Source organism: Colwellia chukchiensis (assembly GCF_002104455.1).
Classification (GTDB): domain Bacteria; phylum Pseudomonadota; class Gammaproteobacteria; order Enterobacterales; family Alteromonadaceae; genus Cognaticolwellia; species Cognaticolwellia chukchiensis.
The window spans coordinates 1-57,044 of record NZ_NBOC01000019.1 but is presented as its reverse complement, the minus strand read 5'-3'; the positions used below and the strand labels follow the sequence as shown (position 1 = coordinate 57,044).

Annotated in this window: 43 protein-coding genes and 2 pseudogenes; 28 read left to right on the top strand and 17 right to left on the bottom strand. The window is 41.3% G+C overall.

Annotated elements, in window-relative coordinates; all coding sequences use genetic code 11:
* Window positions 1-387: 387 nt before the first annotated feature.
* From trxB to infA, 5 genes are all read left to right on the top strand, one after another.
* Window positions 388-1,347, top strand: coding sequence for a thioredoxin-disulfide reductase (gene trxB, locus B6K83_RS16075; RefSeq protein ID WP_085285885.1), 960 nt, complete (start codon window positions 388-390; stop codon window positions 1,345-1,347).
* Between the two features lie 3 nt (window positions 1,348-1,350).
* The gene (gene aat, locus B6K83_RS16070) at window positions 1,351-2,061 is read left to right on the top strand and encodes a leucyl/phenylalanyl-tRNA--protein transferase (RefSeq protein WP_085285884.1); all 711 of its coding nucleotides are present in this window, start codon (window positions 1,351-1,353) and stop codon (window positions 2,059-2,061) included.
* A 181-nt stretch (window positions 2,062-2,242) separates the two neighbouring features.
* Complete coding sequence (locus tag B6K83_RS16065) at window positions 2,243-3,367, top strand: tetratricopeptide repeat protein (RefSeq protein WP_085285883.1); 1,125 nt, start codon at window positions 2,243-2,245, stop codon at window positions 3,365-3,367.
* 31 nt (window positions 3,368-3,398) lie between these two features.
* The gene (locus tag B6K83_RS16060) at window positions 3,399-4,100 is read left to right on the top strand and encodes an arginyltransferase (RefSeq protein WP_085285882.1); all 702 of its coding nucleotides are present in this window, start codon (window positions 3,399-3,401) and stop codon (window positions 4,098-4,100) included.
* An 84-nt stretch (window positions 4,101-4,184) separates the two neighbouring features.
* The gene (gene infA, locus B6K83_RS16055; RefSeq protein ID WP_011043571.1) at window positions 4,185-4,403 is read left to right on the top strand and encodes a translation initiation factor IF-1; all 219 of its coding nucleotides are present in this window, start codon (window positions 4,185-4,187) and stop codon (window positions 4,401-4,403) included.
* A 125-nt stretch (window positions 4,404-4,528) separates the two neighbouring features.
* Here infA and clpA read toward each other — a convergent pair whose 3' ends face one another.
* Both clpA and clpS read right to left on the bottom strand, forming a co-directional pair.
* Entirely contained in the window at window positions 4,529-6,781 is a 2,253-nt protein-coding gene (clpA, locus tag B6K83_RS16050; protein ID WP_085285881.1) for an ATP-dependent Clp protease ATP-binding subunit ClpA, read from the bottom strand.
* 24 nt (window positions 6,782-6,805) lie between these two features.
* Window positions 6,806-7,126, bottom strand: coding sequence for an ATP-dependent Clp protease adapter ClpS (gene clpS / locus B6K83_RS16045; protein ID WP_085285880.1), 321 nt, complete (start codon window positions 7,124-7,126; stop codon window positions 6,806-6,808).
* 211 nt (window positions 7,127-7,337) lie between these two features.
* On the opposite strand from clpS, the gene cspD reads away from it, so the two are divergent.
* Window positions 7,338-7,559, top strand: a complete 222-nt coding sequence (cspD, locus tag B6K83_RS16040; RefSeq protein WP_085285879.1) for a cold shock domain-containing protein CspD — start codon at window positions 7,338-7,340, stop codon at window positions 7,557-7,559.
* A gap of 89 nt (window positions 7,560-7,648) precedes the next feature.
* Here cspD and icd read toward each other — a convergent pair whose 3' ends face one another.
* Window positions 7,649-8,899 (bottom strand): NADP-dependent isocitrate dehydrogenase, encoded by a 1,251-nt coding sequence (gene icd, locus B6K83_RS16035; protein ID WP_085285878.1) that lies wholly within the window; start codon window positions 8,897-8,899, stop codon window positions 7,649-7,651.
* 390 nt (window positions 8,900-9,289) lie between these two features.
* Entirely contained in the window at window positions 9,290-11,521 is a 2,232-nt protein-coding gene (locus tag B6K83_RS16030; protein WP_085285877.1) for an NADP-dependent isocitrate dehydrogenase, read from the bottom strand.
* Between the two features lie 162 nt (window positions 11,522-11,683).
* On the opposite strand from B6K83_RS16030, the gene B6K83_RS16025 reads away from it, so the two are divergent.
* The 7 genes from B6K83_RS16025 to B6K83_RS15995 all read left to right on the top strand — a co-directional run bounded on the left by B6K83_RS16025 (window position 11,684) and on the right by B6K83_RS15995 (window position 17,849).
* The gene (locus B6K83_RS16025) at window positions 11,684-12,310 is read left to right on the top strand and encodes a pseudouridine synthase (RefSeq protein WP_408607240.1); all 627 of its coding nucleotides are present in this window, start codon (window positions 11,684-11,686) and stop codon (window positions 12,308-12,310) included.
* Window positions 12,303-12,800 carry an NUDIX hydrolase gene (locus B6K83_RS16020; RefSeq protein ID WP_085285875.1) on the top strand — a complete coding sequence of 166 codons (498 nt, stop codon included), beginning with the start codon at window positions 12,303-12,305 and terminating at the stop codon, window positions 12,798-12,800. Before B6K83_RS16025 ends, B6K83_RS16020 begins: the two co-directional genes overlap by 8 nt.
* 64 nt (window positions 12,801-12,864) lie before the next feature.
* On the top strand, window positions 12,865-14,010 hold the full coding sequence (gene mnmA / locus B6K83_RS16015) for a tRNA 2-thiouridine(34) synthase MnmA (RefSeq protein ID WP_085285874.1): 1,146 nt from the start codon (window positions 12,865-12,867) through the stop codon (window positions 14,008-14,010).
* Window positions 14,011-14,022: 12 nt separating this feature from the next.
* Window positions 14,023-14,646, top strand: coding sequence for a high frequency lysogenization protein HflD (hflD, locus tag B6K83_RS16010; RefSeq protein WP_085285873.1), 624 nt, complete (start codon window positions 14,023-14,025; stop codon window positions 14,644-14,646).
* Window positions 14,647-14,668: 22 nt separating this feature from the next.
* On the top strand, window positions 14,669-16,039 hold the full coding sequence (gene purB / locus B6K83_RS16005) for an adenylosuccinate lyase (protein ID WP_085285872.1): 1,371 nt from the start codon (window positions 14,669-14,671) through the stop codon (window positions 16,037-16,039).
* Window positions 16,040-16,227: 188 nt separating this feature from the next.
* Entirely contained in the window at window positions 16,228-17,382 is a 1,155-nt protein-coding gene (locus B6K83_RS16000; protein ID WP_085285871.1) for a cupin domain-containing protein, read from the top strand.
* Between the two features lie 5 nt (window positions 17,383-17,387).
* Window positions 17,388-17,849 carry a GNAT family N-acetyltransferase gene (locus B6K83_RS15995; RefSeq protein WP_085285870.1) on the top strand — a complete coding sequence of 154 codons (462 nt, stop codon included), beginning with the start codon at window positions 17,388-17,390 and terminating at the stop codon, window positions 17,847-17,849.
* 41 nt (window positions 17,850-17,890) lie between these two features.
* On the opposite strand, the gene B6K83_RS15990 is transcribed toward B6K83_RS15995, so the two are convergent.
* Window positions 17,891-18,298, bottom strand: coding sequence for a DUF4826 family protein (locus B6K83_RS15990; protein ID WP_085285869.1), 408 nt, complete (start codon window positions 18,296-18,298; stop codon window positions 17,891-17,893).
* 205 nt (window positions 18,299-18,503) lie between these two features.
* Between B6K83_RS15990 and B6K83_RS15985 the strand changes: the two genes are divergently transcribed.
* Window positions 18,504-19,547 carry a Leu/Phe/Val dehydrogenase gene (locus tag B6K83_RS15985; protein WP_085285868.1) on the top strand — a complete coding sequence of 348 codons (1,044 nt, stop codon included), beginning with the start codon at window positions 18,504-18,506 and terminating at the stop codon, window positions 19,545-19,547.
* Between the two features lie 79 nt (window positions 19,548-19,626).
* Here B6K83_RS15985 and ydiJ read toward each other — a convergent pair whose 3' ends face one another.
* Together ydiJ and ppsA are read right to left on the bottom strand one after the other, a co-directional pair.
* A complete protein-coding gene (gene ydiJ / locus B6K83_RS15980) occupies window positions 19,627-22,707 on the bottom strand; it encodes a D-2-hydroxyglutarate dehydrogenase YdiJ (RefSeq protein ID WP_085285890.1) in 3,081 nt (1,026 codons plus the stop codon).
* A 159-nt stretch (window positions 22,708-22,866) separates the two neighbouring features.
* The gene (ppsA, locus tag B6K83_RS15975) at window positions 22,867-25,242 is read right to left on the bottom strand and encodes a phosphoenolpyruvate synthase (protein WP_085285867.1); all 2,376 of its coding nucleotides are present in this window, start codon (window positions 25,240-25,242) and stop codon (window positions 22,867-22,869) included.
* A 227-nt stretch (window positions 25,243-25,469) separates the two neighbouring features.
* On the opposite strand from ppsA, the gene ppsR reads away from it, so the two are divergent.
* Together ppsR and B6K83_RS15965 are read left to right on the top strand one after the other, a co-directional pair.
* Window positions 25,470-26,279: a posphoenolpyruvate synthetase regulatory kinase/phosphorylase PpsR gene (ppsR, locus tag B6K83_RS15970; RefSeq protein WP_085285866.1), complete on the top strand. Its 810-nt coding sequence runs from the start codon at window positions 25,470-25,472 to the stop codon at window positions 26,277-26,279.
* Window positions 26,280-26,411: 132 nt separating this feature from the next.
* Window positions 26,412-27,461: a 3-deoxy-7-phosphoheptulonate synthase gene (locus B6K83_RS15965; protein ID WP_085285865.1), complete on the top strand. Its 1,050-nt coding sequence runs from the start codon at window positions 26,412-26,414 to the stop codon at window positions 27,459-27,461.
* A gap of 160 nt (window positions 27,462-27,621) precedes the next feature.
* Here B6K83_RS15965 and B6K83_RS15960 read toward each other — a convergent pair whose 3' ends face one another.
* Window positions 27,622-29,883 (bottom strand): TonB-dependent receptor, encoded by a 2,262-nt coding sequence (locus tag B6K83_RS15960; RefSeq protein WP_085285864.1) that lies wholly within the window; start codon window positions 29,881-29,883, stop codon window positions 27,622-27,624.
* Between the two features lie 89 nt (window positions 29,884-29,972).
* Window positions 29,973-31,184: a phosphopentomutase gene (locus B6K83_RS15955; protein WP_085285863.1), complete on the bottom strand. Its 1,212-nt coding sequence runs from the start codon at window positions 31,182-31,184 to the stop codon at window positions 29,973-29,975.
* 413 nt (window positions 31,185-31,597) lie between these two features.
* On the opposite strand from B6K83_RS15955, the gene udk reads away from it, so the two are divergent.
* From udk to B6K83_RS15935, 4 genes are all read left to right on the top strand, one after another.
* Window positions 31,598-32,239: a uridine kinase gene (udk, locus tag B6K83_RS15950; RefSeq protein ID WP_085285862.1), complete on the top strand. Its 642-nt coding sequence runs from the start codon at window positions 31,598-31,600 to the stop codon at window positions 32,237-32,239.
* A 76-nt stretch (window positions 32,240-32,315) separates the two neighbouring features.
* The gene (locus tag B6K83_RS15945) at window positions 32,316-33,560 is read left to right on the top strand and encodes a NupC/NupG family nucleoside CNT transporter (protein WP_085285861.1); all 1,245 of its coding nucleotides are present in this window, start codon (window positions 32,316-32,318) and stop codon (window positions 33,558-33,560) included.
* 89 nt (window positions 33,561-33,649) lie between these two features.
* Window positions 33,650-34,423 carry a deoxyribose-phosphate aldolase gene (deoC, locus tag B6K83_RS15940; RefSeq protein WP_085285860.1) on the top strand — a complete coding sequence of 258 codons (774 nt, stop codon included), beginning with the start codon at window positions 33,650-33,652 and terminating at the stop codon, window positions 34,421-34,423.
* 42 nt (window positions 34,424-34,465) lie between these two features.
* Complete coding sequence (locus tag B6K83_RS15935) at window positions 34,466-35,047, top strand: thymidine kinase (RefSeq protein ID WP_085285859.1); 582 nt, start codon at window positions 34,466-34,468, stop codon at window positions 35,045-35,047.
* A gap of 116 nt (window positions 35,048-35,163) precedes the next feature.
* Here the strand turns inward: B6K83_RS15935 and deoA are convergent, their stop codons facing one another.
* The 3 genes from deoA to B6K83_RS15920 form a co-directional block, all read right to left on the bottom strand.
* Window positions 35,164-36,480, bottom strand: a complete 1,317-nt coding sequence (gene deoA, locus B6K83_RS15930; RefSeq protein WP_085285858.1) for a thymidine phosphorylase — start codon at window positions 36,478-36,480, stop codon at window positions 35,164-35,166.
* The gene (locus B6K83_RS15925; protein ID WP_085285857.1) at window positions 36,480-36,911 is read right to left on the bottom strand and encodes a cytidine deaminase; all 432 of its coding nucleotides are present in this window, start codon (window positions 36,909-36,911) and stop codon (window positions 36,480-36,482) included. The genes deoA and B6K83_RS15925 overlap by 1 nt, the downstream gene beginning before the upstream one ends.
* 200 nt (window positions 36,912-37,111) lie before the next feature.
* Window positions 37,112-40,282 (bottom strand): TonB-dependent receptor, encoded by a 3,171-nt coding sequence (locus B6K83_RS15920; RefSeq protein WP_085285856.1) that lies wholly within the window; start codon window positions 40,280-40,282, stop codon window positions 37,112-37,114.
* A gap of 652 nt (window positions 40,283-40,934) precedes the next feature.
* On the opposite strand from B6K83_RS15920, the gene B6K83_RS15915 reads away from it, so the two are divergent.
* The 3 genes from B6K83_RS15915 (at window position 40,935) to B6K83_RS15905 (ending at window position 44,224) form a co-directional block, all read left to right on the top strand.
* Entirely contained in the window at window positions 40,935-41,570 is a 636-nt protein-coding gene (locus B6K83_RS15915; protein ID WP_085285855.1) for a TetR/AcrR family transcriptional regulator, read from the top strand.
* 62 nt (window positions 41,571-41,632) lie between these two features.
* On the top strand, window positions 41,633-42,757 hold the full coding sequence (locus B6K83_RS15910; protein WP_085285889.1) for an endonuclease/exonuclease/phosphatase family protein: 1,125 nt from the start codon (window positions 41,633-41,635) through the stop codon (window positions 42,755-42,757).
* A 15-nt stretch (window positions 42,758-42,772) separates the two neighbouring features.
* On the top strand, window positions 42,773-44,224 hold the full coding sequence (locus B6K83_RS15905; protein ID WP_233144064.1) for an alkaline phosphatase: 1,452 nt from the start codon (window positions 42,773-42,775) through the stop codon (window positions 44,222-44,224).
* Between the two features lie 135 nt (window positions 44,225-44,359).
* On the opposite strand, the gene B6K83_RS15900 is transcribed toward B6K83_RS15905, so the two are convergent.
* Together B6K83_RS15900 and B6K83_RS15895 are read right to left on the bottom strand one after the other, a co-directional pair.
* Window positions 44,360-45,544: a cystathionine beta-lyase gene (locus B6K83_RS15900; protein WP_085285887.1), complete on the bottom strand. Its 1,185-nt coding sequence runs from the start codon at window positions 45,542-45,544 to the stop codon at window positions 44,360-44,362.
* A gap of 165 nt (window positions 45,545-45,709) precedes the next feature.
* The gene (locus B6K83_RS15895) at window positions 45,710-48,169 is read right to left on the bottom strand and encodes a DNA polymerase II (RefSeq protein WP_085285854.1); all 2,460 of its coding nucleotides are present in this window, start codon (window positions 48,167-48,169) and stop codon (window positions 45,710-45,712) included.
* Window positions 48,170-48,252: 83 nt separating this feature from the next.
* Between B6K83_RS15895 and dinG the strand changes: the two genes are divergently transcribed.
* Complete coding sequence (dinG, locus tag B6K83_RS15890; RefSeq protein WP_085285853.1) at window positions 48,253-50,364, top strand: ATP-dependent DNA helicase DinG; 2,112 nt, start codon at window positions 48,253-48,255, stop codon at window positions 50,362-50,364.
* A gap of 83 nt (window positions 50,365-50,447) precedes the next feature.
* Here the strand turns inward: dinG and B6K83_RS15885 are convergent, their stop codons facing one another.
* On the bottom strand, window positions 50,448-50,819 hold the full coding sequence (locus B6K83_RS15885) for a VOC family protein (protein ID WP_085285852.1): 372 nt from the start codon (window positions 50,817-50,819) through the stop codon (window positions 50,448-50,450).
* An 844-nt stretch (window positions 50,820-51,663) separates the two neighbouring features.
* Here B6K83_RS15885 and B6K83_RS15880 point away from each other — a divergent pair.
* Complete coding sequence (locus B6K83_RS15880; protein WP_085285851.1) at window positions 51,664-52,194, top strand: hypothetical protein; 531 nt, start codon at window positions 51,664-51,666, stop codon at window positions 52,192-52,194.
* Window positions 52,195-52,301: 107 nt separating this feature from the next.
* On the opposite strand, the gene B6K83_RS15875 is transcribed toward B6K83_RS15880, so the two are convergent.
* On the bottom strand, window positions 52,302-52,643 hold the full coding sequence (locus tag B6K83_RS15875) for a winged helix-turn-helix transcriptional regulator (RefSeq protein WP_085285850.1): 342 nt from the start codon (window positions 52,641-52,643) through the stop codon (window positions 52,302-52,304).
* 137 nt (window positions 52,644-52,780) lie between these two features.
* On the opposite strand from B6K83_RS15875, the pseudogene B6K83_RS15870 reads away from it, so the two are divergent.
* Window positions 52,781-53,767, top strand: a pseudogene (locus B6K83_RS15870) (zinc-dependent alcohol dehydrogenase family protein).
* An 83-nt stretch (window positions 53,768-53,850) separates the two neighbouring features.
* Window positions 53,851-54,654 (top strand): SDR family NAD(P)-dependent oxidoreductase, encoded by an 804-nt coding sequence (locus tag B6K83_RS15865; protein WP_085285849.1) that lies wholly within the window; start codon window positions 53,851-53,853, stop codon window positions 54,652-54,654.
* A 502-nt stretch (window positions 54,655-55,156) separates the two neighbouring features.
* On the opposite strand, the pseudogene B6K83_RS15860 reads toward B6K83_RS15865, so the two are convergent.
* Window positions 55,157-55,654: pseudogene (locus tag B6K83_RS15860) on the bottom strand (IS110 family transposase); the annotation flags it as partial.
* 151 nt (window positions 55,655-55,805) lie between these two features.
* On the opposite strand from B6K83_RS15860, the gene B6K83_RS15855 reads away from it, so the two are divergent.
* Window positions 55,806-56,189, top strand: coding sequence for a hypothetical protein (locus B6K83_RS15855; RefSeq protein WP_085285848.1), 384 nt, complete (start codon window positions 55,806-55,808; stop codon window positions 56,187-56,189).
* Window positions 56,190-57,044 lie beyond the last annotated feature (855 nt).

Below are 57,044 nucleotides of genomic sequence, written 5' to 3'. Positions count from 1 at the left end.
GAGCAGATATAAAACACTTCATACTTCCAGATAAAAGAAAGCACCGAACGTTTCCACGTTCGGTGCTTTATATTCCGAGCCGATATCCGTTGCGATATAAGGAATGATCCTTATCCGAACGGCATTACTTTTTAAAAGCGGCTTTTTTATTGTCAAAACGTTGCCTGCACTTGTATTTAGCCTATCACGGCATACACCAACAGAAATTGGCAATCTAAACCGTCAAATCAATATAAAAGTGCTACTTTTACCGATATTTGTAAAATTTAGCGTGCAGATCTTACCGTTAAAGCAAATAATATTATTATTTCTTTGTTGCTCTCTTGAGATAATCACTTAGAATCCCAACCATTAGAACATTAACTTAATTTCTTATTGGAGTCATTTATGAGCGAAGCAAGACATTGCCCGTTACTCATTTTAGGTTCAGGCCCTGCGGGCTATACTGCAGCGGTTTATGCGGCAAGAGCCAACCTAAAACCCGTTATGATCACAGGTATGCAACAAGGTGGTCAACTTACCACCACTACTGACGTTGAAAACTGGCCTGGCGATGCCGAAGGTTTAACTGGCCCAGCACTAATGGAACGTATGCAACAACACGCAGAAAAGTTTGATACCGAAATCATATTTGATCATATCAATGCAGTCGATTTTAGTGAAAAACCATACAAATTAACGGGTGACTCGGGTTCATATACTTGCGATGCCTTGATTATTTGTACTGGTGCTTCTGCACAATATTTGGGCTTACCCTCTGAAGAAGCCTTTATGGGCAAAGGTGTTTCAGCCTGTGCAACCTGTGATGGCTTTTTCTATCGTAATCAAAAAGTAGCGGTTGTGGGTGGTGGTAACACCGCAGTTGAAGAAGCCTTGTATTTATCAAATATTGCTTCAGAAGTACATTTGATTCATCGACGCGATAGCTTTCGCTCTGAAAAAATTCTTACCCAGCGCTTAATGGATAAAGTGGCTAATGGCAATATTGTTTTACATTTAGATCGTACGCTCGATGAAGTGCTTGGTGACGATATGGGGGTTACTGGCGTTCGTGTGAAAGATGTTAACTCTGACGCAACCGAAGAGTTTGACGTTATGGGGGTCTTTATTGCCATTGGTCATAAGCCTAATACCGATATTTTCAAAGGCCAACTTGAGATGAAAGACGGTTATTTAACCATTGAAAGTGGTACTCAAGGTAATGCTACTCAAACGAGCGTAGAAGGTGTCTTTGCGGCGGGCGATGTTGCTGATCACATCTACCGTCAAGCCATTACCTCTGCGGGTGCTGGCTGTATGGCAGCTCTTGACGCTGAGCGCTATTTAGACGCTAAAGGTAATCACTAAACAATGTCTCGAGCTATTCCTTGGCTATCAACGAATAGCTCGAGCTTTCCTGCCTTATCTCAAGCATTAACAGAGCCTAATGGCTTGCTTGCCTTTGGAGATGATCTCTCTCCTGCACGCATTTTACAGGCCTATCAGCTAGGCATATTTCCTTGGTTTAGCGACAATGAACCTGTGATGTGGTGGAGTCCAGATCCACGGGCGCTCATAAATTTCAGTAATTTCAAGGTTAATAAAACCTTAAAAAAAGTGCTTAACCGTAACCAGTTTACTGTTACGGTTAATAAACAGTTTCAGCAAGTCATCGCGCTTTGTGCCGATGCCCCATTTCGAAATGAAGCGACTTGGATTGTAAACCCCATGATAGAGGCGTATAACAGCCTACACCAACAAGGTCATGCTCACTCCATTGAAGTATGGCAACATGGCCAACTCGTTGGTGGGTTATATGGTATTGCTATTAACGGTTATTTTTCTGGCGAAAGCATGTTCTATAAAGAAAGTAATGCCTCTAAGGTGGCGTTAGTAGCATTAGTGCAGTTACTTAAATCAATCGCGGTTAATTTTATTGATTGCCAATTACTAAACCCATTTTTGGCTTCTATGGGTTGTATCGAAGTGCCTCGGCAACAATTTATCAAGCAGCAAATAGTGGCAAAAGCTATCATACCTCCCAAAGATTTTTGGCAGCCTAAAGATTTACCCCTCAGTTAATAAGCCTCCCACTTGCCACTTTTTGCGGTTGCTTTATACGCTATATATTGCTTAACCATAACTCATAGTTTGCTTTGTGATTGATTTTATCAAGATTAGAGTATGAAACGCTGGGGTTATTTGTTATAACCTTTAGTTAGTATGCAAGATAATATTTTTGTTAAACTAAATGGTGGTATGCGTGCAAAAATTCTTTTTCGGCATTGTGTTTATAATTTTATCATTACAGTCCCCGTGCGCATTTGCACTATATTCCACCAAAATTGAGCAAAATCTGACCGAGCAAATTAAACTCAACCCAAATCAAGCCTTTTATAAAGTTGAAGCGCTATTAACTGATCCAGAGTTAACCGCAAAAGAAAAGGCCATTCTCATGGTGCTACAAACTGAAGTTGCCTATTATATTGATCAGCCAGAATATATTCTTCATTATGCAGAGTTAGCGATGGCAACAGGTGAACTGAATGAACGCTGGCATACACGAGCACTGATCAGCCAAGCAAGAGGCTACTTTCAACGCGGTCAATTTAATCTCTATTTTAGTAGCGCTGATATGGCACTGACTAAAGCTACGCGTGCGAAACTAGCGGCATATAAGGTCTCGGCTATAATAGAGCGTGCTTTTGCCTCAACCCTTTTAAGTGATTTAGAACACGCCAATCAAGACTTAACATTAGCTCAAAAGTATTTAGCCCTACTACCGAAAAACTTCGATAAAGCTATTATTCTTGAGCGTTTTAGTGCCGTTAACTCGCACTTGAATAATGCCAAAATAGCCATATTACATCAAAAGCAGGCGATCGATATTTATCAAAATATCAATAGCGCTCACTTTCTATCGATTGGCTATTACAACTTGGGCCGGATTTATCAACAGCTTGAGCAATGGCAAAAAGCTAGCGAACTGATGTTAGCGTCCTACCATAAAGCATTAGAAGATAACAATGCCCTCAACCAAGCGTTTTCGCTTTCTCGTTTATCTGAATTCCAATATAAACTCGCCCAGCCTAAATTAGCCAAAAAGTATCTCTATGATGCTATTGTTGCAGCCGATGTGAGCCCTTCTGCACGCGTTAAAATTCATGTCCGTAAGAATATGGCAAATGTGCTATGTGACAATAAAGCCTATCAAGAGTGTAAAAACTTGCTGCTAGAAACAGTCGCTTTAGCTAAAACTAACACTATGCAACGTGACCAAATACAATTAATGGAAATCTTGGCTGAAGCTTATTATCACCTCGCCATGTACGAAGAAGCCTACAAAACATTGCAATCTTCCAACCAACTTAACAGTAATCACCATTAGCTAACAGTCTCGATATAGGGCTAAGCCATTTATGAGTTTAAATTTTCAATTGGGGGTCACTAAATCATTTCCATGTAGTTATTTGCCAGAACAGCAAGAGCGCTTGTTAGTGGCGCTTGATAGCAGGCTGAGCGATAGCGAGCATTATGCGTGGTTAATGGAGCAAGGCTTTAGACGCAGTGGTAATGATATTTATCGCCCCCATTGTCTCAATTGCAACGCCTGTCAGTCTCTGCGCGTATTAGTCAATGACTTTCAACCATCAAAAAGTCAAAAGCGAACGCTTAAACGTAACCAAGCATTGCATGTGGAAGTTAGTGAAACAGTAAAAGCCAATTATTATCCTTTATTTGAGCAATATATTGATTGTTTTCATCGCGATGGTGCTATGTATCCAGCCTCAGCGGCACAATTTCAACGCATGTTGGCGAATAATATCACCAAGCAGTGCTATCTTGAAGTTTGGCATCAAACAACGCTGGTTAGCGTTGCAATTACTGATAAAATGCCAAATGCCTTATCTGCGGTTTATACTTTTTATCACCCTGCATATAGAAGCCAAGGTTTGGGCGTTTTTTCTATATTGCAACAGATAAAACTAGCCTCTGAACTTAAGCGGCGCTTTCTTTACCTTGGCTATCAAATTGATCAATGCGCTAAAATGAATTATAAAAACCGCTTTCACCCACACCAAAGATTGATCGAAAATCAGTGGCAAACTGTAAATAAATAACACTATAGCTTTACATTAGCGCTGCAATTCGGCATTATCTGCGCAGCTTTTTATTTACGCACTAATTTAGAGGTTTGGCGCCCAATGGCGAAAGAAGAAAATATTGAAATGCAAGGCACTGTTTTAGATACTTTGCCAAATACTATGTTCCGTGTTGAATTGGAAAATGGTCATGTTGTGACCGCACATATTTCTGGGAAAATGCGCAAAAATTACATTCGTATTTTAACTGGCGATAAAGTCACTGTCGAATTAACACCTTATGACTTATCTAAAGGCCGTATTATCTTCCGTGCTAGATAAAAATTAATTTAGTTACTGCCTTTCAATAACATTAGCAATAACTAAATTAAAGACCTAATTGATATAATAAAAAACCGAGCAAGCTCGGTTTTTTTTATGGCTAAAGCTAAATTTAAAAGCTTAAGTTAATGTTCTACCAGCTCTTTTTTAGACTCAAAATTTAGCACCAGTTTATCTTTTTTCACTGCAACTTTTGCAATGCCGCCTTGTGTTAACTCGCCAAAGAGTAACTCATTGGCTAATGGTTTTTTCAATTGCTCTTGGATCAACCTTGTCATAGGTCTTGCACCCATCGCTTTATCGTAGCCCTTATTTGCTAACCATTTTTTCGCGTCTTTGGTGATCTCTAATGAAACACTTTTTTCGTCTAATTGTGCTTGCAATTCCACCACAAACTTATCCACGACTTGCTGGATAACCTCATCTGTTAGATGGTTAAACCAAACAATATTATCCAGTCTATTTCTAAACTCAGGCGAGAACACTTTGTTTATCTCTTCCATGGCATCAAGACTATTATCTTGTTGTTTAAAGCCAATAGACTGCTTAACTGTGTGTGCTACACCCGCATTGGTGGTTAATACCAAAATAATGTTTCTGAAATCGGCTTTACGACCATTGTTATCGGTTAAAGTACCGTGGTCCATGACTTGTAATAATATGTTGTATACATCTTCATGAGCCTTTTCGATTTCGTCTAATAAAACTACAGCATGGGGGCTTTTAATAACCGCATCGGTTAGCAAACCGCCCTGCTCGTAGCCAACATAGCCTGGTGGTGCGCCTATCAGACGACTGACCGCATGTTTCTCCATATATTCAGACATGTCATAACGCAATAGCTCTACACCTAACACATTCGCAAGTTGTTGCGTAACTTCTGTTTTACCCACCCCCGTTGGCCCTGCAAAAATAAACGAACCTACAGGTTTGTTTTCTCCGCGTAAGCCGGCCCGTGATAAGCGGATCACCGATGACAGCTCATCAATGGCATGATCTTGCCCAAAGACCACCAGTTTTAAGTTACGATCGAGCGTTTTCAAGCTGTCAACTTCTGTCGATGATACTGATTTTGCAGGTATCCTTGCTATTTTAGCGACAATATTTTCTATGTCGGTATCGGTGATCTCACTTTTACGCTGACTGGCTGCAACCAGTTGCTGCCGAGCGCCAGCTTCATCAATAACATCTATTGCTTTGTCGGGTAAAAATCTTTCATTAATGTATTTTGCTGACAATTGCGCAGCAGCTCGCAAGGCTTTATTCGAATAACGCACACCGTGATGGGTTTCATACTTTTCTTTTAAACCGTGTAATATTTTAGTCGTATCATCGACACTAGGCTCTACCACATCGATTTTTTGGAAACGTCTTGCTAGGGCACGGTCTTTTTCAAAAATACTTTGGTATTCTTGATAGGTAGTACTACCGATGCAGCGTAACTTACCAGACGACAATAAAGGTTTCAGTAAATTTGACGCATCAAGCATGCCGCCAGACGCAGCACCAGCGCCAATGATGGTGTGAATTTCATCAATAAACAAAATGGCATTGCCATCTTTTTTAAGTTCATTTAATAAGGCTTTAAAGCGTTTTTCAAAGTCGCCACGATATTTAGTGCCCGCCAGTAACGCTCCCATATCTAACGAGTATATGGTCGCATCCGCTAAAAACTCTGGCACTTGTTCTGATATTAATAAATTTGCTAAACCTTCAGCGATGGCTGTTTTCCCAACGCCCGCCTCACCAACATATATCGGGTTGTTTTTCCGACGACGACTTAACACTTGTAACGTGCGCTCTAATTCACTATCACGGCCAATAAGCGGGTCTATATGGCCCTTCTCTGCTTCTTCGTTTAAGTTAGTTGCAAAGTTCTCAATAGTACGCGGCTCTTCTTCACTGGCACTTGCAGGCTCGTCATTTGTGCTATTTTCTTGCTCGATTTTTGCGATGCCATGGGAAATATAATTAACGATATCTAAACGAGTGATGTCTGATTTCTTTAAAAAGTAAGCGGCTTGTGATTCTTGCTCACTAAATATTGCTACCAGCACATTAGAGCCGTTAACCTCGCTTTTTCCTGAAGATTGAACATGAAAAACAGCACGTTGTAATACACGTTGAAAGCCCAAGGTTGGCTGAGTTTCACGCTCTTCTTCACCGACAGGGATCACAGGTGTTGTATCTGTTATAAAGGCAAGTAGTTCTTTTCTCAAATTTGCTAAATCAACCCCACAGGCGCTTAACGCTTCTATCGATGATGGATTATCTAACAACGCCAACAATAAATGTTCAACCGTCATAAATTCATGGCGAGACTCTTTAGCCTGACGAAATGCCATATTTAACGATATTTCTAAATCTTTATTTAGCATAGCTTACTCCAATTTAACTCTGCGTTACGCTTTTTCCATTGTGCATTTTAGCGGGTGTTCATTACTTATTGCGTAATTTAGCACTTGGTCGACTTTAGTTTCCGCAACTTCAGCAGTATAAGTTCCACAGCGCCCTTTACCTTTATAATGTATTGCCAGCATGATGTCTGTCGCTTGTTCTGCATTCATGTTAAAAAAACGGCATAAGACATCAATAACAAAATCCATTGGCGTATAGTCATCGTTTAATAACACTACATTATACATTGGGGGTTTTTGAAACTTTTCAACAACCTCTTCTTCAAGAACACTTTGGTTATCTAATAACTCTTTCCATCTACTCATATTTCTATATTAGTCTGTTCATTAAGTTTTGCGTTAAATTTGTAAAAAAATAATGACTAAAAATCGCCTCACTTTATAATATAAAACTTGACTATTTCTATTTATTATCTACGATTTACTTTGGTGGCTATTTTTTGTCCGCCTAAAATTAAAAATAATGCTTTATAGGAAGCATACCTAATTACCGATGATTTTAGAAGGATGTTGAAGTATGGCTCACGGTACAGTGAAATGGTTTAATAATGCAAAGGGTTTTGGTTTTATTCGTCCCGAGGATGGTGGAGAAGATATTTTCGCACATTATTCGACTATACAAATGGAAGGTTATCGCACATTAAAAGCAGGTCAAGATGTGAACTACGAATTGAATGCAGGCCCTAAAGGTGATCACGCGGCAAGTATTACCCCATGTGAGTTAGATTCTGATAAGTAACACAAAAATGACTTTTTAATACTAAAAACACAGCAACTTTGCTGTGTTTTTTATTTAAAGGCACGAATTTGTGCCTTATCAACTAGCAGCTACATATGGTCGATAATACAATCGCCAAACTCCGAACAGGTTACTAGTGTGGCGTTATCCATTAAGCGCTCAAAGTCATAAGTAACGGTTTTGGCATTGATTGCGCCTGACATACCTTTAAGTAAAAGGTTAGCAGCTTCTATCCAGCCCATATGACGCAACATCATTTCTGCCGATAAAATCACAGAGCCAGGGTTTACCTTATTTTGTCCTGCATATTTGGGTGCAGTGCCATGTGTGGCTTCAAAGATGGCAATATCATCATTAAGGTTTGCACCTGGCGCTATACCTATGCCGCCAACTTGTGCGGCCAAAGCGTCAGACAAATAATCACCATTAAGGTTGAGTGTCGCAATAACACTGTACTCCGCCGGACGCAGCAATATTTGCTGTAGCATGGCGTCGGCAATCACATCTTTGATGATAATTTCTTTACCTGTTTTAGGGTTTTTAAGACTGCACCATGGCCCGCCGTTTAATAAGTCAGCACCAAACTCTTCCCGCGCTAACTCATAGCCCCAATCTTTAAACGCTCCCTCAGTAAACTTCATGATATTGCCTTTATGTACTAAAGTTACTGACTCTCTGTCGTTGTCGATTGCATATTGAATAGCTTGTCTAACCAAACGTTGCGTGCCTTCTTTCGACACAGGCTTAATACCAATACCACAATTTTCTTGGAAGCGGATTTTTGTCACTCCCATTTCATCATTTAAAAATTGGATCATTTTTTTGGCTTGATCAGTGCCTGCTTGATATTCAATCCCCGCGTAAATATCTTCGGAGTTTTCTCTAAAGATAACCATATCTACTTCACTGGGTTTTTTTACTGGGCTTGGCACGCCAGTAAACCACTGCACGGGTCTTTGGCAAACATAAAGATCTAAAATTTGTCGTAAGGCGACATTTAGCGAGCGCATTCCGCCACCTACTGGCGTAGTTAATGGCCCTTTAATACCGACTTTATATTCTTTAAACATGGCTAATGTTTCATCGGGCAACCAGGTTTCTGAGTCATAAATCTGTGTTGCTTTCTCACCAGCATACACTTCCATCCAATGAATTTTTCTTTCCTTGCCATAGGCTTTACTGACAGCTGCATCAACAACTTTCATCATAGGTGGCGTTACGTCGACCCCAATACCATCACCCTCGATAAATGGAATAATAGGATTATTAGGTACTTTCAATTTACCTTGCTCTGTGGTGATTTTAGTACCTTCGCTAGGAACAATGACATGGTTCGACATATGAACTCTCCAATTTTACTAATGAAAATAGCGGTTTGCTAATCTCTTAATCCTTAAACTAATAGAAAATACCTGCTGAAACTAATACTGAAATAGTGATATTCGCTATCATCACTATGAATGATTAAAACGTTTGTCATCATTAATTGCAAATAATTTACCTTAAAAAATAACAATAATGACAAACAAGCATGCAATACTATTCGATTTATTAACCGCAGCGTATCAATACCAAGCCATTAGCAATGATTTTTATCTCTAGCCCTGTTTAATCGCCATATTGTCCATTTTAATTGTTCAATAGCGTGAGCTTTATTAAACAAGTGCTAAATTTTAAGCAAAAAAAAGCTAGGCTTTCACCTAGCTTTAACGTGATGGGTAACTTTTAACTTATAACAAGTTAGATAGAATGGTGTTAAAAGTTTCACTTGGACGCATGGCTTTATCAGCTAAGTTTGCATCCGCAAAGTAGTAACCATTAATATCCATACTCGTACCTTGGGCATCATTAAGTTCTGCAACAATTTTCTCTTCTTGCTTAGTTAATGCTTGAGCAACGGCAACAAAGCTTGACTTTAATTCTTCATCATCACTTTGTTCTGCAAGCGCTTGCGCCCAGTACATGGCTAAATAAAAGTGCGAACCTCGGTTATCTAGCTCACCAACACGACGTGACGGTGATTTGTTTTCTTGTAAGAATTTAGCAGTGGCTTGATCTAAAGTATCGGCGAGTACTTTCGCTTTTGGATTACCTACACTGACACTTAAGTGTTCTAAAGATGCTGCTAGCGCTAAGAATTCACCTAATGAATCCCAGCGTAAATGGTTTTCTTTTTCAAATTGTTGCACATGTTTAGGTGCCGAGCCGCCAGCGCCGGTTTCAAACAATCCGCCACCATTCATCAGTGGAACAATTGACAACATTTTCGCACTCGTTCCTAATTCTAAGATTGGGAACAAATCCGTTAAGTAGTCACGCAAAACATTACCGGTAACAGAAATAGTATCTTCACCCTTTGCAACACGCGCTAACGTATACTCACACGCTTTTACCGGCGCCATTATTTGGATATCTAATCCAGATGTATCGTGATCAGCTAAATAAGTATTAACTTTTTTAATCATTTCTGCATCATGACCACGGTTTTCATCTAACCAAAAAATCGCAGGTGTATTGCTTGCTTTAGCTCGCGTTACCGCTAATTTCACCCAGTCTTGGATAGGCGCATCTTTTGCCTGACACATTCTCCAAATATCACCTTCGTTAACGGTATGCGCTAACAAAGTTGTGCCGTTATCATCCACAACCCTTACTGTACCGGCACCTGTCATAGTGAAGGTTTTATCATGCGAGCCATACTCTTCCGCTTTTTGCGCCATTAAACCAACGTTTGGTACTGTACCCATAGTTCTTGGGTCAAACGCACCATGTTCACGACAATAATCAACAACAGCCGCAAATACACCAGCATAGTTGCGATCTGGGATCATAAACTTGGTTTCTTTTTGTTTGCCATCTGGTCCCCACATCATGCCTGATGCGCGCAATGCCGCTGGCATAGAAGCGTCAATGATAACATCGCTTGGTACATGTAAATTAGTAATGCCCTTATCAGAGTCAACCATAGCTAACTCAGGACGTGTCGCATACACGGCTTGGATATCCGCTTCAATTTCTGCTTTTTTATCGGCAGATAAACGTGCGATTTTTGTGTATACATCACCAATACCGTTATTGGCGTCAACACCGAGCTGTTCAAAGGTGGTTGCGTGTTTGGTAAACACATCACGATAAAATACTTTGACGGCGTGGCCAAACATGATGGGATCTGAAACTTTCATCATGGTGGCTTTCAAATGTAATGACAGTAATACGTCTTGGGCTTTCGCTTTTTCAGTTTCGGTTTCAAAAAACTCTACTAAAGCCTTTTTGCTCATCACAGATGCATCAATAATTTCTTTATCAAGTAATGCTAAATGCTCTTTTAACAGTGTTACCTGACCATTTTCGCTAACAAATTCAATTTTAACATTGGTCGCACCATCAATAGTGACAGACTTTTCACTGCCGTAAAAATCTCCGGCAGGCATCGAGGCTACATGCGATTTAGTCGTTGGTGACCACGCCCCCATCGAGTGTGGGTTATTGCGAGCATATTGTTTTACCGAGCTTGGCGCACGACGATCAGAGTTACCTTCGCGTAACACAGGGTTTACCGCAGACCCTAATACTTTTGCATAAGTCAATTTAATTGACTCTTCTGCTTCGTTTTGTGGCTCTTCAGGGTAATCAGGTAGGTTGTAACCTTTGGCTTGCAACTCTTTAATTGCCGCTTGTAACTGCGGGATTGAAGCGGAAATATTAGGTAACTTTATAATGTTAGCTTCTGGAGTTTTGGCTAATTCACCAAGCTCAGCTAACGCGTCATCGATACGTTGTTCTGCCGTTAGATACTTAGGAAAGTTTGCTAAAATACGACCCGCTAATGAAATATCACGCGTTTCAACGTCAATTGCCGACGATGCGGTGAACGTTTTAACTATAGGTAAAAATGAATAGGTAGCCAAAGCTGGCGCTTCATCGGTAATCGTATAAATTATTTTTGAGGTATCTGTGGTCATTTAAAATCCTTTGCTGATTTGCCATTGATCGATAAAATGAATACTCATTAAAGCCTAATAACTATTCATTTTATCGATAAAAATATTTTCGCGCGCCGCATAGTATCTAAATTCAAGGCGTATTAAAATAGATGAATTATATTGAGCTGCGAAGCCCAAAGGATAAAATTAGTGACATTCAATAAAAATCAAGTAGTTACACATAACAAAAGGCGCAAGTCAGTAAAGGTACGACCAGTTGACTCAGGATGTGAAATCGTGCTTTTTAATAAACCCTTTAATGTATTAAGCCAGTTTACCGATCAAGCAGGCAGAAAAACACTCAAAGATTATATTGATATCAAAGACGTTTACGCCGCAGGTCGATTAGACAGAGATAGTGAAGGTTTATTACTGCTAACAAATAATGGCAAGTTACAACACAAATTAGCTAACCCAAGTGAAAAAACTGAAAAAACCTATTGGGCACAAGTCGAGGGAGTACCCTCAACCATTGATACGGCAAAACTCTGTCAGGGCGTAAAATTAAAAGATGGCATGACCAAGCCAGCTAAAGTAACCATTATAGCGGAGCCTAATATCTGGCCACGCGTGCCACCGATTAGAGAGCGAGCATCGATACCGACAACTTGGTTAGAAATCACCATACACGAAGGCAGAAACCGACAAGTACGAAGAATGACAGCCCACATCGGCTTTCCAACGTTAAGGCTAATTCGTTATCGTATTGGTCAATGGACACTTGATGGTATTAATAATGGCGAATATAAAAGGTTGAAGCATGACTAAACAAACATGGTCACAAACATCCGCTATTAAGGAGCACGGTAGCCAACAATTTAAACCTAATACAACAGTAGCCGCTGTGGTCAGCTATCAAGATAAGTTTTTATTGGTGGAAGAAATAGACGCTGGCAAAACAGTTTATAATCAGCCCGCGGGTCATTTAGAGTGTCATGAAAGTTTAATTTCAGCGATTGAGCGGGAATTAAACGAAGAAACCGGCTTGTGTTTAAGTCCGGATCACCTCTGCGGTATTTATTACTATTATCGCCCATCATTAACACTACATTATTTACGGTTTTGTTTTGTTATTGAGCTTGATGACCTTCTACCAACACAGCCACAAGACGACGAAATTATTGCCTGTCATTGGTTTACTTTAGCGCAAATAAAAGCAAAATCAGCACAATTACGCAGCCCATTAGTGTTGGAATGTATCGAAGATTATCTGGCTGGCAAAAAAATCCCATTAAGCCACCTTAAATCTAATCTTTAAGCTATCATCAGGCTAAATGACCATGCTATAATTTCGCGCCATTTTTCATAAAAATTTAGTTGTAATGAACTCGAACCAAGACGTAAATTTAAACTCGATTGCAGCACAAGACAAATTAGCACAAGACACTAAAGTCATTGTTGGTATGTCTGGTGGTGTTGATTCATCGGTATCTGCTTACCTTTTAAAAGAGCAAGGCTATCAAGTTGAAGGCTTGTTCATGAAGAACTGGGAAGAAGATGACAACGACGAGTATTGCGCTGCCGCCGAAGATCTCGCCGATGCCCAGAAGGTTTGTGATAAACTGGGTATTAAGTTACATACCATTAACTTTGCAACTGAATACTGGGATAATGTTTTTGAGTATTTTCTTGCTGAGTACCAAGCTGGCCGTACACCTAATCCAGATATTATGTGTAATAAAGAAATTAAATTTAAGGCCTTTCTTGAGTTTGCTTGCGAAGACTTAGGTGCTGATTACATTGCCACCGGACATTATGTACAACGCAAATTTCATGATGGCAAATGGCAAATGATCCGTGGCCTAGACACTAACAAAGATCAAAGTTACTTTCTTTATACTTTAAGTCACGAACAAGTTGGCCGTACCTTATTTCCTGTTGGTCACATTGAGAAACCTGAAGTTAGAGCAATCGCAGAGCAAGCCAACTTAGTTACCCATAATAAAAAAGACAGTACGGGTATTTGCTTCATTGGTGAGCGTAAATTTAAAGACTTTCTTGCCAAGTACTTACCTGCCCAACCGGGCATAATAGAAACCGCAGAAGGTGAAGCCATTGGTGAACACGATGGACTTATGTATCATACCTTAGGCCAACGTAAAGGTCTGCGTATTGGCGGACTAGCAAATGCGGGTGACGCACCCTGGTATGTGGTAGATAAAGATCTTGAACGCAATGTTTTAATTGTTGGCCAAGGTCATGATCACCCTCGCCTGTTCTCAAAAGGGCTGATCGCAAATCAACTACACTTAGTCGATCGGGTAGCGTTAACAACGCCGATCAGCTGTACTGTGAAAACCCGCTATCGCCAGCAAGACGTGCCTTGTAACATCTCACCGATGGCGAATGGTGAATATTTAGTGATGTTTACCCAGCCACAAAGCTCAGTAACACCTGGACAGTCGGTCGTTTTTTATCAAGATGATGTTTGCCTCGGTGGCGGAATTATCAACTCCCTTATTCGTTAATAAAAAGCCAACATGAATAATCTACAAAAACAAACAATAACCATGGCCGCTATCTGCCAAGCTGCCGTTTTAGTTCAAAATGTCGCCCGAACTGGTGTGGTTGATGACGCTGAGCTAAGTGTAATGCTAAACAGTATTATGATCACATCACCCAATAGCATTCTAGAAGTATATGGTAACGAACTAGCGCACTTAAAAACGGGTTTACTAGCCTTAGTTGCGCAGTTAGGCAACGATAATAAACAAAAAGATCCCGAACTCACCCGTTATGTGGTGAGCTTACTCGGTTTAGAAAGGCGTTTAGCGCACAAGAAAAATCAATTAGCTCGCCTTGGTGAGCGCATTGAGCAAAGTCAACGTCAATTAGAGCACTATGAGATCACAAGTGAAACATTATTGGCAAGTTTAGCCAGCATATACAGTGATTTACTGAGTCCCATTAGTACACCTATCCAGGTCGCAGGTGATCCAAACTTATTGAAACAACAAAATAATCAGCAAAAAATCAGAGCATTATTGTTAGCCGGTGTTCGCTCAAGCGTATTGTGGCGCCAAGTAGGCGGCCAACGCAGAAAAATATTATTTGGACGCACTAAGATGGTCGAGTGCGCCCAACAATTACTTAAAGACATGTAAAAATTAACCTCAGGAAATTATTATGGAACTTTCAGCATTAAGTGCAATATCACCCGTTGATGGCCGTTATGGCAGTAAAGTAAAAGCTTTACGCCCTATTTTCAGCGAATTTGGTTTAATTAAATATCGCGTAACCGTTGAAGTACGCTGGTTACAAAAATTAGCAGCAACTTCCGCCATTGCTGAAGTACCGCCATTTTCTGCGCAAGCAAATGCCTTACTTGATGACATTGTTGCTCAATTTTCAGAAGCTGATGCACAAGCAATTAAAGATATTGAAGCAACCACCAATCATGACGTTAAGGCGGTTGAGTATTTCCTAAAAGAAAAAATAGCTAACAATGATGAATTACATGCTATCACTGAATTTATTCATTTTGCCTGTACCTCAGAAGATATTAATAACCTTTCACATGGCTTAATGCTCGCAGAATGTCGTGAACAAGTATTGCTGCCAATGATGGATGAGATCCTTGCCGATCTTAAAGCCTTAGCAATTGACTACCAAAATATTCCTATGATGTGTCGTACCCATGGCCAACCAGCATCGCCAAGTACCTTAGGTAAAGAAATGGCTAACGTGTATGTGCGACTAAAGCGCCAACGTCAGCAAGTATCACAAGTTGACCTGCTAGGAAAGATTAATGGCGCTGTTGGTAATTATAATGCGCATTTATCAGCGTACCCTGAAGTTGATTGGCACAACTTTGCTAATGAGTTTGTAACCTCATTAGGCTTGCAATGGAATGCCTTTACCACACAAATAGAGCCACATGATTATATTGCAGAACTATTTGATGCTGTTGCCCGTTTTAATACCATCTTGATCGACTTTGATCGCGATATATGGGGTTACATCGCGCTTGGGCATTTTAAACAAAAAACCGTTGCCGGAGAAATTGGCTCTTCGACCATGCCACATAAAGTAAACCCTATTGATTTTGAAAACTCGGAAGGTAACTTAGGTATTGCCAATGCGATCTTTAGCCACCTTGCGCAAAAATTACCTATTTCGCGCTGGCAACGTGACTTAACTGATTCGACTGTGCTACGCAACCTTGGCGTGGGTTTTGCCCATACAGTTTTAGCCTATCAAGCAACGCGTAAGGGGATCAGTAAGTTAGAAGTTAACGAAGCAAGCTTATTGGCTGAGCTTGACTCAAATTGGGAAGTACTAGCTGAGCCTATTCAAACGGTTATGCGTCGCTACGGTATTGAAAAGCCTTACGAAAAACTGAAAGAGCTTACCCGAGGTAAGCGCGTTGATGGTAACTCTATGCGCGAATTTATCATGAGCCTTGATTTACCTGACGCTGCCAAAGCTCAACTGTCGGATATGACACCAGCATCTTACATTGGCCGAGCAGCGGCATTTATAAACGAACTTGATTAAGCTTGGTTAATTGCAACTTACCCTATCGTTATCGTAAATAAAGTAAGCTAAATAAAAAAGGGATCCGTATGGCTCCCTTTTTGTTATCTAAACTGATGCGATAACGGTTTAAGGCTGTGCATAGAGACATAGCTTTTCATTACTAATCCTCTAAATATAATATCAGGCATATAAATAAAGGTTACGCTATGAATTTTAATTCACTAAATTGGGGCGAATTAAGCCCGGAAATATTTCTAGCCGAATATTGGCAGAAAAAGCCGTTATTAATTAAACAAGCGTTTAGCAACTTTCAAGATCCCATTAGCGCTGATGAACTTGCAGGTTTAGCAATGGAAAATGAAATAGAATCGCGCATTGTTAGTTGCGATAGCCAGGGCAACTGGCAAGTCGATCATGGTCCATTTTCAGACTTTAGCCAATACGGTGCATCTCACTGGACACTGTTAGTACAAGCAGTGAACAATTGGTCTCGTGCAACTCATGCCTTGATCACGCCTTTTAACTTTATACCGCGCTGGCGTATCGATGATGTTATGGTCAGTTTTTCAACCCCCAATGGTGGTGTAGGTCGACACTTAGATCAGTACGACGTCTTTATTCTCCAAGGCAGCGGCAAAAGACGTTGGCAAGTGGGGGCACCCAATAGTGAGTTAACAACCTTGCTACCGCACCCAGATCTAAAGCAGGTATCGGCTTTCACTCCCATAATTGATGAAATAACACAAGCCGGTGATTTATTATATATACCGCCAAATCATCCACATAACGGCGTATCAATAGAAAACTCAGTCAACTTTTCCATTGGCTTCCAAGCACCATCAAACCAAGAGCTTTGGTCAAGCTTCGCCGATAAATTAATTGATAATAATAGCGGAGAGCAAAGATTTAGCGATCCTGATAGAGTGCCGTCTGATAGCAGTTTCGCCATTACGGAAAATGACATGCAACAATTAAAAGCTTTTATGTTGCAACAACTTGAGCAAAGCGATTTGTTCGAGGACTTTATCGGTCAACATCTAACGCAAAGTCATCACGCGTTAGAGATTCTAGTACCTGTCAATGAAATTGACGCTGCGAAGCTACACGATATCCTCTCAGAGCCAGAAATTTTATTTATGCCTGTTTCTGGATTAAAAGCGGCAATAATTCATGACACCAATAGCACATTATTTATTAATGGTGAGAGCTTTAAGCTAGAAAAACAAACGCTTGAACTAGCAGAACTATTAGCGCAACAAAAGCCGTTAAGCACAGAACAAGTAAAAACTTTTAGCGGCTGTTTGAAAAATGTACAATTATTAACTAGTGTTTTAAATAAGGGTTATTGGTATATTGAATAAAACACATGTCATACACGGTAAGTAAGGTTCAATGGGAGCAAGCAGCACCGCTGCTTAAAAATGTCAGAGAACAAGTATTTGTTTACGAAAAGCGCATCCCGAAAAATGTCGAGTTCGATCGTAAAGATCACTATGCCTGCCATGTGTTAGCGTGTGATGATGAAACAAAAGAGCCAATAGGAACTGGGCGCATCCTCGGCTCTGGTGAAATTAGCCGCATTGCTGTGTTGCGCCGACACCGTAAAGAGCAAATCGATAAACTCATTTTACGCTCTTTGCTTGAAATAGCGCAAGATATGGGTTTAAAAGAGATATTCATTTATAGCCCTTTAGACGCCATTCAGTACTTCCAACAATTCAACTTTAGAACCAGCGAAGCTGTCTTCATGGAAGCAGGCTTACCGAAACAAAAAATGACCTGCCCACTTCATAAAGTCAAACCAGTCAAATGCTATTTAAGCCACTAATACAGGTATTAGTGGCATGCATTAGACGCAATGTTTTAATTTTAGGCTTGTTGCCAAAGCTCATCTTTATCATAAAGCTGATAAAGCCCTTCCGCTTTGCTGATCAATAATTTGGCATATTTGACTTGTTCGGGATCACTGCTTTGTAACAAGCTGTCTGCCTGCACTTGCCACTTAAATGAAAAGTGACGTAACACATTACGAGCTGGCTCGTCTTGCTCTAATACTAAATGATCAGTCGGTAAATCACCGCTGATAACCCAAACTTTAGTTTTATCCAATAAGTTTATTTTCCAAACCGCCATTAACGGGATCAAATAGCGACTTTCGGTATCGGCAACACTTTCGGTAACTAAGCCTTTACTGGCAAGATATTTAGTCGATTTTTGATATTGTTCACGCAGCCACGCTTGTTGTTGCTCAGCGGTCATTTCTTGTTTGTCAGTCATTTTTATTGTCTTTTTGTTAATAATTGTTATGAGGTGTTAACGGTGGAAAGCTTGTATGAAATAGTTCACAGCAAAGCTCAAATTAATTTAATGCTTCACTAGCGAAGCGCTAACCTAAATGGTATGGTGCGCGGCAAATTATTACAACCTTAGTTCAATAAAAATTTACGTTGAACTTTTTCTATCATCTTTGGAGATTAGGATAGTGGCCGTTTTTGATTTAGTAGATTTTGATAACCACGAACAAGTCGTTTATTGCAGTGACAGCAGCACTGGCTTAAAAGCGATTATCGCCGTGCACAGCACCGCATTAGGCCCAGCGGCAGGCGGTTGTCGCTTTTGGGATTATGCCAGTGACGAAGCGGCGCTGAAAGATGTGTTACGTTTATCTAAAGGTATGACCTATAAAAATGCCATGGCCGGCTTAAAGTTAGGTGGCGGTAAAGGCGTTATTATTGGTGATCCTAAAACCTTGAAATCAGAGGCACTATTTCAAGCCTTTGGACGCGCTGTTGATAATCTAAATGGTCGTTATTATACCGCCGAAGATGTCAACATTAACACCGATGATATGGCCATTGTTAACCAAACGACTGAATTCGTTTCTGGACTCGAAGGTAAAAGTGGCAACCCTGCACCATTTACCGCTTTAGGTACATTTTTAGGTGTTAAAGCGGCAGTTAAATTTAAGTTAGGTAAAGATGACCTAACCGGCATAAAAGTCGCTGTACAGGGCTTAGGAAGCGTAGGGTATGCCCTGTGTGAACGATTACATGCTGCTGGAGCAGAGTTAATTGTTACCGACATTAATCAAGCAGCCTTAGATAAAGCCGCAACTGAGCTCAATGCAAAAGTGGTTGGCTTAGATGAAATATATAGTCAAGACGTGGATGTCTTCTCTCCATGTGCATTGGGCGCTGCCATTAACGATGACACCATAGCACAACTCAAAGCATCGATTGTTGCTGGCTGTGCCAATAACCAATTAGCTGAGTCTCGTCACGATCAAGTATTGCTAGACAAAGGCATTTTATATGCACCTGATTACGTCATTAACGCCGGCGGTATAATCAATGTCGCCTTAGAAATATATGGCGAAGCTTATTGTGCAGAAAGTTCGACAAAGTTAGTGGAAAATATTTATAACACACTAACCAATGTTTTCGAAACCGCTGCCGCGCAAAACAAACCAACTGGTTTAATTGCCGACGAGATGGCGCGTGAAATTATTGCTAACGCTGGCAAATAAGCAGCGTTAATTTTCGTGATAAAAAAGCCGCTGTTGCGGCTTTTTTTATGGTCATTGACTTAACTCAACTTACCAGCGCTTATAAGGCATTTAATAATGCTTGTACTGGATGTAAGCTAATTTTGTTATCTAAACGCTTGATTTGGCTACGACATGAATACCCAGTTACCAGTAATTGTGCTGTCTCTAACTTAGCTACCTTGTCCTGCCAACTCATTTGATACAGGGCTTTCGAATTTGCTAAGTTCGATTTTTCATGGCCATAAGTACCCGCCATGCCACAACATCCTACCGCAACACTTGAAAGCGATAACCCAAAGTGTTGAAATATTTGCTGCCACTGCCCTTCACTGCCCGCTAAGGCGGTTTTTTCTGTGCAGTGGGCAAAAAGCTTATAGTCTGTTTTAGCCGCGGCAGTCTTAGCGGCGAGCTGACTATTTTGGTGATCGAGAATCGTTATTAACCATTCATGAGCAAGCTTTACCTCAAAGTCGCCGCGTCGCTCAGCTAAAATTTGCTGATATTCATCGCGATAACACAAGGCAAGCGAGGCATCTAAGCCCACCATTGTAATATTTAGTTGTTGCACTTGATTTAAAAAATCTGCCGTAGACTTTGCCGTTTTAGCAAATTTCGCTAAAAAGCCTTTCACATGTTGCGGCTTGCCGTTGGGTTTAAAGGGTAATAATATCGGCTCAAAACCAAGCTTTTTCGCCAATAACATAAAGTCTTCAACGACGTTAGCATCGTAAAATGAGGTAAAGGGATCTTGAACAATGAGCAGCGATTTAGCGCGTGCTTGTGCCGACAAACTTTGCAACGCTGATAAATCAAAGCTGGCCATATTATGCGCTGCTACTCTTTGTGATAATGTTGGCGTTGACAGCAAAGGTGTATCAACATAGCCAATACTCGCTTGCGATACCATATCATAAAACTTAGAGCCTAATACCCGATTAACCAGCTTGGGCGCTTTTGCCATCAAAGGAGTCATTGATTCAACATTGGCAACTAAATGGTCTTTTAATGGCCTAAAGTAGCGCGAATGATACAGATTTATAAAGCGCGCTCTAAAATCGGGTACATCTACCTTAATCGGACATTGGCTCGCACAGGCTTTACAGGCTAAACAGCCCTGCATCGCCGCCATCACTTCATGCGAAAAGTCTTCATGGTCGTCATTATTTTTCGCTCGGCTAAATTGCTGTTCAAAGCGATTTTTAAGCTTGTCTATCAGCCTTTTTACCGACCAATGTTGAATATTTTGCTCTAATGCTAAAATGTCGATACCTTTAGCTTCCACCAAGCGCAACCACTCGCGCATCAGACCAGCTCTACCCTTCGGCGAATGCCTTCGGTCACGCGTAACCTTGCTTGACGGGCACATAGGGCTATCTAGGTCATAGTTAAAGCATAAACCGTTACCATTACAATCAAGTGCGGAATTAAATGAATCTTTTACCTTAACCGGAATTTGTCGATCGTAAAAACCGCGCTTTTTATCATCAACAGAGACTAACTTTTCATCACTGTGCAGCGGTGTGCAAATTTTACCTGGATTCATTTTATTTAACGGGTCAAACGCTGATTTTATTTTTCTTAATTCGGTAAATAAGGTGTCACCAAAAAAATCAGGCCCGTACTCACTGCGATAACCTTTGCCATGCTCGCCCCACATTAAACCGCCATATTTCGCTGTTAACGCCACCACTTTATCGGATATTTCTCGCAGCAATCGCTCTTGCGCTGGCTCGCACATATCTAGCGCTGGGCGCACATGTAATACCCCTGCATCAACGTGTCCGAACATGCCATAATGTAGGCCATAGCCGTCAAGCAAGGCTCTAAATTCTGCAATAAAGTCCGCTAAGTTTTCGGGTGGCACTGCTGTGTCTTCAGCAAAGGCAAGTGGTTTTTGGCTGCCTTGGGTATTGCCTAGCAAACCGACCGCTTTTTTGCGCATGGTGTAAAGTTTGGCAATACTGCTTAAATCAGAGGTTACTTGATAACCAATCACTCCGGTTTTATTGGCGATAGCTTTGTCCAGTTCGACGCACAGTGCCTGCACTTGACTGGCAACACTGTCGATACTGTCACCGTTATACTCCACCATATTGATGCCGTCCATAACAGCGCCATCAACGTCTTGCAGCATATCACTGACTAATTGCCAAACAATATCTTGTTTGGCTAAGTTAAGCACCTTACTGTCGATGGTTTCAACCGAGGTTGCTTTAGCTTTAACTAATTGCGGCGAGTGGCGCAATGCGGAATCAAAACTGTCATATTTAATGTTGATCAGAGTTTTCGCTTTTGCGATCGGTGTTAAATTGAGCTTAGCCTCACAAACAATGGCTAAAGAGCCTTCTGAGCCGGTAATAATGCGGCTTAAGTCAACCACGGATAGGTCATCATTGAACACGTTTTCTAAGTCATAACCGGTAAGAAAGCGATTTAAACGCGGAAATTTTTCAAGGATAAGCGCACGATTGTCACGACAAGAGCTCAATACTTGCTGCATTATTGTGCCATGACTGCCTGGCTGCTGCGCTAAGCTTTCCGCGGCGCTAATTGACATAGGTGCAGTCGATAAAACCTCGCCATTGGCCAAAACGCTTTCTAGCCCTAACACATGATCTGAGGTTTTGCCGTACACTAATGAGCCTTGGCCCGAAGCGTCGGTATTAATCATACCACCTATGGTTGCCCGATTACTGGTAGACAAGTCGGGTGAAAAGAAAAAACCATAAGGCTTGAGAAAGTCATTTAATTGATCTTTAACCACCCCAGCTTCAACACGAACCCAGTTTTCTGCGACGTTAATTTCTAAAATACGGTTCATGTATTTAGATAAATCCACCACAATACCAGGCGTTAAACTTTGGCCATTGGTCCCAGTGCCGCCACCACGGGCACTAAACTTAATGTCGTTAAACTTTACTTCACTGGCAAGCAAGTTAATGGTTTGAATATCTTGTTGACTACGCGGATGCAGCACTAATTGCGGCAGTTGTTGATAAATACTATTATCGGTGGCATGGGCAAGCCGTGCACTGTATTGAAAATTAATATCACCGGTAAAGTTTTTGTTCGCCAAGGTATTGGCAAAGTCTTGATATAAAGGGGAAACTAGCTCTTGCGGACGTAAGCGAGGTAACATGAATAAACAATCTATTAAGGCCATAAAGTGGCTTGGATTATATCACGACAAATTGTGAAATTGCTCGCTTTAACAAAAAAGCCTAAGAACTTTTTTATCTGCATCATGATAAAAAAGTCCCTAGGCTTATTAAGCTAGGATAACCTGCCAATAACAGGCTTAGTTACTGTGTTGCTCTGCTAGATATAACCATGTAGGCAATACCGTGTCAGGGTTAAGCGAAACACTATCTATACCCTTTTCAACTAACCAAGCGGCAAAGTCTTCATGATCTGATGGGCCTTGACCACAAATACCAACATATTTACCGCGCGCTTTACAGGCTTTTATTGCCATTTCCAATAACACTTTTATAGCAGGGTCTCGCTCATCAAATAAATGCGCGACTAAACCCGAGTCTCTATCTAAGCCTAAGGTTAATTGCGTTAAATCATTTGAGCCAATTGAAAAGCCATCAAAATAATCTAAGAATTGATCAGCTAATATGGCATTGGATGGTAACTCACACATCATAATAATGCGCAGGCCATTTTCGCCACGTTTTAGCCCATGCTCCGCAAGAATATCAATCACTTGCTTGGCTTCTTCTAAGGTACGGACAAATGGGATCATAATTTCCACATGCGTCATATCCATATCATTGCGTACCCGTTTAATGGCTTCACACTCAAGAGCAAAACAATCTCTAAAGTCTTTTGAGATATAACGTGACGCACCGCGATAGCCGATCATAGGGTTTTCTTCTTCCGGCTCAAAATGCTCGCCACCCACTAAGTTAGCATATTCATTTGATTTAAAGTCAGACATGCGTACGATCACTTTCTCTGGCGCATAGGCCGCAGCAAGCGTAGAAATACCTTCGGTCAGCTTAGCAATATAAAACTCAACAGGATCTTCATAACCAACAATAATATCGCGTATTTCATCTTGTAAGTCTGCAGGCTGCTCATCAAAGTTTAATAACGCTTTCGGATGCACGCCGATCATTTTATTAATAATAAATTCTAAACGTGCTAAACCTATACCAGCATGAGGCAAACGGGCAAAGGCAAAAGCCCGATCCGGATTACCCACATTCATCATAATTTTTAACGGCAATTCTGGCATTGCATCAACTTCAGAGGTGGTAACGGTGAAATCTAACTGGCCTTGATAGATAAAACCGGTATCTCCTTCGGCGCATGATACCGTCACCTTGTCACCTGTACTAATTTTACTAGTGGCATCACCACAACCGACAACCGCTGGAATGCCCATTTCACGAGCAATAATTGCGGCATGACAAGTACGACCGCCACGGTTGGTAACAATCGCCGAAGCACGCTTCATGATCGGCTCCCAATCTGGGTCTGTCATGTCAGTAACTAAGACATCACCGGGTAAAATTTTGTCCATTTCAGCTAACGACGAAAGTACTTTTGCTTCACCGCTACCGATTTTATGACCAATCGAGCGTCCTTCACAAATGACGTCTGCACTTGCTTGTAATTGAAATTGTTCCATCACATTGGCGTTTTCACGGCTTTTAACGGTTTCTGGACGCGCTTGTACAATATAAAGTTTGCCATCTAAGCCATCTTTAGCCCATTCGATATCCATAGCGCGGCCATAATGTTGCTCAATAATCACCGCTTGCTTAGCTAATTCTTCAACTTCCTGGTCGGTTAGTGAGAAAGTGTCCGATTGCGCTTGCTCAATATCGACTATTTCGACTTGCTTGCCGTGCTCTTGGGTATCGGCATAAACCATTTTAATGGCTTTGCTGCCAATATTTCGGCGCACGACCGCGGGTTTACCTTTAGCTAACGTTGGTTTATGGACATAAAACTCATCTGGATTGACCGCCCCTTGCACTACCATTTCACCTAAGCCATAACTTGAGGTAATAAAGACGACATCTTCAAAACCCGACTCAGTATCGATAGAAAACATCACACCACTGGCAGAGATATCACTGCGTACCATACGCTGAATACCAGCCGAGAGTGCAACGCCCCTATGATCATAACCTTGATGAACCCGATATGAAATCGCGCGATCGTTAAATAAAGAGGCAAATACGTGTTTAATCGCGACCATAACCGCGTCTAAACCACGGACATTGAGAAAGGTTTCTTGTTGACCAGCAAAAGAGGCATCTGGCATATCTTCGGCAGTGGCAGATGAGCGCACCGCAAACGAGGCATCATCAGCAAAAGCACCGGCAAGTTTTGCATAGGCTTGCTCGATATCACGCTGCATGTCAGGTAGAAATGGTGTATCGATAACCCATTGACGTATCTTTTGACCGCACTCTGCTAAGGCATTAACATCACTAACATCTAGATCATCTAACAAATGATAAATTTTATCGTTCAGGCCACTTTGTTCAAGAAACTCATTAAACGCAAAAGACGTAGTAGCGAAGCCACCAGGTACTTGCACACCAACATTTGCAAGATTTGAAATCATTTCACCTAATGATGCATTTTTACCGCCAACGCGATCCACATCATTCATTCCTAAATCTTCATACCAAAGTACGTATTCTTGCACGACAACATCTCCACTGGAACATAATAAAATTTAAGAAAATCATCTTAAAATAGTGTTTTAGAGCAAGTTAAAAGATAACTTTCTTAAGACTTTTATTACTTATATGGTATCTATGGTAAATAAACAGTGTATTTCAAACAGCAGACATTTTACACTGCTAACGTTGAAACAAAAGCACTATTTAAAAGTTTTCACCTTTGATTACGGAATAATATATAGGATTTATCATGCGAGCAGCTTTTTATATTTCAGACGGTACTGCCATCACTTCAGAGGTATTTGGTCATGCCTTACTCTCTCTTTTCCCGATGGAATTTGAACATGACACCATTTCTTTTGTAGAAACCAAAGAAAAAGCGCTAGAAGCTTGTAAACGCATCAACAAAACCGCGAAACGCACTGGATTAAAACCTTTGGTATTTCATACCTTTGTTAATAACGAAATTCGAGAAATTATTGACGGCTGTGATGGCGTAATATACAACTTTCTTGAACACTTTGTTGCACCGCTAGAGCAAGAGCTTGACTTAAAAGCAAAGCCCAAGGCCCACAGAACTCATAGCATTCATGAAAACAGCTATGATTATCGCATTGACGCGGTTAACTATTCGCTAGCAAACGATGACGGCTCAAATGTTACCAATTATGAGCACGCCGATGTCATATTAGTCGGCGTTTCGCGCTCAGGAAAAACGCCAACCTCACTCTATTTAGCATTACAATACGGCATCAAAGCGGCAAATTATCCTTTTACTGACGATGACATGGACGAGCTAAAATTACCGCCGTTTTTAAAAATGCATAAAAAGAAAATATTTGGTTTAACCATTGACGCTGAGCGCTTAGTGGATATTCGCGACGGTAGAATGGCCAACACTAAGTACTCGTCTGCCAGACAATGTCGTATGGAAGTACGCGAAGTCGAAAAGCTTTATCGCCAAGAAAAAATTCCCTTTCTAAATACCACTAAGCTGTCAGTTGAAGAAATTACCGCTAAAATTTTATCTGAAACCGGTCTGCAACGTTATAAATATTAATTTATGATAAATAAGTCGCAGAAAAACTTAGAAAGCGGTTCACTTAATTAGCTAATTTCGTTATGTTAGCGCGATATTATTATCGCGCAGCATATCCATCCGTTGTGCAAGCAAACAAGCATTTGATAGCACATGACCATAAAAACAGATGAATTTAGAACCACATTAATTGAAAATTTAGTTTCACCCGCTGAGCTTGCTGAGCAAATACCACTTGATGATAACACCGCCAATTTTATTATTAAGAGCCGTCAAGACATTGAAGCCATCATTAACGGTGATGACCCGCGCTTACTTGTCATAATTGGTCCTTGTTCTATCCATGATACCGAGGCCGCCATAGACTATGCAAAAAAATTAAAAACTTTACACGATAAGTACGCCAATGAACTCTTGATCGTAATGCGTGTTTACTTTGAAAAACCGCGCACCACGGTCGGGTGGAAAGGCTTGATCAGTGACCCTGATCTTGATAAGTCATTTCGGGTTGCCAAAGGCTTAGACTTAGCGCGCAAGCTGTTAATGAAAGTAAATCAGTTAGGACTCCCCGCCGGCACAGAGTTTTTAGATATGGTTACTGGCCAATATATATCAGATTTGATCAGTTGGGGCGCCATTGGCGCGCGTACCACAGAAAGCCAAGTGCATAGAGAACTAGCCTCGGCACTGTCTTGTCCGGTAGGCTTTAAAAATGGCACCGATGGCAATATACAAATTGCAGTTGATGCAATTAAAGCCGCTAGCGTGCCACATGTGCTTTATTCACCCGATAAAAGCGGACAAATGTGTATCTATCAAACCCACGGCAACCCTTCTGCACACGTTATTTTGCGTGGTGGCAAACAACCAAATTATCATGCCAAAGATATAAGCAGTACCTGCTTGACCTTAGCCAAGGCCGAGTTAGCAGAAAAAGTCATGATCGATTGCAGTCATGGTAATAGCTATAAAGATCATAATCAGCAAATTACGGTTGCACAGTCTTTAGCACAACAAATTCAACAAGGTGAGCAAGCCATATTCGGTGTGATGATCGAAAGCTTTTTAGTAGCTGGTAATCAAAAGGTTGTGCCAAAGCAACCACTAGTTTATGGCCAAAGTATTACCGATGCCTGTATTAACCTAGACACTAGTGAAGAGATCCTAACTATCTTAGCCGATGCCATTAAAGCGAGATCATAACAGCGATTCATTACAGCATTATTATATAGGTTAGAGTCAACGCTGCTAAGCGAATCGATATTATCATTAGACAAGAGACAAAAAAGCCGAAGTTAAAAACTTCGGCTTTTTACCTATTAACTAATGTGGTCATTCGCGATTATGTTCGCGACTAAGGGTTTTAGAAAAAGTTAGCTTTAAACTCAACACCCCAGAAACGCGGTTCGTTCACATAACCGGTCAGGTTATTAAAGTCGATAGCACCGGTTAACTGTTCTTCGTCAGTAATGTTACGACCAAAAACAGCCACTTCATATTCAGCACCATCAGTGTACCACTCATAACCAACGCGAATACCACCTTCGGTTAAGGCATCGCCGGTAAACTCGATTGACTCGTATAAGAAAAAGTTTACTTCGCTGCGATACGACCAATCGGTATAAATATACAACTCACCATCGGCAATTTCTTTGGTCCAGCGCGCACTTAAATTACTAATCCACTCTGGTGATTGCGGTAATGCATTACCATTAATCATGGCCAAGCCATCGGCATTTAAAGGATCAGTAACCGTACAACCACCGCCACAGCCTGGCACGGCAACGTTTGGATCTTTTAATTCAGTATGGTTATAACTCACACTCGCCGCAAGCACAAAATCAGGTGTAACAAAATACTCTGAATCAATCTCAAAACCGTAACCTACTGATTTATCGGCATTGATCAGGCTAGCAACATTACCTGTGCCACCAACAGCCGTTAACTGTTGATCACTCACTTTAAAGTAGTAAACCGAGCCATCAATACGGGCGGTATTGTCTAATAATACGGATTTAAAACCGGTTTCAATTGAATCAACGGTTTCCGATTTTGCGGTAGTGGAGCTTTCAGAGAATAATAAGCTACGTCCTTGAATACTAGGCGCTCGATAACCACGTGCAATACGCGCGTAAACGTTAGTTTCATCACTTAAAACATAATTTGCACTTAAGTCACCACTTACTTGTGAGTCTTCGACGTTATTAGATTCAGTAAAGCTAGGCGCACCAAATGGCGACTGCACCAACTCACCTTGCCATTGACGTTCATCGTCTGAATAACGTAAACCACCATTAATACTTAATTGCTCAGATACTTGGTAGTCAAGTGATGCAAATACTGCCCATGCTGTCGTTTCCATGTGCTGTACCGCCAAGCCATTAGGTGCACCATTGGCTAACGTGTCAAAACTTAAATTATTAATGGTTAAATCTTCATCAAATAAGAAGAAACCAAATTGATAATTAAACGCACCTAAGTCATTACTAGCAATACGGATTTCTTGTGTTGATTGCTTATGATCAGGCATTTTAGCACCGGTTTCTGATGGGAATGGAATAAAGCCAGGCCCCATGTAATCAGGTAAAAACGCCGCGCCATATCCGCCATCAATATCACCTACCGAGAAAATTTCTGCCGATTCATGACCAGTAATAGAGGTTAAGGTGTAATTACCAAAATCATACTCTATTTTTAGACTAGCACCTTTCATATCAACGGTTTGATTATTACGCACCGCCGCATCATGAAAAACAGTTTCACGGTCAAAGTCATCAATTAAATCATTGGTGCCTGGCTTAATAATGTTGGCTCTAAATACCCGCGCATCGGCTTCTGCGTCGCGAAAGTGATAATTAAATAATGCCGAAAAATCATCATTAGGTTGCCACAATAACTGCAAACGCCCTGCGGTTTCATCATAGCCCCCTAGTTGATCTTTTTGTTCAAAACCTGGCGCTTTATTGTCGATATAATCATCGCGGCCTTGTTGTAAAAATGCCACTCGAGCTGACAAAGTATCCGTCAAACCACCACCAAGCGCCAAACGTAAGTCAGTAGAGCCAAAGCTACCGTATGACGCTGATAAACTCGCATCAAAGTCTTCGGTTGGTTTTTTTGACTGAACTTTCACTATACCTGCTGGGGTGTTACGGCCAAACAAAGTACCTTGCGGCCCGCGTAACACTTCAACACGTTCAATATCAAACATTGGCATACCTTTGGTTAAGGCATTTTCTAGCACCACGTCATCATAAATAAGTGAAACAGGTTGTGAAGCAAGTAAATCAAAATCGGTATTACCTAAACCACGAATATAAAAACGTGGAAAAGTTCGGCCAAAAGACGACTCGATTAGTAAGCTAGGTACTTTGGCAGACAAGGACCTTACATCCATACCTGACGAACCTAATACTTCTAGTTTTTTAGGGGTTAAAGCAGAAACTGAAATAGGTACGTCTTTGATGTTTTCGGTACGTTTACGCGCCGTAACTTCAATCACTTCGATACCAACGACTTCAGCTGCTTGCTCTTGTGCAGCCGCAACACTTGCGATGCTAGTCAGCGACGAAAAAATAGCCGCATTGACGCACATGGCAAGTGTACTTTTTTTTAAAACATTCATTAAGTTCTCTCCCAAGGACTGTATGTGTTTTCTGTAATATAAATGGAATTTTTTATTACCTATAGCTGCACAATTATGCAACAACAAGCTTAAAGGTTAAGTGCTTTGAAAAAGCTTGTGCCGTAAGGCATCTTCTCTAATTTAAACAGTTCGGCAATAGTTTGCCCGATATCTGCAAAGCTTGATCTTTCGCCAATATTAACAGATCGTACCTGTTTGTGAAATGCTAAAACTGGCACATATTCTCGGGTATGGTCAGTGCCATGCCATGTTGGATCGCAACCATGATCGGCAGTAAGAAACAACACATCGTCTTCACGCATTGCTGCTATCACTTCAGGTAAGCGTTGATCAAAGTGTTCTAACGCCAAGCCAAAGCCAAGGGGATCACGGCGATGACCATAATCTTGATCAAAATTCACCAAATTTGTAAAAATCAAGCTATTATCTTGGGCGCTATTGATATGACTAATGGTCGCATCAAGCAACGCATCAATGCCCGTCGCCTTCGTTTTTTCACTAATGCCTTGATGGGCGTAAATATCGGCGATTTTACCAACGCTAATCACATGCCCCCCAGCTTGGGTTAATTTATCGAGTACCGTAGCTGCTGGCGGTAAAATTGAATAATCGCGTCGATTGCCGGTGCGCGTGAAGTCCGCTGGGCTTTCACCGATAAAAGGCCTAGCGATCACACGACCAATATTCATTTCTTCAAGTAATTCTCTGACCGTTTCACAATAGCGGTATAAGTTTTCTAGCCCAAAGTGTTGCTCATGTGCGGCAACCTGAAAAACACTATCAGCTGAGGTATAGCAAATAGGCAAACCGGTTTTTATATGTTCTTGGCCTAGTTTATTAATGATATCTGTACCTGAGGCATGGCAATCACCGAGTATGCCGTTATAGCCTGTTGCTTGATTAATTTTTGTAATTAAATCTGCAGGAAAGGCATTACCATGTTTCGGGAAATAGCCCCAATCAAATAGCACCGGAACGCCCATCATTTCCCAATGACCACTGGGCGTATCTTTACCCGTACTTAATTCCGCTGCATAGCCATAAACACCTTGCTCTGGCTCTTGTGCTTGCACAGGAAAACGTGAGTCTCCGGCTTGGAATGCAGCCGCTACTAGACCCATTTTCGCTAAATTAGTAACCTTAAGTTCGCGCTGTTCATGCTCATAAAAGTAACGTGCTAAATTGGCGAAAGTGTTTGCACTAACATCGCCAAAATCAGCCGCATCAGGCGCATGACCTATGCCAAAACCATCGATAACTAAAACTATTGCTCTTGCCATTTTTAATTCCTGTGTTGGAGACATACAATGTCATTAACCAAGGATAATTATGCTGTAAAATAGCACCACAATCGTTATGCTTTTCACAATGTAATAATGTTGAAAAATTCTCTATAATCCCAAGCGAGCCTCGCCTTAAAAAGACTGGCCACGTTATCTTTGCATTTTAACAAACTTTTCAAAATTATCCTCGTTTAAGATGATAAAATTCATGACCAATTGGTCAACATGTGTTACTTTAGCAAGCAATGAATGAGAGACAACCCTATTTTGTCAAAAAATCAGTGAAGATACGCAGATTTCATTATTTTTAATGAATTTCAGCTTAAGTAGTCCATAATAACAGTCAAGCTTAAGTCGCTAGCAATCAGAGATAGATTTTTGGCTACAATATTTTTTTAAGGTTCTGTGTTTTGCAAACCAATAAACCAACCATAATTGCAATAACCGGTGCATCAGCATCGGGTAAATCTTTATATGCAAAAACCATTTTCGATGAATTATTACCTGAGTTAGGGCCAAACGGCATAGCAATCATCAAAGAAGACTCTTACTACAAAAGCCAGTCTCACCTAGCGATGGCCGATCGCGTTAAAACTAATTACGACCATCCTAGCGCTTATGAGCATAGTTTATTGGCACAACATTTAAGCGAATTATGTCAAGGTAATAGTGTCGACATCCCTACTTATTGTTATAAAACGCATACTCGATTAGCTGAAACAATACATTTATCACCAACCCCTATCATTTTGCTTGAAGGCATTTTGTTATTTTCCAGTAGCGAATTGAGAAATAAATTTGATATCAAAATTTATATTGATACCCCACTTGATATTTGCTTGGTACGTCGGATAAATCGCGATACTGTAGAACGTTCGCGTAGTGTTGAATCTATTGCTGAGCAATACTTAACGACCGTGCGCCCTATGTACTATCAACACATTGAACCTAATAAGCTTTATGCAGACATTGTCGTTACTCGTGGCGGCAAAAATAGAATGGCCATTGAAATGTTAAAAGCTAAAATTCGCCAATTAATGCATGGACGCTAATAAGGCGTGAAAACCATCATATTGATAAAGTAATAAAAACAATAATAATGATAAAAATTTTTAAAATGAGGTAAGTATGGATTTAGCAGCACTGAGAGGACTCTTTGGCATTTTTGCGCTATTGGCTTTAGCACTACTGTTATCGACTAACCGCAAGGCGATAAATTGGCGCACGGTAACTTGTGCTTTTGCCCTACAAGTATTACTGGGTGCTTTTGTGTTATATGTTCCTTTTGGTAAAGATGTCTTAGGCTCTGTTACTAACGGGGTTCAGCAAGTTATTGACAGCGCTAAAGCCGGCATTAGCTTCTTATTTGGTGGTTTAGGCACAGATGCCATGTTTGAAAATGGCGTCGGCTTTGTGTTTGCTGTTCGAGTATTGCCCGTCATTATCTTCTTTTCATCCTTAATCGCTGTGCTTTATTACTTAGGTGTTATGCAGTGGATAGTAAAAGTGATCGGTGGTGGCTTACAAAAACTATTAAAAACCTCAAAACCAGAATCATTATCGGCAACGGCCAATATCTTTGTTGGTCAAACTGAGGCGCCTTTAGTTATTCGCCCTTATATTGCTAAAATGAGTCAATCCGAGCTTTTTGCCATCATGGTAGGTGGACTGGCATCTGTTGCTGGCTCCATTCTTGCCGGTTATGCAGGCTTAGGTGTTAAGCTTGAATACTTGATCGCCGCATCGTTTATGGCCGCACCTGGCGGTTTATTAATGGCCAAGCTGTTAATTCCTGAAACCGAAGATATTAGCAGTAACCACCAAGAGGTTGAGCTAGCCGAAGCCGGAGAAAAGCCTGCGAATGTTATTGACGCGGCAGCAACGGGTGCAGCCTCTGGCCTTAAATTGGCAGTAAATGTTGGTGCTATGTTATTAGCTTTTATTGCTATCATTGCCCTACTTAACGCTATGGTTTCAGGGTTAGGTAGCTTATTCGGTTTTGAAGGCATCACCATAGAATGGATCTTAGGCTACATTTTTGCACCATTTGCCTTTATTATCGGCGTGCCCATTGACGAAATGTTACAAGCCGGCAGCTTTATTGGCCAAAAAATCGTGGTTAATGAGTTTTTTGCTTACGTTAATTTTGTTGAAATAAAAGACACGCTAACGCCCACCACCCAAGCCATTATCACGTTCGCCCTTTGCGGATTCGCTAATTTATCTTCAATCGCTATTTTATTAGGCGGCATAGGCTCTATGGCCCCTAGTCGTCGCCCCGACATAGCGCGCTTAGGTATGAAAGCTATGCTAGCCGCAACCATGGCCAACTTAATGAGTGCTGCAATCGCCGGTGTTTTCGTCAGCTTATAAAACACGCTCGTTTACCCAAATACTAAACGCCTAGTGTACTGCGCTAGGCCAATGATAATCGCCCTTTGACATTAATGAGGCAACATAACATGAATACGCTTGAAAGTTACGCACAACGTGCACTGCAAATGATGGATTTAACCAGTTTAACCGACACTGAAACTGCTGATGATATTATCCAACTCTGTAAAAGTGCCAAGTCGCCTTGTGGCAATACAGCGGCTATTTGTATTTTTCCGCGTTTTATTCCACTAGCAAAAAAAATCTTGGCAGAGCAAGGCACAACTGAGATTAAAGTGGCCACAGTGACTAACTTCCCACACGGCAATGATGATCTCGACATTGCAGTTGCCGAAACAAAAGCCGCCATTGCCTATGGTGCTGATGAGGTTGATGTGGTTTTTCCTTATCGCGCCTTAATTGCCGGTAATAGCAGCATTGGCTTTGAGTTAGTCAAGGCTTGTAAGCAAGCGTGTGGAAACAATGCACAATTAAAAGTGATCATAGAAAGCGGTGAATTAAAAACCGATGCGCTGATCCGCCAAGCTAGCGAAATCGCCATTGCCGCCGGTGCTGACTTTATTAAAACCTCAACCGGCAAGGTTGCCATTAATGCGACGCCCAAATCAGCTGAGTTGATGCTCAAAGTAATTAAAGCTAAAAATATTAACGTTGGCTTTAAACCCGCAGGTGGAGTAAAAACCGCCGCAGATGCCGCCATTTATCTTAAGCTAGCAGCTGATATTTTAGGACCCGAGTGGGCCAGCAAAGCCAACTTTAGATTTGGCGCTAGCAGTTTGTTAACGAATTTACTCAATACCCTAGGCGCCAGTACTACAACGGCAGATACATCGAGCTATTAAGTTCAATTATGCCCCTGAATCATTAAGGACCAGCGGATAACAATGGCACAATTATACTTTTACTATTCCACCATGAATGCAGGAAAGTCGACACATCTATTACAATCGTCTTATAACTATCAAGAACGCGGCTTAACTACCTTACTATTTACCGCGCAAATAGACGATAGGTTTGCCAAGGGTAAAGTATCATCGCGCCTAGGTATTCACGCTGACGCACTGCTATTTGATCACCATAGTGATATTTTTAAGGAAGTCACACATCAAATAAATGACAGCAAAATAGCCTGTATTTTGATTGACGAAGCGCAGTTTCTCACTAAAGCGCAAGTGCGACAATTGACCGATATCGTTGATGAACTCAATATTCCGGTATTAGCCTATGGTATTCGCACTGACTTTCTTGGCGAAACATTTACCGGCAGCGCAGCTTTGCTGGCGTGGGCCGATAAACTAGTGGAATTGAAAACCATATGTCACTGTGGCAAAAAAGCGAATTTTGTTATGCGCTACGATGAAAATGGTAACGCTGTTAAAGCAGGTGCACAAATTGAAGTCGGCGGCAATGAGCGTTATGAGTCACTGTGTCGCAAGCATTTTAAAGCACAGGTTTGGTGCGATTAATCCAACCTTTTCAACGTCTCGCGATAGACTCAAGCAAAAAAGCATGCAATGCGCATGCTTTTTTGCTGATATAACCAACATTAAACTTATGAAAAGTTAAGAAAAAGAAGAAAAACTTAACCGACAATACTTTGGTAAATCACAGCTGGCTCAGCAATTTGCTGCTCACTGATAGCCAAGGCGTTAAGGTACTGCTGGCTTGCTTGTTTAGCGGCATCCTCATTTTGGGCGTGCACGCGCGCTACCACATCGCCACGATTCACTAAAGTGCCAATAGGTAAAATTCTATCAAAGCCAACACTGTGGTCAATTTGCTGACCATTGGCAGTGCGTCCACCTTTTAAACCCACAACCGCCATACCAATGTCACGGGTTTGCATTGCAGCAATATAACCATGCTCTGGCGCAATTACGTCCATAATACAAGATGCTCGCACCATGCTGCGCCATGGATCTTCGAGATAGTCACTTGGACCTCCTAGGGCATGGATCATTTTGCCAAATAATTCCGCCGCTTCACCTGAGGCGAGCACGGCATTTATTTTTTCTTCTGCCAGTGCTTCATTGCTAACCACTTTCGCACTGACCAACATGGCTTTAGCCAATGCTACCACTACCGCATGTAAACGCGGCTCGCGTAACGTACCATTTAAGTATTTTACCGTTTCTGCCATTTCTAAGGCATTACCGGCCGTTGCACCAAGCACTTGGTTCATATCGGTAATAATCGCCTGAGTTGGCACGCCTGCACCATTTGCAACATTAACTATGCTTTGCGCTAAGGCTGTTGCATCATGGATATTTGTCATCATAGCACCATTGCCGACTTTAACATCCATGACCAAAGAGTCGAGCCCAGCCGACAGCTTTTTCGATAAAATTGATGCTGTGATCAAAGGAATTGACTCAACCGTCGCGGTAATATCACGGATACCATATAAACGCCTATCTGCAGGGGCTAAATTGTCGGTTTGCGAAATAATCGCAACTCGCAAGTCTTTAACAATGCGTTTAAAGTCTTTGATACTGGGTTGGACATTAAAACCGGCAATGCTTTCAAGTTTATCTGAAGTGCCCCCAGTGTGCCCTAAGCCACGTCCTGAAATCATAGGCACATAAGCGCCACAAGCTGCCACTATGGCCGCCAACATAAAGCTAACTTTATCGCCAACACCACCCGTGGAGTGTTTATCAACCACAGGACCGTCTAATTCTGGCCAACTCAAAACATCGCCAGAATTTTTCATCGCCATAGTTAAATCAATGATCTCTTGAGTTTGCATACCTTGTTGGAAGATCGCCATTGCCATAGCACCTGCTTGCGCGTCATTAAACGTAGAGGTCACTAAACCATCAACAAAGTGTTGTATTTGTGCTGGTGAAAGCAAGCCGCCATCACGTTTACAGCGAATGATTTCCTGCGGGATAAACATTAAATAATTTCCTTATTGGTTAATAAGTCTTGCGGTGTAAAGGCATCAGGTAATAATTCACTCACGGTCCACTGCTGACTGTTATTATTATTATTAACCGCCATGACTAATGCTTCTGGCGCTAAAAATTCAGCAATCACTTGCCGACAAGCACCGCAAGGCGGCGTTAACTTTTCTTGGTTAGTATAAATAACCATCGCCGTAAAACGTTGTTCGCCTGCAATTACGCCTTGCGCCAAACAATTGCGTTCGGCGCAAACGGTTAAGCCGTACGATGCATTTTCTACGTTGCAGCCCTTTACTATCTTGCCATTGGCCGTTAATGCTGCCGCACCAACTCGAAACTGACTATAAGGTGCATAGGCTTTATTAAAGCCGTCTTTTGCCGCTGAAATTAGCGCCTGAACTTTAGTATTTTCTATTTGTGACATCAATCCGCCCTTTTCTGACCATATGGTCAACTTAATAATTATACTATTAAAAAGCTGAGCAAAAAGCAATTAAATAATCGAACGACTATGCAGTAGCCTGCATCTAATCTGAACATTTACCATTAATACTCGAACCATTTTAGGGCATAAAAAAAGCCAACAATTGTTGGCTTTTTCAAATCGCATGTTAGCAAATAGGGTTAGAACTTGTATTTAACACCAATACGAACTTCCCATAGCGATTGCGTTAAAAACGTTGTTTGCTCGGCATTTTCAGGAATAAACTCATTAAAAGTATAAGTTCCATCATTATTTAGCCTTGCATCAACGACGTTTTGCGCGACAAAGTTACCCGTTTTCTTAACACCCCAATCATCATTTAACATGTTTGCAAGGTTTTTGATCACAATGTACGCATTGGCTTTGTGGTCTTTATAAAAGCCCGGTAGTTGTTGGTCAATTCTAAAGTCTAGACGGGTATGCCAATCTGCATTATGTGAGTTACGCGCAACAATTTCACCACGTTTAAAGCCTTTCGACTCGACAAACTCATTAAATTCATCATGGTTAAAGTCATCAGCATATGTAACATTTGGATCATCTAATGTTGGTACATATAATAAGTGTCTACGGCTTCTAAATTCAGTTGCACCTACACTCATACCATCAAAGGCATATGACATTGGACGGCCTTTAGTACGCGAACCAAACAATGTAAAGTTAGTTTTGTAACCGTCCACTATTTCAGTTGTGTACCTAAGGTTAAAGGTAAAGCGATGTGGCGTTTCATAGTTTGAGGTGGCTAAGCCTGGATTTTGCGCATCTGTGGTGGCAAAACCGGTAAAGTTAGAAAATGATACCGCACTTGTCATGGGTGAAACATCTTCTGATTTATTGTAAGCATAGCCAAACGACGCATCTAAGCCGTAATCAAACTCTTTCTTAACGGCAATTGAAATCGTAGTCGATTTGCCATTTTCTTTAGCGTTCGTTAGCAAGAAATCACTTTTACGGAAGTTACGTTTGATATCTCGACCATCGCTACGCTGACCAACCACAATGTAGTCATAAATTGCGCGACCGTCTGAGGCTTCAGTGCGGTTAGCGTTATCCCAATGTAGCGCCTCGATTATTGCGCTGTCTTTTTTCTGAGAGAATAATAGATCACCTTGAATTATATATTCGCTATCTGTGGTGTAGGTAAAACCTAAGTTATATTTCCACTCAGATGGAATTTCAAAGTTAGGATCTATTGCGTTAACTGACGGCTCATTGCCTAATGATGGATCATTAGCAGCTACTTCATCAACTTGCTCTTGCAGTGGATCGTAGATAGGGTTGCCGCTACCGCTAAATAGCCCGTCAATCGGTGTACCATCCGGGTTTAACAACTGAAAGTCACTTCGGTAAGTGTCAATGTTGGTAATACCATCGTTGGAATAAGAGTTAGATAACCATACATTGGGGTTACCACCTGAGTAAAGGCCAAAGCCACCACGCACTTCTAAGTTATCTTCAACGCGCCAGTTAAAGCCAAAGCGCGGCTGTAAGAGGTTTTTACCATCAAGCGAATGGTCGTTTCTCATATTGTATCTGTTATAGAAGGTTTCGTTAAACCTCGGCGTATCGTCGCTTGTGTACCAGTCATAACGTAAACCAAATACTATGGTTAAGTCGACATCGTCAAACACATACTCATCTTGGATATATGCCGCATGAGTTGCATACTCAAAGCTTGCCGCTGCATCTTCTGGGTTATTAGTACCAGCAGAGTTGTTATAGTAAATATCATCTGCTAAGCCAGCTTCAAAGTCATCTAAACCATTAAAGCGGTACTCACCAACCGTATGCTGCATGAACAAGTTGAATACATTAAGGTTTTCATATTCATAACCGCCTGTAATTGTGTGGTTATCTAAATAATATGTCCCTGCTAACTTAAGTGTTTCACTTTCCCAGTTTAATTCATTTGATTGACGCGAATCATCAGGACCTAAGTAGATACTTGCACCGTTGATACGTTCAATTTGTACCTCACCAAATCCACTATCTGCATCTAATGATTGCTGACGGTTAGCGAGCTTAATGCGACCAATTCTTAATTCGGTAGAAAAATCATCAGTCCAATCTGAATATAGTGAACCCACAATCGAATTCAGCTTAGCACCCACTTCATAAAAGTGATTGTCCAGCGTCACTGTGTTATTGCGCTCATCTGATTGATCTAAGCGAAAGCCATCATTGTAGTTATAAACCAATGATGCACGATGCTCATCGTTAATGTTCCAGTCTAATTTTATCAAGACTTTCTCATCTTCAACCGGCATAGAAGCAGGTGTACCGCCAGCGTCATAATTATAAACATCTCGCGCAATTTGAATAGCGCGATCTAATTCAGCTTGTGATATTTGGTTACCAAGCGCATCGTATTGAAATAATTGTGCACCTTCCAGTTTCTCATAAGCCCCAAAAAAGAATAAGGTATCTTTAATTAATGGGAAGCCAACATCAAAGCCAAAGCGTTTCTCGGTATAATCGCCGGTATCAATGTCTTCGCCTTCGATTTTATCGCCGCGCAGTGAGTCACTTGAATAATCATAAAATAGACTACCATGTAACTCATTGGTGCCTGATTTAGTTACCGCATTAATATTACAGCCGGTAAATCCACCCGCTTGTACACCGAACGGCGCAATTTCAACATTAATTTGATCTAACGAGCTAAACGAAAATGGCATGCGCACCGTCGGATAACCATTAAAATTCAAACCAAAGCTATCATTCATGCGCACACCATCAACGGTTAAGCTGCTGTAGCGTGGGTTACTACCTGCACAAATAATGGCTTCTTCACCGTCGCTTTCTTCGATATTGATACGCGGGTCGACGCGAACTAAATCTTTAATATCACGATCAGCAGACGCGGCAGTTTCCAAATCTTCTAAGTTAAAGTTTGTTGCCGGGCTCGTTGAGCCAAATTCAGCTGCGGTTAATCGAGATCCTGTTACCGTGATAGTTTCGGTAGTGTCGTTATCTAAGGCAAAACGCAAATCTAAAGGTTCACCTAATTTTAAATAAACATCATTAATAACTCTATCTTTAAAGCGATTAGAATCAATAGTGATAGTATATGGCCCCCCCACCCGCAGGCCTTGCGCACCAAATAAACCTGAGTTATTTACGACAACTTTGCGAGTCGTTCCAGAAGGAACATGAGTTAAAGTTACTGTAGTACCAACCGCTGCGTTGCCTTGTGGGCCAACAATTTCGCCTTTTATAGACGACGATGTGGTATTTGCATAAACCGAAGTTGACAATCCAAGCGCAAGTACGACAGCGCCAGTAATGCGTGAGAGCCGATGAGTTTTCATCCTATTATTCCTTGATGTCAGTTAAATTTTTTGTGTTTTATTCAATGCTTTATTTTAAGTTCGCTACGCAAACTTTTATTGTTGTTGTTGGCATTTTTATTATCTCATGAGAAATTAAAACAGAGTTCGCTTACATTTTCATTACAAAAATTTACATTAGACTTGCCAAATATTAACAATTATTTTTTAACTCGAAACATTTAAACAAGAGAACAGAAATAAAACCCCAAGTAACAATACATTAACATACATTTTAAAACAGTAAGCAAAAGCACTTATAACTAAAAACTAGAAAAAGTCCTATCGATATAGCAAAAAATCATAGAAACAAACCATATGGTCAAGATAAAATCTTGTATGATTTTATCTTTAATTATTAAGGTCTAGAGCAAAGGTAATAAATTAACCAAACCATCAACAATGAGAAATTCCTTATTATTGGTTATATTTATAACACCAAAGCAGAGACTAAACAGATTTAGTCGTGTCTTAAAACAGCATTTAAACTAAACTGAGCCGCTTAAGTTGATGACGCTTTGATTATTAAGGGTAAATTAGTCAATTTTGTTAATCATTAGTCAACAACAAATAAGATAATGCGACACGTAAAATATGTGTCATTAATAAGTGTGATATCAAAAAGGTTATGCCAGTGAGCACCAAAACCAGCAATGAAAAACCGGGTAGCATTCGTGCACGCAGTGAAGCCGTTATTTTAGCTGCGGCGCAAAAAGAATTTATTTTACAAGGCTATAAAGGCGCAACAGTACAATCAATTGCTGATACTGCCGGTCTGCCCAAAGCCAATGTTTTATATTACTTTAAAAATAAAGAAAATATTTACCATGCGGTTTTACAGTTAACGCTAGATACCTGGGACCGAGGAATCGGCGACATTGATAGCAGCCAAGGTCCTGTGGTAGCGATTGAAAAGTTTATCGCTGCCAAAGTAAAAATGTCATTTGAGCACCCGCAGGCGTCAAAAATCTATGCCATGGAAATTATTCAAGGTGCGTTACACTTAAAAGAGTTTGCTCGTACCTATTTACGACAATGGGTTCGCGAAAAAGCCAAGCTTTTTCAAGTTTGGATCGACAATGGTGAAATGAAAAACGTTGACCCAGTTAAACTAATTTTCTTAATTTGGTCTACAACGCAACATTATGCCGACTTTGAAACGCAAATTCTCACCATCATGAATCGTGCCGATTACGAAGAAGACGACATGACACAAGTGACTGAGTTTTTAACTGACTTTATATTACGAGGCTGTGGCTTAAAGCCTTAATAAAAATGAATATATTCATAAAAGTGTTCATAGCATCCTTGTTTATTTACGCGAGTATCGGCATGTTTACAACCCAAGCAGCAACCGTACGGGTGGCAACCTTTAATGTCAGTATGGAAGCACTGAACTATTTACCTGCCAATACCAAACCTAGTGGCCATGAGTTAGCACAAGCACTAAGATCAAACCACCAACAAATAAAAAATATTGCCGAAATTATTCAACGAGTAAACCCTGATATTATTTTACTGAATGAATTTGATGGCAACGACAACCAGCACCAAGCGTTAAAACAGTTTTTACAACACTACTTAGCCAAAAGTCAAAATGGCCAAGCAGCGATTAATTACCCCTACTTTTATCAAGGGCCAGTTAATACCGGTGTCGCGACAGGTTATAGTCTCAAGCAAGAAAATACCACCGGCACCTTACCTAACGACGCCTATGGATATGGCCATTTTTCGGGGCACTTTGCCATGACACTATTATCAAAACATCCTATTAACCATGACAAAGTACGCACATTTCAACACTTTAAGTGGCGTGATATGCCAAATGCCTTAAAACCAATAGATCCCGAAAACCAAAAGCCTTGGTATACAGAGCACGCTTGGCAAAATTTTCGCCTCTCGTCGAAGTCGCATTGGGACATTCCCATAACGATCAATGGCGACACCTTACACATTCTCGCAAGTCATCCAACGCCACCGGTATTTGACGGACCAGAAGATCGTAATGGTAAGCGCAACTTCGATGAAATTCGTTTTTGGATTGATTACTTAACCCCAAGCAAAAGCGCCTATATTTACGATGATAATCGGCAGTTTGGCGGCTTATCCCAAGACCAAGCATTTATCATATTAGGCGATTTAAATGCTGATGCCGTCGATGGTGACGCCATCAAAGCAGGCATCCAGGGTTTACTCAACCACCCACGGGTATTGGATCCCAAACCGCTTAGTATAGCGGGTAAAATGCAGCGACCAGACAACCCCAATGCACAATATCACACCGCATACTGGGGCCTGCGAGCTGACTATGTTTTGCCGGCAAAAAAGCAGCTTAACGTCCTAAATTCTGGTATATTTTGGCCTACCAGCAATGAAGAAAGCTATAAACTCATAAAAGACCGTGCCGCCTCTTCCGATCATCGTTTAGTCTGGGTCGATGTGGCATTTAGCCAATAATTGATAGGTAATACAGTGAAAATAAATTTCAAGCGCTTTGTACCAACATTAATCACCAGTTTGATCATCGTCAGCTCAGCACAGCTCCATGCGGGTCATAACACGGTAAACTTTGCCAGCCATGTACACAAACCACAGCTACCCAAAAATATTATTATGGTTGTTGGCGATGGCATGGGGCCAGCTTATACCAGCGCCTATCGTTATTTTCATGACGACCCTACCACCCCAGAATTAGAGCAAACAGTCTTTGATCGTCACTTTATTGGTAGCAGCAGTACCCACCCTGCGCCAGAATCTGGTTATATTACTGACTCTGCAGCAAGTGCCACAGCGTTGGCAACCGGCGTAAAAACCTATAATGCCGCCATTGGCTTAGATATTCATCGTCAGCCTGTACAAAGCGTTTTAGCTTATGCGAAACAAAGCGGCAAAAAAACCGGTGTTGTGGTGACATTGCAAATCAACCACGCCACACCCGCCTCCTATTTAGCCCATAATGTGCATCGCTATAATTATAATGACATCGCAGATAGCTATATCGATGATGGCATTAAAGCCGATTTATATTTAGGTGGCGGTTGGCAATACTTTATTCGTGACGACAGAAACTTAGTGAATGAATTTGTTCAGTCAGGCTTTCAATACATAGATAACTATCAGCAATTAACTAACTTAGATAATAATAAACCGGTATTGGGTTTATTTGCTGATACTGGCTTGCCTTGGGCACTTGACGATAGTAACAAGCATCGCCTGTCGATGATGACCAAAGTTGCCACCCAACAGCTTGAAAATACGCAAGGTTACTTTATGTTAATTGAAGGTAGCCAAATTGATTACGGTGGTCATGCGCGCGATATCGCCGCCGCCATGACTGAAATGGACGATTTAGCAAAAACCTTAGAATATCTTGAATACTATGTTACGCAAAACCCCGATACCTTAGTGGTTGTTACCGCGGATCACAGCACAGGGGGTTTATCCATAGGTAGAAAAACCGCGCGCAGCGACGCTAATATCAACAGTAAATACCTTTGGAAACCCGAATATTTGCGCAGCATGACCATGTCGCCCGAAGCTATAGCGAAAAAGCTTAGCACTCAAGCGTTTTCACAAGCTAAAGTTAGTGAGTTATTAAGCTTTGATATTAGCAAAGCGGATATGGACAAGTTAACAAAAGCAAAACTAGCAGATATCAATATCATTAAGCAATATCAAGCATTATCGGCAGATGAGAAAAAGGCGCAAAGAAAACCGAGACCTTACCAATCTATTTATAATGTATTGAAACAAATTATTGACCATAAAACCAATACCGGTTGGGGTTCTATTAGCCCATCAGGTACACATACGGGTATCGACGTGCCGGTATTTGCTTTTGGTAAAGGCAGCGAACAATTTAAAGGCTTTCAAGATAACACTGACATCGCCAAGAAAATTTTCTCCTTGCTCGGTAAAGAGTAAAAGTTTCAGTACATGAATAGCGCCATTAACAACAACGCCGAATGATCCCCATTCGGCGTTTTTTTAATTTATAACAACAGCTATTCACGTTATCTATTTACAACAAGCTGCGAGTCACAACCAGCGCTGAGGTTGTTAGCTTTGCGCTGCAAGCGCTTGATTTAAGCGCGCAAAACCTTGCTCTAAATCGGCAATCAAATCATCAACATTTTCCAAGCCCACATGCAAACGGATCAAGGGGTGCTGATATGGCCATTGCGTTGCTGAGCGCATGCTATTCACATTGGAAATGGCAAGGATCAAACTTTCAAATCCGCCCCACGAATAGCCCATTTTAAAGTGCGACATACCATCTAAAAATGCCGTGATGGCTGCGCTATTGCCACGGTTTAACACAAAAGAAAACAAACCATTGGCACCGGTAAAGTCACGCTGAAAAAATTCATGTCCCGGACATGAAGGTAGTGCAGGATGTAATACGGTTTCTACCTCTGGGCGTGTCGACAACCAATGAGCAATTTTAAGCGCACTGGCTTGATGCTGCTGCAAGCGCACGTTTAAGGTTCTGATGCCGCGCATAGCAAGATATAAGTCATCAGGTGAGGTACATTGCCCCATAATATAGCTACTTTCGCGTAACTGCGGCCAATACGCCTTGGTTGCCGTTGCGGTACCAAGCATGACATCTGAGTGCCCAACAATATATTTAGTAGCCGCTTGAATTGAGATATCAACGCCATAATCAAAGGGTTGAAAATTAACCCCAGCTGACCAGGTATTATCTAACATCACAACACAATGATGACGATGCGCAACTTCAGCTATCGCGGGTACATCTTGTACTTCCATAGTGATAGAGCCCGGGCTTTCAAGAAACACCACTTTGGTATTTGGCTTAATTAACGCCTCAATGCCAGCGCCAATTAACGGATCATAATAGCTAGTTTCAATGCCAAGCTTGGCCAGTATTTTATCGCAATAATCTCGGGTTGGCTCGTAAGCGTTATCAACCATTAAAATATGATCACCGCTTTTAACAAAAGCTAAAATGGCATTGGTGATCGCAGCAGTGCCAGACGGATAAATGGCACAACCTGCGCCCCCTTCAAGGGCGGTCATGGCATCGCTAAAGGCAAAAGAGGTGGAAGTACCGCGGCGACCATAAAACAACACCTGATTGGTTTTATTTGCTGTGGCATGCTTCATTTCTTTAACCGAGTCAAATACCACAGTTGAAGCTCGCTCAACTGGCGGGTTAACCACGCCGCGTGTCCACTGGCTTTTTCGGCCGGCATTAATTAGTTTTGTTTCTTTTTTCATAGCAAGTTGTTTTCCGCGCTTAACGCCAAGGTCGGCAAATGAGTATTTATCTAACAATAATATAGCTATCTAGCCATCTATAATATTTATAACGTGAATCCAAGCAAGAAGCACGTTTTATTTTGTCATATCATAGTCTTGTTATCTATTAATGGCGCGACTAGCTTAACGGTCAAATAGCGTCATTTGGCTATTGGTGATCTCATCAAAGCTGCTATTAATAAAAGGTAAAATGGCATCTGCTACCGCCATTAACTGTCGGTCGATATAAAACTGATAATCTAAGGCTGCGCTTTGACAACCTTTCGCCTGCGGGCCATTGGTGGTCATAACATACTCTATCCAGCCTTTATTTTGATAGCGTTGTGGTTTGCCCTGTTGTTGATAAATTTCATCTGCTAAACGCGCAGCCCTCACATGGGGCGGCACATTTTTAACATAATCGCTAAGTTTTCGGCGCAGGCGTTTACGATAATACAGCAGCTGATCATGTTTACCCGCTAAGGTATCTGCGACTACCGCTTTTATGTAATCGGCAACCGGCTCATCATTAAATATTTTTAAATACAGTGTACGTTGAAACTGTTTCGCCAGTTCAGTCCAGTCGGTGCGCACACTCTCTAGGCCTTTAAAAATTAATTGTTGTTCACCGCCCTTTTCTACCAACCCTGCATAGCGTTTTTTGGTGCCAATATCTTGACCGCGTATGGTGGGCATTAAGAACTTACTAAAACGGGTTTCAAACTCAATCTCAAGCGCACTCTCGATGCCATAGTCCGTTTTTAACAACTGCTGCCACTTGTGATTAATATCATCTTGTAACACTTTACCCAGTGCCCTGCTACTTGCCCCATTATGCTGATCGCCAATATGGACAAATATTGAGTCAGTATCACCATAAATTACCCGATAACCTTTGGCTTCAATCCACACTTTAGTGGTTTTTAAAATACTGTGACTGCGTTTAGTAATTGAGCCTGACAAGCGCGGATCAAAAAAACGACAGCCGGCTGAGCCTAAAATGCCATAAAACGAATTCATTATAATTTTTATTGCTTGCGACAAGGCGGCATTGTTTTCAACTTTTGCTTTATCACGCTCTTGCCATAGCGCGGTAATTATCGCAGGCAAAAAATGCGCTGTTCTGCTAAATAAGGCACCATCATAGCCCGCTATCGCCGTATCTGGCGACTTTAAACCTTCTATCAAGCCCATAGGGTCGATATTAAAACTGCGAATAATACTCGGGTATAGGCTTTTAAAGTCCAGCACCAAGACATTTTTATATAACCCAGGAATTGAGTCCATCACAAAACCACCGGGTGACTCAAAGCCTTGCTCACCATCGCCCATATTCGGGGCAACATAGCCGCTGCGGTGTAACTTAGGCAGGTATAAGTTGGTAAAAGCGGCCACCGAGCCTCCAATGCGGTCAATGGCTAAGCCAGTTAATTGCGCGCGTAACATGGCAAACTCTAATAGTTGGGTATGCTGAAAAATCAGTAACACTAAACGACAATCTTCTAGGTTATAGCGCGCAAGTGCAGTTTTATCATGATGAAAGTTATGGTTAATTTCTGCGATACGGTTATCAACATCGGTAACTTTTTTGCCTAGGCCTAATAAGGTATTGGCAACATTATCTAATGAAAAACTGGGAAAATTATAAGTCGCCGTTTTTAACAAATCGATACCGTCGAGTACCACACGGCCATTAATATCAATAAATTGCTGCTCACTGGCTTTATTTTTACGCCAGTATGGTGCTTGAGCATCGCGGCCAATAGCAAACGTTAAGCCGTATAAATCAAAACGTTTTTGCAACAGGCTAAAATCAAAATTAATCACATTCCAACCGATAATAATATCGGGATCATGCGCTTGAAACCACGCTAGTAAGCTTAACAGCAATTGTTTTTCATCTGCTTGCCAAACAATATCAATATCAGCATCAGGGTTAGCTTGTTGCTCACGAGCAATGTCAGTCGCACTGGCTATCATCAACACTTGCTGACAATTTTCGCTATATAAACCAACAGAGTACAACTCGCCTGACATTGCACACTCAATATCTAAAGACACGGTGCTAAGTTTTATATCCGTTTGCTGCGACTTATCAAGGCGTTTACATTTAACGTGCTCAAAACGAGTAAATGTTCCTGCAAACTTAGGTGTTAACCAAGCTTGTTGACCGGCAAAGGTAATATCGGCGGTAATAAAACGCTCCATCAAGTAGCGATCATCCGGCCTAATATCGTCTTCATAACACTTAATACCCTGTTTATGTAGCGCTGCTCGGGCCTGATAAAACTCTCGTAAGCTTAAAAAATACAGCGCAAAAACAGGCCGTTGTTTAAAGGTTTTAAGCGGTAAGGCTTTAATCTCATCAAGGTTAACTTGCTGTTGTGCCAATACCGATTTTGCATGCGCTAAGCTTGTTTGTTCAACAAAAAATACCGCTCGCTCATTGTTAATAAGCAACTGTGCTGGCCCTTGTGGCGTTTTTAACCACAAGCTAATTTCTAGGCGATCATTGCGATCTCTGGCGCTACGAGTCAATAAAAACCCACGATTAGCAATAAGGGGTGCGGCATGAGTTGTGACTTTTTCAGGAGAAAATTGCATTAATGGTTCTAATTGCTGACAACAAACTGTTAATATATACAGCAGTGTAAATCATCTTTTGTCGATAGGAAACCACAGCCGCGATGTTAAGCGATAAAATCAAACAAGTTATACGAAGCTCCTACAAGGCAATTGGTGAAAACCTGACGAACTTCACTCCCCGCAAACAACAAACCTTTTTGATCGCCGAAATCGCCAAAACGCTAGCGGGTGAATACGACAAAACGCGAAAAATTATCACCATTGAAGCCGGTACCGGTACAGGTAAATCGCTAGCCTATGCGTTGGGCACTATTCCATTGGCGTTAAGCCGTGATAAAAAAGTTTGTATTGCCACCGCAACTGTAGCGCTACAAGAGCAGCTAGTAGATAAAGACTTACCGTTTTTAAAAAAGCACAGTGGTTTAGACTTTAACTTTACCTTAGCCAAAGGCCGGCAACGCTATGTTTGCCGGCAAAAATTGGCGATGGCGGTCAGTAATGATGACAACCCACAAGCAGGCTTCACTTTTGCTGAAAAACCACAAGCCAGTGATATGCGCACTTTAAATAACATGCACAAAGCATTAACCGACAATAGTTGGCCTGGCGATATTGACGCTTGGCCTGAGCCGGTTAACCCGCATATTTGGCAACAAATTCAAGCCGACAAACACAGCTGTTTAAAGCACTTATCAGAGCACAGTCATTGCCCTTTTCATAAAGCCCGCGAAACCATGGAAGCCGCTGATGTCGTTGTAGTAAACCACAGTTTATTGCTAGCCAATTTAGAGCTAGGGGGTGGTCGAATATTGTCAGCGCCAGAAGATACCTTTTACATCATTGACGAAGCACATCATCTTCCTAAGGTTACGCGTGACCATTCTAGTGCCAGCCTTACCATCAAGGGCGCCATTGACTGGCTTGGTAAGTTACAAGAAACCGGTGATAAAATTGCCAAGTTAGTAAAATCGAACAGCGCCATATCGCCGTCAATAAAATTAGCCGATGATTGCCAAGATATTTTAACCGATATGCAAAAAGTACTGAGTTTAATCGACAATAATCGCAGTATTTATTTCCCATTAAGTAATAATACTAGCCAGTTTCAAAAACAAAATGCAGCGCCCTTGTATCGCTTTGAAAACGGTATTATTCCGCAGTCATTAAAAAACTGGGCGGAAGATTTAAGCGACAGTTCGAAGAAGTGTTTAGCGCACTTAAACAAGCTTTATAATATGCTGATGGAGTCGGTAAAAGATGGCGACACGCAAATGTATTTAGCCGAGCCAATGCTAGCCGAAGCCGGCTTTATGATCCAACGCTTAGAAAATTTTAACGCGCTGTGGCAAATGTATGCCAAAACCGATAGCGAAAAAGGCGCGCCAATGGCACGCTGGCTAGAGCAAATCGAGGGTAAGCGTAGCGATTACCTGATCAGCGGCTCACCTATTGAAGTGGGTTTTACCTTAGAAGACATGCTGTGGTCTAAATGCGAAGGCGCTGTGTTATGCTCAGCCACTATTTTAGCGCTAAATTCCTTTGATCATTTTCGTCGCCAAGCCGGTTTAAGAGCCGATGATGGTAGCCAATATCAAAAAGTAGACTCGCCGTTCGATTATCAAAACAATGCCCAGTTAATAGTGCCGAAAATGCAATACGAGCCTAGCGCCGATCAATTCACCGATGAGCTAATTGCCAAATTGCCCGAGCAAATAAAGCGCGGCAAGGCCACGCTAGTGTTGTTTTCTTCTTATTGGCAAATGGACAAGGTCGTTACTGCCCTGCGGGAAAAATCAACGCTCAGTATTATGGTGCAAGGCGAGCAATCAAGACAAAAAATTATCGAGCGCCACAAAGCGCTTTGCGATAAAGGCGAAGCGAGCATTATCTTTGGCACCCAAAGCTTCTCAGAAGGACTCGATTTACCTGGCGATTACCTGACTAACGTTATAATCACCAAGTTACCGTTTTCCGTACCGTCATCACCGGTTGAAGAAGCACAAGCGGAATATATTACCGCCAAAGGCGGCAACCCCTTTATGTCGATTTCAGTACCTGAAACCTCAAAAAAGCTGATCCAAGCTACCGGGCGACTACTTAGAAACGAAAAAGACTACGGGGTGATCACCTTAATGGACCGTCGGGTGGTGAACAAGCGTTACGGTAAAGACTTATTAAACTCACTGCCACCTTTTAAGCGCATTATCGAGTAGCTGCATTTGCTGTTCACATTAACTAGCCCGCCAATCGTTTTGCGCTAATAGCGGGCATTTTGACAACGGTTTATCTGCCAGCATCACCTGTGTTGATCAATTAAAATGGCATTACCGTCAGGGTCTAAAAATGAAAAGCTTGCAGGTCCTTGCTCACTATCAACAGATTTATTGGTTATTTCAATGCCTTGTTGCTCAACCTTTGCCAGTATCTCTCTAACATCAGTGAAGCTATCTAAGGCTTGCGCATCTTGATCCCAGCCAGGATTAAAGGTGACAATATTACCTTCAAACATACCTTGAAACAGGCCAATATTGGTTGCACCATTTTTCATGATCAAATAATGATGCTCCAAAGCGCCAGCAAAAACACTAAAGCCTAATTTTTGATAAAAGTCTCGTGACACTTCGAGATTTTTTACCGCTAAACTTATTGAAAAACAACCTAATTTCATGAGTATTTCCTTAAAAATCAAATTGGACAAAAGCAACAGCCATAATGCCAACCCTAGGCTGAAACGTGCAGTTTTGGCCACTAATTTATTTATTGCCGCTGACAGCCATCGTCATTTTGATGCGCAAAGTGTGACAGCGATAAATGCAATAGCTAGCCATAGAGCTGTGTTTTAAAAACCTAAGTAAACTACAGCGTAAAACGTTAACCTTGCAGCTAACTTAGAATTAAAATTAACACTAAAGCAGCAAGGGTTATTCAAACTTAGCCCTACTAACGCCTGATCGCAACGCTTTTCCTGCAATAAGACTTAAATGCGTAGCTCAATGCTAGCCATGTTGCAGAACATGAGGGTAAATTTGATTAAGTTATTTTAAGTGTTTTGATAAGAGCTTTTAAGCCAGCTATAGTTTTTCGCATAACAAGGCGAAGCATTAACAGTTATTGTCGCTGCCTTGATAAGTTACGACTAGGGTTTTAATCCTATATTGTCTTGTGAATAGGTCTAGTGAATAGCTGCATAAATAAATTGGCACTTTATCTCAGGTCACTATCTAGGCTCGTTTATACCCAGCAAATCTCTATATATTTGTTTTTATTGCTTTTATCTGTCGTTAAATGTGTGTATAACGCGCCATTAATTGGCTCATATATCTCAAGACTCGTTATGTAAATTGATAGATGAAGTTGAATGCAATCAAACATACTGGTAAGTTACTAAAAATATTATAAAAAGTATTATACGCATGCTAGTTAATCAGCAATTGTCGACGGTTTAAATCGAAATGCGCACTAATACGCTGTTATAAGCCTAAACAATCAGTGTCATCAATAAAAGGATTTGCATGAAAACAATTATATTACATTCAAAAGCACTAAATAATTTTCTAGTTTTTGAAACAAATAAATCTGAAAGTGAACTTATTGAGCACCTCAAAGTATTAAATTTTTCAGAAGAACAAGTTTTATTTAAAGAATTAATATTTTCATCTGATCTTGAGTCTGAAATTCATTCAAGTCATACATATGAAAGTAATAAAGAAACCGAGAGATTTTCTGCTGTATTAAAAAAAGAGAATGATGGGTTTAAATATATAGGAGCAAATAGGGGTAAGGAAAATATCAAACAAAACAATATTACTTTAGCTGATTCTGATAATGTTTCAGGTATAAGTGGTATCTCCAATTTGTTTTTGGCTATATGCCAACTTATGTTTTGGCTTGTCATAATCGCTAGTGTCTTTATAGGGTTAAAAGTAAGCATCATTTCAGGAGTTTCAATAGCTGTTGGAGCGGTCATTGGTTTTGGGCTCATATTTATCCTTGGTGATCTACTTAAAAATACGGTAGAAATTAACCAGAAATTAAATAAATAGTGTGGCATCGGCTTATAACAAGGCAATCAAGCGGGACTGCTAAAGCTTGGCTCAGTTTCGCTTCGCTACACATTTTAGCCAAGCATTATCAGCCCCTTATTGGGGCGTTAGGCCTCTTCTGCCACCCTCTCCAAATGCTCGGTGCCCCACTTTTGTAGTGCCGTAATAATCGGCGCTAGCGTCAAACCGTAATCAGCCATTGAGTATTCCACTCGCGGCGGCACCTCAGGATATACCTTCCTTAAGATCAGTCCATCTGCCTCTAGCTCTCGGAGTTGCTTGGTCAACATTCTTTGCGTCACATCTGGCATCAGCCGCCGCAGTTCATTGAAACGAATGGTGTCTGAAAGCAAATGGTAAAGGATTACGCCTTTCCACTTTCCACCGATCAACGCCAGTGTTGCCTCAACTGGACAGCCCGCGTTGCAATCATAAACATCATGCGTCATGTTTAATCTCCATTAGTATACTTTTTGATACTATGTATCTTTAATGTGCGTACTTACATCATTTGATTATACATCTTATTATAGCCCTCAATCCACCCACTAATGGGCGGAAAACTCCCAAACTGAGGACTTAGAACATGAAAGCAATGCTCATTAACGCCTATGGCGAGGACGCCAAATTTGAAGCGTCAGAAATTGGCACCCCAAATGCGGGTGCTGGCCAAATTCTCGTCAAAATCGCAGCATCCAGCGTCAATACCGTCGGTACTATGATTCGGAAAATGGGGAAGGAGCTACCTTTGTCACCGGATGCGCCTGCGCTTTTGGGCATGGACTTTGCCGGTACCGTTGAAAAAGTTGGCGAGGGTGTTGAGAACTTTAATATAGGTGATGAAGTGTAGGGTTGCGCTGGCGGGTTGGCCGATCTGCCTGGCACACTAGCAGAGTATATTGCAGCAGACGCCAAGCTTGTTGCTCACAAACCCCACAATCTGTCGATGGCAGAGGCCGCAGCGTTGCCTCTGGTGGCCATCACTGCTTATGAAGGTTTGATACGTGCGGGAGTTAAACAAGGTCAAACCGTATTGGTGCATGGTGGCTCGGGAGGCGTGGGCCATATAGCCATCCAGCTCGCTAAGCATTTTGGTGCCAATGTTTATTCAACCGGCGGCGGCGAGAAGCAAACCCAGCTGATTCAGCAGTTAGGTGCTACGCCGATCAATTACAAAACGGAATCCGTCGCTGACTATGTTGCAGCTCATACCAACGGGACCGGTTTCGATGTCGTATTTGATTCCGTTGGCGGTGAAAATATCACTAAATCGTTCGAGGCTGCGGCATTAAATGGGCATATTGCAACAACCGTATCTATGTGTGAGTTGGATTTAACACCTGCCCATTTTAAAGGTTTGTCTTTGCATGTTGTGTTCATGCTTATCCCCATGCTGCATAACTTCAAGCGTGAAACACACGGTGAAATTTTGGGTGAAATTGCGAAAATTGCCGAATCTGGAAAGTTAAAGCCTGTACTTGATGAGCAGCGGTTTTCATTAGAAAAGGCCGGCGAGGCACACTCGAGGTTGGAGAGCGGTCAAGCGATTGGCAAGGTGGTTATAGAAAACTAAGACATGAAAATCGACAAATTCGCAACCAACAAGCCTGTTTTTGACAGATTTGGTTGTGCCATCTGGCTAGGGGGTAATCACTAATGCGTAAAACTATACTGATCACAGGCTCAACCGATGGTATCGGGCTAGAGACAGCGAAGTCGTTGCTCAGCGAAGGACATCGGGTACTGGTGCACGGGCGCAATGCCGAGAAATTGCGTCAAGTTGGCGAACAACTGCAGGCTCAAGCATCAGCGGACCAAGTCGAGCTCCTTGGCGCCGATCTGTCAGACCTATCGGAAGTCTACCGGCTTGCTGAAGATATTCGGCAGTGTGCAAACCACATCGACGTTGTGATTAACAACGCTGGCATATTCAAGACGGATAATACCGTTGCATCGAACGGCGTCGATGTACGGTTTATGGTCAATGCAATTGCACCATGGGTTTTAACGCGAACACTGCTAACGTTGTTTTCCCGCGACGCACGAGTCATTAACCTGTCCTCCGCTGCTCAGAAGCCAGTAAGTCTTGCGGCCATTCAGGGTGAAGAATCTATATCTGATGATTTCGAAGCATATGCACAAAGTAAATTAGCGCTCACAATGTGGTCGATGGAACCGACGGCCATCGACTTATCATCGCAACAGTCGATTGTTGCAGTTAACCCCGGATCAATGCTCGGCAGCAAAATGGTCAAAGAAGGATTTGGGGTACAAGGCAACGATATTGGTATTGGAGTGCGAATTCTTCAGCACCTTGCTGTTGAATTAGGATCAATCCGATCCAGGCAATACTTTGACAATGATGTAGGAGATTACGCCAAGCCACATCCTGACGCAGAAAACTCCGAGCAGCGCTTAGCGGTTCTGTCGGCAATGAACTATATCGCAAGTAAAGCTTGACGGCAGAATAGCTGTCTGTTCATAGGGGGCAGCTTAATTAGAATACCAAATTGCATGTTTCAACACGCTAAATCTCTCATAGAAAGGCATGCGTATAGTTACGAAAAATCAGAGGCCTAACAATGCCGTGGAGTGGGACGTTTTTTCCGTACGCCCTTCGGGCTACGTTCCCAAAATGGCCCTCACGGCAGGCGTTGGTATGACTCCCCACGTCAAGTTAAATACACTGTTCCTGATTCATTGATTTAAGAATCCTTTGTATGCACTTCTATTATTAAGTGAGTTAACGCATAGAATGAAGCAAGTAATTTCGTCGGCTATCATGCTGGTATTCGTGGATTACTAACTTATTAACTAGCAGCGCCTACCTTACTCATTTCGTCGTGGCACCTGTCTTCAGTCTACGTTCGTGGTTCAATAGCCGCTAGGCTATTGCCATCCTAACGCCGTCGGTGGTTGTGCCACACCCGATGCTCGATCCCATGCGCTAACTCAAAACTTTTATTTTGCTGTTAATGTTGTTACGTAACAGTAATGCTTTTAGTTGATACTTAGCATCTTTTAAATCTTTCATTGCGGTTTCACGTGAACGAGATAAATCACGAACCGATTCATCTTCTGGCTCTGGCACATAAATAGGTGTTAATTCTTCTGCTTTTAGTAGCTTTGCTAATTTTAGTGCATCACATTTGTCAGTTTTAATGCGCTCGCCTGGCTTTTTAGGGATAAGGGATGGGGCAATAACATAACAACAATGATGGAGACTGGTGAGCAAACGATAAATCCAATAACCACAAGGTCCAGCTTCGTAAACAAAGTGTAATGTTGCATGGGGATACTTTGATTGTAGTTGCCGAGCGAGTTTTTTGAATGCCGCTTTGTTACTGAGTATTTTCCCAAGGTGGATAGACTTTGCGCCACGTTCATCCTCGATGTAAGCAACTTCGGTAAATGTTTTGTGGGTATCTAAGCCAATGAAAAGTATGCTATGTTTAGTCATGCTAGCCTCTGTTTTATATTGTTGACACATATATTATGGCTCTGGTTTGTAAAACTAACCCACGTTCGGAGGCTAGCACCTCGTGGGGAGTCATTGTGTCTATGTAGCTTGTTAATCACCAGTAGGTGCATAAAAACACAAAGGGAAATAGATGAAATATCTTAGTTTAGGGTTGCTATTACTAGCGACAAATACTTTAGCAACAGAGATTAGTGCTTATAGTTGCGACGCTTATTCTGTAAAAATTGTAAGTGATAACATAGAAGTAGTTAGGAATAATGATTTTGCAAACTTTAAATCATCGACAAAAATAAAACTGCAGTTTTCGTCAAAAGAAAAAGATGAAGCTACTGGGTTAACAACCTCATTCTATACTGGAAAGGGGGTTGTTGTTGACGCACTTGGCGCTTCCAATGTTAAGTATTCACTTAGAATAGAAAGAATAACAAAAACGGCTAGCCTAACAGCACTGTACGTCACCCCTAAAGAGTCAATCATTAGTGCCAACAGCAGTGATTGTAAAAAAGTCATATAGGTATAAGCTACATAACAAGCTAATAAATAAGGACAAAAAACAGTTGGCTGTTTTCGTTCCTCAACATTTTAGCCAACAATTTTTTGCCCATTATTAGGGTTATACGCAAAGGATATTCAATGGGCATTCAGTTGCTAAAATAAAACCTTGAATTGAGTTTGATATATCAAGAGTAACGTATTACAGAGGAAAAAAGGGGGTTGTAAATGAATGATGGACTTATAATACTATTAGCTATTTTGGGCTACCCTCTTATCATATTACTTTACGTCATAATGCCTAACGATAAAAACTGTAATAGTTGCCAAGTTCAGCTTTCACCTAATCGAATAAAAACATATCACCGCAAGTTAAAAGGGATAGAAAAAGAAGTATGTAAGCGTTGTTTTAAATAATCAATAAGGAAATTTATGAAAAGAATTTTAATAGCAATAGTATGTGTCATGTCTTTTAATGCACAAGCCGATATTTAAGCAGTTAAGTGTGGTGACTACCACAATGTAACCATTATAGATAACAATGTTGAACTCATCCTAAGTCTTGGAGGCAAGAATAGGAAAACTAATTTATCACTTCAGCTTAAAACTAATAATATAGAGTATTATGATAATACGTCAATATTTACAGGAGAAATCCAAGCGCAAGATCATAGCTATCTAAAACATGGCTCTGAACAATACTCATTTGTCTTATCTGCCAGTAAATACGCACCACTTATTAGTTTGGTTGTAAACGTCCGGCCAACTGCACATTTCCTGAATTAACCTTTCAATTTAAAGTTGCTCTAATATTTTTTCTTGGAGCAACCTATGCAACGCAGAACACTTGATGATTGGAAATCCCTTGTTGATAAAC

Coding starts and splice junctions, on each gene's coding strand:
- trxB (WP_085285885.1), top strand. CDS start 388: ATGAGCGAAGCAAGACATTGCCCGTTACTCATTTTAGGTTCAGGCCCT.
- aat (WP_085285884.1), top strand. CDS start 1,351: ATGTCTCGAGCTATTCCTTGGCTATCAACGAATAGCTCGAGCTTTCCT.
- B6K83_RS16060 (WP_085285882.1), top strand. CDS start 3,399: ATGAGTTTAAATTTTCAATTGGGGGTCACTAAATCATTTCCATGTAGT.
- infA (WP_011043571.1), top strand. CDS start 4,185: ATGGCGAAAGAAGAAAATATTGAAATGCAAGGCACTGTTTTAGATACT.
- clpA (WP_085285881.1), bottom strand. CDS start 6,781: ATGCTAAATAAAGATTTAGAAATATCGTTAAATATGGCATTTCGTCAG.
- clpS (WP_085285880.1), bottom strand. CDS start 7,126: ATGAGTAGATGGAAAGAGTTATTAGATAACCAAAGTGTTCTTGAAGAA.
- cspD (WP_085285879.1), top strand. CDS start 7,338: ATGGCTCACGGTACAGTGAAATGGTTTAATAATGCAAAGGGTTTTGGT.
- icd (WP_085285878.1), bottom strand. CDS start 8,899: ATGTCGAACCATGTCATTGTTCCTAGCGAAGGTACTAAAATCACCACA.
- B6K83_RS16030 (WP_085285877.1), bottom strand. CDS start 11,521: ATGACCACAGATACCTCAAAAATAATTTATACGATTACCGATGAAGCG.
- B6K83_RS16020 (WP_085285875.1), top strand. CDS start 12,303: ATGACTAAACAAACATGGTCACAAACATCCGCTATTAAGGAGCACGGT.
- mnmA (WP_085285874.1), top strand. CDS start 12,865: ATGAACTCGAACCAAGACGTAAATTTAAACTCGATTGCAGCACAAGAC.
- hflD (WP_085285873.1), top strand. CDS start 14,023: ATGAATAATCTACAAAAACAAACAATAACCATGGCCGCTATCTGCCAA.
- purB (WP_085285872.1), top strand. CDS start 14,669: ATGGAACTTTCAGCATTAAGTGCAATATCACCCGTTGATGGCCGTTAT.
- B6K83_RS16000 (WP_085285871.1), top strand. CDS start 16,228: ATGAATTTTAATTCACTAAATTGGGGCGAATTAAGCCCGGAAATATTT.
- B6K83_RS15995 (WP_085285870.1), top strand. CDS start 17,388: ATGTCATACACGGTAAGTAAGGTTCAATGGGAGCAAGCAGCACCGCTG.
- B6K83_RS15990 (WP_085285869.1), bottom strand. CDS start 18,298: ATGACTGACAAACAAGAAATGACCGCTGAGCAACAACAAGCGTGGCTG.
- ydiJ (WP_085285890.1), bottom strand. CDS start 22,707: ATGTTACCTCGCTTACGTCCGCAAGAGCTAGTTTCCCCTTTATATCAA.
- ppsR (WP_085285866.1), top strand. CDS start 25,470: ATGCGAGCAGCTTTTTATATTTCAGACGGTACTGCCATCACTTCAGAG.
- B6K83_RS15965 (WP_085285865.1), top strand. CDS start 26,412: ATGACCATAAAAACAGATGAATTTAGAACCACATTAATTGAAAATTTA.
- B6K83_RS15960 (WP_085285864.1), bottom strand. CDS start 29,883: ATGAATGTTTTAAAAAAAAGTACACTTGCCATGTGCGTCAATGCGGCT.
- B6K83_RS15955 (WP_085285863.1), bottom strand. CDS start 31,184: ATGGCAAGAGCAATAGTTTTAGTTATCGATGGTTTTGGCATAGGTCAT.
- B6K83_RS15945 (WP_085285861.1), top strand. CDS start 32,316: ATGGATTTAGCAGCACTGAGAGGACTCTTTGGCATTTTTGCGCTATTG.
- deoC (WP_085285860.1), top strand. CDS start 33,650: ATGAATACGCTTGAAAGTTACGCACAACGTGCACTGCAAATGATGGAT.
- B6K83_RS15935 (WP_085285859.1), top strand. CDS start 34,466: ATGGCACAATTATACTTTTACTATTCCACCATGAATGCAGGAAAGTCG.
- deoA (WP_085285858.1), bottom strand. CDS start 36,480: ATGTTTATCCCGCAGGAAATCATTCGCTGTAAACGTGATGGCGGCTTG.
- B6K83_RS15925 (WP_085285857.1), bottom strand. CDS start 36,911: ATGTCACAAATAGAAAATACTAAAGTTCAGGCGCTAATTTCAGCGGCA.
- B6K83_RS15920 (WP_085285856.1), bottom strand. CDS start 40,282: ATGAAAACTCATCGGCTCTCACGCATTACTGGCGCTGTCGTACTTGCG.
- B6K83_RS15910 (WP_085285889.1), top strand. CDS start 41,633: ATGTTTACAACCCAAGCAGCAACCGTACGGGTGGCAACCTTTAATGTC.
- B6K83_RS15900 (WP_085285887.1), bottom strand. CDS start 45,544: ATGAAAAAAGAAACAAAACTAATTAATGCCGGCCGAAAAAGCCAGTGG.
- B6K83_RS15895 (WP_085285854.1), bottom strand. CDS start 48,169: ATGCAATTTTCTCCTGAAAAAGTCACAACTCATGCCGCACCCCTTATT.
- dinG (WP_085285853.1), top strand. CDS start 48,253: ATGTTAAGCGATAAAATCAAACAAGTTATACGAAGCTCCTACAAGGCA.
- B6K83_RS15885 (WP_085285852.1), bottom strand. CDS start 50,819: ATGAAATTAGGTTGTTTTTCAATAAGTTTAGCGGTAAAAAATCTCGAA.
- B6K83_RS15880 (WP_085285851.1), top strand. CDS start 51,664: ATGAAAACAATTATATTACATTCAAAAGCACTAAATAATTTTCTAGTT.
- B6K83_RS15875 (WP_085285850.1), bottom strand. CDS start 52,643: ATGACGCATGATGTTTATGATTGCAACGCGGGCTGTCCAGTTGAGGCA.
- B6K83_RS15865 (WP_085285849.1), top strand. CDS start 53,851: ATGCGTAAAACTATACTGATCACAGGCTCAACCGATGGTATCGGGCTA.
- B6K83_RS15855 (WP_085285848.1), top strand. CDS start 55,806: ATGAAATATCTTAGTTTAGGGTTGCTATTACTAGCGACAAATACTTTA.